The following is a 56,409-nucleotide window of genomic DNA, read 5'->3' as shown; positions in this document are numbered from 1 at the left end:
TGATGACTTTAGGTTAAAAACAATGATTAATCAAAAAGTCAGGTCACTATCTTTAGGAATGTTACAAAAGTTAAAATTGGCTTTGACATTTATGCCGAGTACTAGCATCTTAATATTGGACGAACCTTTTAATGGTTTGGATATTGAAGGTGTTTTACTCTTGAAAGAGAAAATCAATGAAGCAAAAAATATGGGGAAAACAATTATGATAACCAGTCATAATACAGAACAGTTAGCAAATCTTTGTGACAATTTTGTTATATTACATGAATCTAGAATATATAGTGTAAGTAAAAATCAAATTAAGGATAATAGTCTAGAAGATATTTACTGCAATACTAGAAGATATTTACTGCAATATCTTACTTGAAGGAAATGATTATGTTAGTTAAAAGAGATTTGTTTAGAGCCTTAAAAAGCTTCCATGTCCAATCTGCCTTGTTATTTACTATTCTATTGAGTGTTTTATTTACAATCCTTATAGCTACTGGCCAAAAAATTGGGATATCTATCTTTGGTGAACTCATTACTTATAAAGATCTATCTGAGGTCCTCATGAATGGATTAAATTATACTAAAGGGTTGGGATTTTTAATAACTTTTATTATATCCATATTTATTGCACAAGAATATCAATACAACACTTGGCAACACTATCTATGTTCAGGTAAAACGCGCTTAGAGATTTACCTTGGAAAATACTTATTTTCTTTATTAATTGCTCTAACGGTATTTCTTTTGTATACATTTTCGTCTTATATCACCTCCTTCATTCTAGGAAAACCGCTCGATATTAATCAAATACTTTTTGTAGTAAGTAGGGGGATGATTGTCTACACATCATTAGCAAGTATCGTTGTATTAATTTCTATGAGCCTTAAAAATTATATATCCAGCATTTTGTCATCCTTTTTCTTTGTGTTTTTTGAAAAGGATATTTTGATATCGGTTATAAGCCTGCTTAAAAAGATAAACTTAGACATAGTTTTTGTTGAAAATTTTACTTTGATGAAGATAAATACTGCAGCTCAAATTGAAAATATCAATATATTTACAGAAATGGTTTTCCCTTGTGCATTTGTGATGATCTTGACGATCATACTAGGATGTTATTGTTTTTCAAAGCATGAATTGTAAAAGGATGATTTTATTCAGTATTTAGATGACTAAAATTTTATGGATGAGGTTCCTTGGCGTTTGACGGGCATCTGGGGACCCCGTTTTTTACACCAACTTTATTGACGCAACTCTTTCTACTGAAAATATTCTCATAAAAAACGGGGCTGTGCCGAATGATTTTACACATTCTGACACAGCCCCGTTTATATGTCCATCTAGGCCACTTGGGTCAAATAGGCCTGAATCCGGCTCTTGACCTTATCCGGGCCCATAATCTGCTGGACACTCCAGAGATCAGGGCTGGCCATTTGGCCGGTAACTGCCAGGCGGATAACGGCACTGACATCGCCGACATGGCCCTTGTAGCTGTCCGGGTCCTTTTTATAGTCTTTAGGCCGGGCAGCATAGCCCAGGTCGGTGGCGATATCTCGGACTTTGCCAAACCAGGCGCTGTTGTCATCGGCCGGGTCATAGGTCTCAAGGTAGGCCTCTAAAATGGTCCGAGCCTCTGCCGGGGGGATATTATCCGGCAGGTCATCCTTCACTTGGAACCATTCATCAAAGAAATAGCTGACATGGGCCAGCATTTGTTCTGCATAGACCAGGTCTTTCCGCGGTTTCTTCCCATCGCGGCCAATGGCCAAAAGGCGGACCAATTCTTCCCGATGGGCCTGTAAAAGGGGGGCTGCCTCTGGGGCATAGTCTTGGGCCCAGTGGATTAAAAAGTCGGCCAGGTCTTCTTCTGAAATATGGAGGAGGCTCTCTTTAGCCACGTCATCCAGCTTGACCATGTCGTAGAGGGCGCCGGAACTGGCCATCTTATCCAGGGTCACCTGGAAGTCTTCCAGGGGGGCCTCCGGATGGGCCAGCCGCCATTCTTCATAGTCGGAGTTGATGAGGATCATGAGGTACTCCCGGACGGAGGTCGGATGGTAGCCCTTTTCCATATAGTAGGAGAGGGCCATTTCGGGGTCCTTCCGCTTGGAGAGCTTGCGCCGGGTGCCGTCATCAATCTTCATCAAATGGGCGGTGTGGCAATAGAGGGGGGCCTGCCAGCCAAGGATTTCAAAGAGTTCCAGGTGGATGGGCAGGGTGGCTAGCCATTCTTCTCCCCGGATGACATGGGTGGTCCGCATGAAGTGGTCATCGACCACATGGGCAAAGTGGTAGGTGGGGATGCCGTTGGTCTTTAAGAGGACTACATCCTGCTTGTTCGGGTGGACGGTAACATGGCCGCGGATGCCGTCCGAGACCCGGTAGCCGTCACCGGGTAGGGCCCGAGACCGTAGGCGAAGGGTCCAGGGACTGCCGGCATCCAGCTTGGCCTTAATTTCCTCAAGGCTGAGGGTCCGGTCCTTGGCCCATTTACCGTAGTAGCCGGTATCTGCCTTTTCGGCCTCCTGCTGGGTCCGCAAGGTGGCCAGGTCCTCTTCTGTGGCAAAGGAGGGGTAGGCATAGCCCTGGGCCACCAGGTGTTTGGCCATGACATGGTAGATACCTGCCCGATCACTTTGGTGGTAGGGGCCATAGGCGCCCTTTTCTTCTGTTTTGAAGACCCCTTCATCATAATGAATGCCAAAGTAGGCTAAGGCATCGGTGATGACATCCTCTGCCCCTTCGACATACCGCTTATGGTCGGTATCTTCTATCCGCAGGAAAAAGCGGCCCCCACTCTGGTGGGCTAACCGTTCATTGATTAAGCCGGTATATAGGTTCCCAATATGCATAAAGCCGGTGGGCGAAGGACCCAGGCGGGTGACAAAAGCCCCTTCCGCCAGGTCCCTTTCGGGATACTTGTCCTCTAAATCTGCCGGGGTCAAGTCAATATCCGGGAAGAGCCACTGGGCCAGTTGTTGATGATCCATAATGCCTCCTTACAAAGCACACACATTTGACAAAATAAAAAACGGTTCCCTGTGGAACCGCCGTCATAACCCATAGGGGAATCGAACCCCTGATTCCACCGTGAGAGGGTGGCGTCTTAACCGCTTGACCAATGGGTCATAAGCTACTTATATTTTAGCGAATGCCCCCTGATTTGTAAAGGCCTCTGGGCCAATTGATGATTTGACCTCCCGGGGTCAATAAAACCTTGACCTCTCTAAGACAATCAACTAGAATAACAAAGGTTTAGACATCTACTCGTATAAGGGGGTCTTTTTATGGCAAAAAAATTTTATGATGTAGAATCGCGTCCGCCCTGGCGGGAAAGTATACCCTTATCCGTCCAGCACTTATTCGCTATGTTCAGCGCTTCCATTTTGGTCCCAACCATCCTGGGGGTCAATCCTTCGGTGGTCCTTTTCTTCAATGGGATTGGGACCCTGCTCTTTATTTTTATCACCAAGGGGTCTTCCCCGGCTTATTTGGGGTCAAGCTTTGCCTTTATTGCCCCCAGCCTACTGATCATTAATGCCCAGGGGATGGGCTATAGCTACGCCCTGGGAGGCTTTATCGCCTCGGGCCTGGTCCTTATGTTGGTGGCGGGTCTGGTTTACTTCTTCGGGGTCAACTGGATCAATGCCTTACTGCCACCGGCGGCCATGGGGGCTGTCGTTGCCTTAATCGGTCTTGAACTGGCCGGCACCGCCGCTAAAATGGGCGGCATCGTTTTAGAAGAAGGGGCCAGCGTGGACCTGACCCGGGTCGCTGTCTTCCTGATTACCCTGATGGCTGCGGTCCTGGGCTCTATTGTACTCCGGGGCTTCTTGGCCCTTATTCCCATCCTTTTGGCCATCATCATTGGCTACATCGCTGCTGCCATCGTGGGGATTGTTGACCTGACGCCGGTGCAGGAAGCCAGCTGGTTTGCCCTGCCGGCCTTTAGCCACCCCACCTTTAACTGGGGGGCCATGACCATTATTCTACCGGCCACCCTAGTCGTCATCAGTGAGCACATCGGCCACCAACTGGTCACCGGGAAAATCATCGGCCGGAACCTCATCCGCAAGCCCGGCCTCCACAAGACCCTCTTTGCAGACGGTTTCTCCACCATGCTTTCCGGCTTTGGCGGGTCGGTCCCGACCACAACCTATGGTGAAAACATCGGGGTCATGGCCATGACTCGGGTCTATAGTACCTGGGTGATCGGCGGGACAGCCGTCCTCTCTATCCTCCTGGGCTTTATCGGCAAGGTTTCTGCCCTGATTCAGTCCATTCCACCGGAGGTCATGGGTGGGGTTAGCTTCCTCCTCTACGGGATGATCGGGGTATCCGGCATCCGCCTGCTGGTCGATGCCAAGGTAGACTATAACCTGCCCCGTAACCAGGCCCTGACCGCTATCCCCTTTATCACCGGCTTATCCGGTGCCTATGTCCAGCTGGGATCGGTCAAGCTGACGGGCATGGCCTTAGCCACTGTCGTTGCCCTCTTCCTGGGCCTCCTCCTCTTTGTTTTAGACAAACTCAACCTGACCCAAGACCGGGCCGCCTTAAAGTAAGTAAAGAGCACCTACAGTCACTGCCCCTTCTAAAGGGTAGGCAGCTGACAGCTAGGTGCTCTTTTTTATTTATTCGGCCGAGGTCTCTATAAAGGAGCGGATAACTGATAAGAAGGGGGCGCCGTACTTGGCGGCCTTAACGGCCCCAATGCCATGGACCTCAAGCAGGGCCTCTTCTGTGACCGGCATCCGCCGGGCCAGGTCCTGGAGGGTCCGGTCGGTAAAGATGATGTAGGGGGGCAGGTGGAGGTTCTCAGCCATATCTCGCCGCAATTGGCGCAAGACCTGCATGAGTTGGCCGTTGACATCTTCTGTGGCCAGCTCAACCTGGTTGGTCCGCTCTTTAAAGGGCCGGTTCATGCTCAGCTGGACCTTGCCCTGCAATAGGGCCCGGCTTTTTTCGGTCACTTTCAGGACCGGGTAGTCTTCCCCTACGACGGCCAGGTAGCCTTCTGCAGCCAGGAGGGTCATAATATCCCGGACCTCCCCCTTACTGCTCTTGGCCAAGAGGCCATAAGTGGATAGGTGGTTAAAGCCCTCCGTCCGGATGCGGTTGGTATTGGCCCCCCGCAAGACGTCGATGATCAGGCTGGTCCCGTAGCGCTGGCCCATCCGGATGACGCAGGAAAGGACCATTTGGGCCTTTTGGGTGACATCTGAGGTCTGGATCCGGCCATCACAAATGGCGCAATGGCCACAGGGCCCGGTCTTCTCCCGGTCCGGCTGGAAGTAGTGGAGCAGGTACTGGCGCAGGCAGGTCCCGGTATAGACATAGCCCAGCATGGCATTTAATTTCCGGCGGGCATCCGGCTCATAGCTCTGACTGATCAGGAAGAGGTTGGTCATAATATCCGCTGCATGAAAGAAGAGGACCGCTTCAGCCGGGGCCCCATCCCGGCCGGCCCGGCCCGCCTCCTGGTAGTAACTTTCCATATTTTTAGGGATATTGTAATGGATGACCCGGCGGACATCCGGCTTGTCAATCCCCATGCCAAAGGCATTGGTGGCCACCGTCACCTGGACCCGATCATTGATAAAGGCCTCCTGGTTGGCTTCCCTGTCTTGGGCGGGAAGGCCGGCGTGGTAGGGAACCGTTGCCACCCCCTGGTTATTGAGGTAGTCGCAGACGTCCTCCACTGTCCGTCTGGTTGCACAGTAGACAATGGCACACTGGCCATCGGCCAAGAGAGATAAGAGGGTCTTCTTCCGGTTGGCCGGCGCCAGTACATTAAAGTAGAGGTTGGGCCGGTCAAAGTCCGCCACATAAATGAGGGGATCCTCCAGGCTTAGGCCGCTGACGATATCCTTTTGGACCTGGGCGGTCGCCGTCGCGGTTAGGGCGGCAAAGACCGGCCGGGGCTTGAGGTCTGCCAGGCTGGCGGCAATCTGCCGGTAGCTGGGCCTAAAATCATGCCCCCATTGGCTGACGCAGTGGGCTTCATCAATGGCCACCAGGCCCAGGTCCAGCTGTTTGAGGGCCCGGAGAAAGCCCTCCTGCCCCAGACGCTCAGGGGCAATATAGAGCAATTTCAGCTGGCCGGACCGGGCCGCTGCCATAATCTCATGGTAGCGGTCCAGGTCGGTCTGGGCATCAATCTTTTCAGCAGCAATGCCCAATTCCCGCAGGGTATCTACCTGGTCCTTCATCAGGGAAATGAGGGGTGAGATAACCAGGGTTAGGCCTTGTAACATCAGGGCTGGAATCTGGTAGCAGAGAGATTTCCCGCCACCGGTGGGTAGAATACCCAGGATGTCCCGCCCCTGTAAGATGCCGGCAATGAGCTTTTCCTGGCCCGGGCGGAAGTCATCATAGCCAAAGTATTTTTTTAGTAAAGTCCTCGCCTCTTGCATCTGCTGCCTACCGGTTTCTCTTGGTGCCATTGTAAATAAAGGCCCGGGGGTCCATCTTATAAAAGCGCCCCTTATCAATGCCAAGAGGAACCAGGCATTTGGGACAACAGATTTTATGGGCCTGGACCACCGGCTCATTATAGACCTGGGCAATCCGGGCCTTATGGCAACGCAGGACTTCTCCCGGCCCGATTTTATCATATTTCCAAATTTTTTCTTTGCACTTGGCGCAACGAATCACTAACATAGCAGGCCTCCTTGGCATCATTGTAGCATAGGCGGCTGACTTCAACAAATAGGTGCGAAAAAGAGCCGCCCAAAGGGCGGCTCTAGTCAGTTAATCTTATAAGGCTTCCAGGGCCTCAGTGAGAAGGGGGATAATCTCATACATATCGCCGACAATCCCGTAGTCACATTGGGCAAAGATGGGGGCATTAGGATCTTCATTGATGGCTACGATGACCTTGGTATCCTTAATCCCGGTCAGGTGTTGCTTTTGCCCGCTAATGCCGGCACCCAGGTAGAATTGACCGGCAAATTTCTGCCCGGACAGGCCTACATACCGGGTAAGGTCCATCCATTCTCTTTCTTCAGATATCGGGCGAGAGCAGGATAGGACTGCCCCAAAGGCCTGGGCCAATTTTTCCATCATTTCCCGGTCTTTGGCATGCTTTAAGCCCATGCCGAAGGCCACCAGCCGATCAGCCTGGCCGATGGGACCGAAAATATCGTCAACCCTTTGCTTGTCAAAGCCCTCTTCTTTCAGGGCCTTGACCAGGGCATCGACCCGGTCCTGGCTGGTTCCTTCATCAAAGATCTGCATCTTCCGTTCATTCTGTGGCGCCGGGGCCTTGTTATCCTTCTTAACCGGCTTATCTTTCTTCTTTCGTGGCATCAGGTGGCTGGCGATAACCACCCGTTGGATTTCATTGGTCCCTTCATAGATAGCTGTAATTTTAGCATCCCGGTAAAAGCGTTCCACCGGCAAGCCCTTGATAAAGCCGGACCCGCCGAAGATCTGGACCGCTTCATCAACCACTTCCAAAGCAATGTCGGAGGCATAGAGCTTGGCCATGGCACTCTGCATCCCATAATTTTCATGGGCATCCTTCATTTCCGCTGCAGAGTAGACCAGGAAGCGGGCGGCCCGAATCTTAGTCGCCATATCTGCCAGCTTAAAGCTGACCCCTTGCTGGGCTGCAATCGGTTTACCAAACTGAACCCGGTCTTGGGCCCGTTCTAAGGCTTGTTCATAGGCCCCTTGGGCAATCCCTAGGGCTTGGGCGGCAATCCCAATCCGGCCACCGTCTAGGGTCATCATGGCGATTTTAAAACCTTGGCCAACTTCCCCTAAGAGGTTTTCCTTAGGCACCCGGCAGTTTTTAAAGACCAGTTCAGCGGTCGCCGAAGCCCGGATTCCCATCTTATTATAGCGGGTCCCGAAGCTGAAGCCTTCCGTCCCTTTTTCAACAATAAAGGCCGTAATCCCACCATGGGTCCCCTTTTCCTTATCGGTTGCCGCAAAGACCACATAGACATCGGCTTCAGGGGCGTTGGTGATAAAAATCTTGGTCCCGTTTAAGATATAATCGTCCCCGTCTAAGACAGCAGTGGTCTCGGTACCACCGGCATCAGACCCGGCATTTTCTTCAGTTAAGCCAAAGGCGGCCAGTTTTTCCCCTTTTGCACAGGGCACCAGGTATTTTTGCTTTTGCTCCTCTGTCCCAAATTCAGCAATCGGCCAGGTCCCTAGGGAGTTGTGGGCAGATAAGATAACCCCCACACTGGCATCAATCCGGGAAAATTCTTCGACAGCGATGGCATAGGCTTCGTTACCCATTTCCTGGCCGCCGTATTTTTTCTCAAAGGGCAGGCCCATCCAGCCCTTTTCGCCCATCTTTTTGACAATTTCTTCCGGGAAAATGCCTCTTTCATCCAATTGGAAGGAAAGGGGAGCAATTTCCGATTCTGCAAAGGCACGAATCTCTTGGCGTAATTTTTCATTCTCCGGGCTAACCTTATATCTCATGAGGTCTCCTTTCATATTTAGCAAGAAACTTGTCTCTATAAAGTAATCATACCCTTACTAGTATTATTTCATTGCAAAATATTCATTAAAAAGCTGAAAAATCATAAATTTTTTATAAAAAACCAGGGGCATAGATACAAGCCAGTCCGACTTCGAGACAATACAAAAGATCCGCCCGAAGGCGGATCTTTTGTATTGGAGTGAAATGAAAAAATGGAGTAACCTAAATAAAGCTTAGTTTTCTTCTTTGGCTGCTTGTTCAGCAGCGATGGCTTCCGTTAAAGCCGGAACAATGGCGTGCCAGTCACCAACAAGGCCAACGTCTGCAATGTCAAAAATAGGTGCAGAGGCATCCTTATTAATGGCAATGATATAGCCGGATTCTTCCATCCCAGCCAGGTGCTGGATGGCACCAGAAATACCAATGGCAAAATAGAGGTCCGGACGGACGGTTTTACCGGTTTGGCCGACCTGTTGGTCTTTTTCCAACCAGCCGGAATCAACGGCTGCACGAGAGCCGGCAACAACGCCACCCAAGGTATCGGCTAATTTTTCTAGGATGCTGAAGTCTTCAGCGTTACCAATCCCACGGCCGCCGGAAACCAGGACTTTGGCTTCCTGGATGTCCATTTTTTCGCTGACCTTGCGAATAACATCCTGGACTTCAACAAATTTATTATTGGGGGTTAAGTCCGGTTTCCAGTTCAGGACTTCAGCCTTAGCCTCGTGGTCTACCGGACGTTTCACCATAACCCCCGGACGGACGGTGGACATTTGCGGGCGGAAGTTCGGGCACAAGATGGTTGCCATCAGGTTCCCACCAAAAGCCGGCCGGGTCATCATCAAGTCTTTGGTATCCGGATCGATTTCCAACTTGGTGCAGTCTGCAGTCAGGCCGGTATGGACACGGCCGGATACACGCGGCGCCAAGTCACGGCCAATAGCAGTTGCCCCATAAAGGACAATGGCCGGATGGAAGGTTTCAATCGCATGGTAGATAACAGAGGTATAGGGTTCAGTGGTGTAATGCTCCAGGCAGGGGTCATCAACGACGATGACTTTTTGAGCCCCGCGGGCAGCCAAGTCGTCAGCTAAATGGCCAATGTTATGGCCCAGGACAATAGCGGTGACCTCAGTATTTAAGTCTGCGGCTAATTCCCGGCCTTTACCGATTAATTCATAGGCTACATTAGATACTTTTCCATCTAATTGTTCTGCAAATATAAGTACGCCTTCATAAACGTTTTGATCTGGCATATCGTTCTCACCCTTTCTTACAGCATGAAGCGCTCTTTGAGCTTGTCCACAATGTATTCAACCGATTCTTCCGGGCTGGCTTCAATCTTGGTACCGGCAGCTTTAACCGCTTTCGGGAAAGATTTGACAACTTTCGTCGGTGAGCCCTTTAAGCCAAGATCTTCGGCATTGGCATCAAGGTCATCAAAATGCACTTCAGTGATTGGTTTGTCAAAGGCTTTGAAAATGCCACCCGGGGTCATATACCGCGGTTCATTTAATTCTGCCAAGGCCGTAACCAGGCAGGGCATTTTTGCTTTAACGATATGGTAGCGATCTTCAAACTGACGTTTGACGATGACATGGTCGCCTTCAACCTTGAGGTCTTCAGCGTAACTGATATTGGGGATACCCAGGTGCTCACCGATTTGCGGGCCAACCTGTGCGGTATCCCCGTCAATGGCCTGGCGGCCAGTGATGATGAGGTCAAAGTCTAATTTCTTCAGGGCCAGGGAAATCGTATAGCTGGTGGCCCAGGTATCAGCGCCACCGAAGGCCCGGTCTGTTAAGAGGACACCGTCATCTGCGCCCATGGCCATGGCTTCCCGTAGAACAGCTGTTGCCTGGGGCGGCCCCATGGTTAGAACGGTAATATGGGCCCCGGTTTCTTCTTTAATGCGGAGCGCTGCTTCTAAACCGGACTTGTCATCCGGATTCATGATTGAGGGCACCCCTTCACGAATTAAGGTCCCCTTAACCGGATCCAATTTAACTTCTGTGGTATCCGGTACTTGTTTAACACAAACCACTATTTTCATTGAAAGTCCCCCCTTATGCCATCAGGTTCCCTGAAATGACCATCCGCATCACTTCAGAAGTACCTTCATAGATTTCTGTAATTTTTGCATCCCGCATCATACGTTCAACATCGTATTCAGCGATATAGCCATAGCCGCCATGCAATTGTACAGCCCGTTCCGTAACGAAGCGGGCACATTCAGAGGCAGACAGTTTCGCCATAGCCGCTTCATAGGAGAACCGTTTGACTTTAGGATCATCCTTGGCCAGAGCTGCCTTGTAAACCAGGTGTCTGGCTTCTTCAATCCGGGTAGCCATTTTAGCGAGTTCAAATTGGATATACTGGAATTTGCCGATGGCTCTGCCGAACTGCTTCCGTTCTTTGACGTATTGCAGGGTCACTTCTAAAGCGCCTTCAGCCAGGCCCAGAGCTTGGGCTGCAATCCCGATCCGTCCGCCATCCAGGGTGGTCATAGCTACACCAAAACCACGGCCTTCCCGGCCCAGCAGGTTTTCTCTCGGAATCCGGCAGTCTTCAAAGATCAGCTCATAGGTGGAAGACCCGCAAATCCCCATCTTCCGTTCTTTGGTCCCAAAGCTGAAGCCCGGGGTGCCTTTTTCAACGATAAAGGCTGAAATCCCTTTAGTCCCCAGGCTTTTATCGGTCATGGCAAAAACAATGTAGGTATCTGCCTCTTTACCATTGGTGATAAAGATTTTGGACCCGTTGAGGACGTACTCATCGCCATCGAGGACGGCCTTGGTTTGTTGGCCGGCGGCGTCGGTCCCGGCACCCGGTTCAGTTAAGGCAAAGGCCCCTAATTTTGACCCGTTGGCCAGGGGCACCAGGTATTTTTGTTTTTGTTCTTCTGTCCCGTTTTTTAATAAGCAATCTGCGCATAAAGACGTATGGGCGGATACGATAACCCCGGTGGTCCCGCAGACCTTGGATAATTCTTCAACAGCCAGGACATAGGTTAGGGTGTCACACCCTTGACCGCCGTATTCCTCAGGAATAGGAATCCCCATAAAGCCGTATTTTTGTAATTTATCCACTGTTTCCCGCGGAAACTCGTGGCTTTCATCAACTTCTTGTGCGTGGGGCTTGACCTCTTTTTCTGCAAAGTCCTTAAAGAGTTGCTGAGCCATGGCCCGCTTTTCATCTAATTGAAAGTCCATACAAATACCTCCTTTGAATTGCTAGCTTTCATACTACCTACAAAGCCATGTTTTTTGTGTAAAAATTCACTTGCTATTTTAAAAAAATTAAGACCAGAGAACAGCTTTTTTCCGATCTTTAAGAACAACAAAAAAATACCTTTTAAAAAACCGCCAGGTTCTTAAGAGATATTTTTGAAGCTTACCAATCGCTTTACAGGCATTATATCACAGTTGTTTATATTTGTCATAACATTATGGCTAGTTTTTTATGGAATCTTCATCTTTTTCTTTCAATTCAATTCTTCTTGCAACTTTCTACTACAACCTGCCCTTTTTAAGGGCTGAACGGCCTTAGTTTGTGCAAAAATACACAAAAAGGCTGGACCCCTCACAGGGCCCAGCCTTCTCTATTTATTTATCGTCTGCTTCGTCGTCAATATCAATAACATCTTCTTCCTCGTCTTCGCCAATGGTTGTCACCACTTCACCGCAATTTGGGCAAACGATATCCACCGCCTGATCATCTTCGGTATCATCGAAGTAAGCAATGGTTTCACCGCAACCAGGGCATTCCGATTCCATGTAATTGCCTAGGGTATTGAAATCATAGTCTTCAAAATCATCGTCATCATATTCGTCATCAAAGTCGAAGACAGCTTCTTCAACATCAGAAAGGTCTTCATCCAGTGCATCCAGGTATTCTTCCATTTCATCGGTTTCATCTTGAAGATAATCGACAACCAGTGCCATTTCTTCAATTAAATCGATTAATTCGGTATAAAACTTACCCGTTTTATCCTTTTCCTGAAGACCTAAACCATCAGCCAAACCTTTTAGATATGCGACGCGTTCTGAAATAGCCATGTCAATCTCCTTTCAAGGCGCCCCTTAGGCGCGTTCGATATAGTCACCGGTCCGGGTATCAATGCGTAAGACATCACCAGTATTGACAAAGAAGGGCACTTGTACAGTCACGCCAGTTTCGAGGGTAGCGGGTTTCGTACCACCGGAAGCGGTATCGCCTTTGATGCCTGGCTCCGTTTCAGTTACCTCTAGTTCAACGGTCGTCGGCAGTTCTACACCGAGAATCTCGCCTTCATAAGAGGTCACCTGGCAATCCATATTTTCTTTCAGATATTTTTCGCCACCGTCCAGAGCGCTTTCTGGGAGGCTGATTTGGTCGAATGTCTCATTATCCATGAAGACATAGCTGTCACCGTCAAAGTAGAGGTACTGCATTTGATGACGTTCCAGGGTGGCCTTAGGTACTTTTTCACCGCCGCGGAAGGTCATTTCAGTGGTAGAACCGGTTTTCAGGTTTTTAATTTTAGTACGTACAAAGGCTGCCCCTTTACCGGGTTTTACGTGCTGAAATTCGATAACCTGACAGGGATCACCATTTAATTCAATGGTAACGCCAGGTCTAAAGTCGTTAGATGAGATCATTCGTTTAATTCCTCCTCACAGTCTTGGTCAGTCAGCTATATTATACCGTGCCGGAACGGACATTACCACCTTTTTATTACAGGATTAAAAGGTCTTTCGGTGACCCGGTTAAGTTCCGGTGGCCATCTTTGGTTAAAACGATGACATCTTCAATCCGCACCCCGCCTTGGCCGGGCAGGTAAAGGCCCGGTTCTACGGTAATGGCTACATTTTCAGCCAGGGGATTTTTCTCGCTGGGTGAAAAAACCGGTTTCTCATGAATTTCAAGGCCGAGGGAGTGGCCCAGGCCATGGCCGAAGTATTGGTTCATACCGGCCTCTTTAAAGATATCAACGGCCACTTGGTGGATATCGGCGCCGATGACCCCGGCCCGGGCCTGGCTCAGGCAGGCCTTCTGGGCCTTGAGGACCAATTGGTAGAGGTCTTTTAACTGGTCGCCGGGCTCACCGATGGCCACCGTCCGGGTCATATCTGAGCAGTAGCCCTGGTAGCGGCAGCCAAAATCCATGACCACCAGGTCCCCCTTCTCCAGGGCTTTCAGACTGGCCAGGCCATGGGGGAGGGCAGCTCGGGCGCCACTGGCCACGATGGTATCAAAGCTGGTGCCCTGGGCGCCCCGGCGGCGCATTTCCGTTTCTAAAATCAGGGCCACGTCCACTTCTGTCATACCGGGGACCATCTTTTCGCAGGCCAACTGAAAGGCCGCATCCCCAATGGCTTCTGCTTGGCTAATCAGGGCAATTTCATCGACATCCTTCACCGCCCTTTGGGCATCGATTAAGGGGGAGAGGTCCACAAGGCGGTCGCTGCCAAAGAGGCCTGCCAGCATCTGGTAGGTCGGGTAAGAGGCCAGGCGGCCGTCAAAGCCGATGGGCTCCTGACCGGCAGCCTCTACCACATCTGCTAATTTACTGGCGGCGGTCATCCCGCCGACAATGGCCAGGTCGATATCCGGTGCTTCAGCCTTGGCCTGGTCCCGGTAGCGGCCGTCGGTCAATAGGATGGTCCCGTCAGGCATGATCACTAAAAAACCGAAGCTACCGCTAAAGCCACTATAATACCGCCGGTTCTCATAAGAGGTCACAATCAGGGCCCCTTGACCCTTGGCGGTCATTTCTTTTACGAGCGCTGCTCGCCGTTGTTGATAATCCATTTCTTCTCCTTCGGGGCTAGGCCCAAGTCATAGTAATGGTAAGTGGGTGCCTTGTCATGGGACCTGATTCCGGCCTCTATGGCTTCCATTAAGGCCTCGTCATTTTCCAACCGGGCCCCTTCCGCCGGATTGACATAGAGCTGGTCGGCCTTGAGCCGGCCGGCACCGGTTATCGTCACCCGGCCATCCAGGTAGATATTTTTAGCCTCGACCGGGGCGGCCAGTTGGAGGTCCCCATTAACAATCAGGTCACCATTGACTCGCAGGGGGGCCTGGACCGTCAAGGCCCCGGTCACATGGAGGCCTTCCGGTTCACTGTATTGACCCAGCTGGTTGAGGTCATCCTTGGGCCCTTTTTCTGACGGGGTGACCACCAGGGGCCCCAGGCCATAACGCACCAGCCAGACCCTAAAGCCATCTGTCTTACCATTCAAATCATAAACCATAATATCTTTACCGTCCAGGGCATGAGGGGTACGGACAGCGTAATATTTCCAGGTCTGGGTCCGGACCGGTGAATCCCCCTGCCGGGCTTGGGCCTGGACGGCTACCCGGTAGGCGTCCTCCCGCTTTAGATAAGCCGCTATGTGGTGGTTGGCGGAGAGGTCTGTATCAAATAAGGTAAGGGCGGCCCCCGGCGCCGGCAGGTCTTCCGGCAGGGCCTGGCGGGCTGCGCGAATGGCCCCATCCAGGAGGCTAGTCACAGCCAGGTCCTCACGGGCCGCTTCTCCACTGGCCACTTGAAAACGGATCAGGGCCAGGCCTGTCATGAGGATCACTATCACCACCGCAAAGACAAAGAGAACCAGGATGAGGGCCCCGGCCCGCTGCCTACCAGATAAAGGAAACCGACAGGGTCGACCCATCTTCCCCCTCCTTTATTTCCATGTCCGTGATGGTAGAAACCTGGGCCTTTTTTTCGAAGAATTGGTAAAAATCCAGGAGCTGGTCGGTCTTACCCTTAAGGCTAAGGCTGGTATGCCCGGTCTGGGGGTTAAAGGTCAGGTCCGGGGCGCCGACGGCAAATTTTTCCTGGGCCTTGTGGGTCATATCCAGGAGGTCCGAGGCCTGCCAGTGGCCGGTCGACCGGTCGCCCCCGGTCGATACCGTTTCCTGGCGACTGACCTGGTCCTTGTAGGCCTGGATCTGGCTCACCTGGGTCCCTATTTGAACCGCAAAAAAGAGGCCCAGAACGAGAATCAGGGCGATTAGTAAAGGTTTACGAACAGGCATGGCCCACCTCCTATGGGGCGAATGTAATCATCAATTGAAAGTGCCAGCGGCCGTCCTTTTCGCCGGCCTCTAAGAGGCGAACCTGGTCGACCTTACTCAGGCCCTCGACCTTGGCACAAAAGGTCTTAAGCCGGTCCTGAGAGGGAGCCTCGCCGGTGAGGGTTAGCTGCTGACCTTCCCCCTGCCAGTGGTTGACCACTATATCCGGTAGGGTTGCCGCATAAATTTCTTTGAGCCCGCCAGCAAAGGGAACCAGGGCCTCCATCGAAGCCCCTTGGCCGGCCTCATGGATAGGCGGCTGGGCAAGCTGGTCAGCCAGGCGGTTGGCCTGCCAGTGCAGGAGGACCAGACTGAGGCTGCCAACCAGGACCAGGGCCGCCAGCCCAATCCATAACCGTTTTTGGGTCGTCGGGGTCAAGGGTAGGGTGGTGCCGGGCAGGCCCGCCGCCCCTTGGGGTCCTTCTCCCTTGGTCTCCCGCAAGCCATCATCCGTCAGTAGGCCAAAGGCCTGGAGGGTCTCTTTAGCCTGGCTGATACGGTCGCTTTGGTCCATGGGCAGGAAAAGCGCCCCAAAGCCCTCGACCTGGGCAAACCACCTGCCAAGGCCACCGCCTTCATAGTAGCCGCTGCCATCAGGCCAGCCGGCACTGTAGTAAAGGTCTTCAGGCAGGAGCCGGTAGCCCCGTATCTTCAACCTGTCTTGAAGGGGCAGGGGGTTCCGCATATGGCAGAGGCTGTATAGGCTTAGATGGCTGCCGGCTGCCAACTGCCGGTAGTAGATCCAACCACCGGGACCGGCCTTGAGATGACCGGCCCGGTTTATGAGCATGTCTTGGCAGCTTTCGGGGCTGGCCGCACTGGGAACCGTCACCAGCTGCCAGTTACAAAAGTCAGCCGGTACCAGGACAAGGGACTGCTCTTTATCCGACTTGAATCTAAAAGGACCAGGGCCTTGCCTGGTTTGGTCCGCTTGGTCCCCGGGCGGGTCCTGGCCCGCTGAGGGATAAGGAACCCTTTTCCACTGGCCCTCTACTTGGTCATACAGCCATGTATCTTGGTTTGGCACACCCTCACCTCCCTAACTGAAATACTTGTTTTTGACGGACCCCCTTACCTGAAGGGGTCCGCCCGACCAGTTCCACTTCCAGGGCCGTGACCAGGTCTGCCTGGGCCGTCTCCTGACCGTTTTCATCTAAGTAGCGGACCTGGAACCCCTCTTTCGTCATGCCCGCATTCAGGGGCTGGCGGTCACTCCGGCCCAGAGTATCCTTGTGCTGGGACCGATAGACGACATAAGCCCCGGCCAACCGGTCTTCAGCCGTGCGGCGGGTATTTTCGTTCAAGCCATATTCAATATAATACCGCTGGGTCTCACCAAAGTTAATCGGGGTCCGCTTGGCCAGCCGTTTGTACAGGTAGACCCGGTTGGCCGCCAGGGGTGCATCATCCCTCATCGGGTGGACCCCGTCTGCCTCCCGGCAGTCTGTTGCCAGCCGGGTCATGGCATAGGTCATTTGGTCCCGCAGGAGGACCTCTTCCTCTATCTGGCTGCTCATCCGACTGAATTGCCCCAGAAACTGGCTGGCCATCAAAAGGACAATCCCGCTGATGACCAGGGCCACCAGGGCCTCTATAAAACTGAAGCCGGCCCGCCGCTTCATGATTCCACCTGCCGTAGGGTTACCAGTTCCAGCGGGTCATCCGGCCGGTCAAGGGTCACCGATACCACTTCCATGCCCGGCACTTCAGCAAAGTCTTTCACTTCCAGGCGATAGGCCTCCCCACTCCTGAGAGTTCCCTCCCCTGCCTCGCCCTGGTCCAGGAGCCTGACTAGGTCTCGGTCCACTTGGTCGGCTTGGCTAATCCGGTCCTCCCAACGGCTCATCTGTCCCAGGGTCGGTAGCAGGCCAAGAAGGAGGACGGCCAGGATAAATAAGGCCACAATCACTTCAAGGAGGGTGGTCGCTTTTTTTCTCATAAGAACTACCTCCCGGGGTATATTTGCCGGTAGTAAATCCGCCCAACGGCGTCTACAATGATATACCTTTGCTGACGGTTATACTTGAGAGTAAAGGTGGAGGGAAAAGACCGGGAGCTGTCCCGGTTCTCCTGCTGAAAGGTCAGGCTGCCGGACTGGTAGACCCTGCTTTTCAGCTGGACGACTTGGTCCGGCCGGTCATTATCCCGAAAGCGGATGGTGTAGCCGTTGGGCTGGGTCCGGACCTCTGCATAGCCGCCCTCCCGGGCCACCTGGAGTTGGGCCGTCCGCAGGTCCTGGTAGAGCTTCATCCCCTCCTGGTCAATCATCTTTTGCGCCAGAGGGACCTGCATGGCCGGCATAATCATTAGGATCAGCAGGGACATAATCAAGAGGACCATGAGGCACTCAACGAGCGTAAGGGCCCTTCGTTTCTTCATATCATTCCGTCTCCCTCGCTAGAACGACCGGCCGGTCCCCATCCCAGTAGCAGGCATAGGCCTGACCGGTCCCCGGGTCTGTCAGGGGCGCCTTTAGGTAACCCTTCTGGACCAAGGTCGCCTGGTCGGATGCCAGGACGCCATCAGCCGCAGCCACTTCCATTGCCGTTACCAGTAGCGCCCGGTCTGCCTCAATCCGCTGGTCCCTTTCTGTTTGAACCAGGCCGCCCAGGCGCAGGGCCAGGAGAAGGACCAGGGTAGCCATAATGGCTAAGACAATCAAGACTTCCGGCAAAGTCACTGCACGTTTCATAAGCCCTCCTATCCAAGAAAACGGTCATAGGTGCCGAGCAGGGGCAGGAAAAAGAGCAGGGCCACCGCCAGCACCATAGCACCTAACAAAACCACCGCCACGGGCTCGATAATCCGCATGAGAAAACGCTGCTCGATGTCCAGCCGGTCCCTATAGTAGTCTGCCGTTTGCAGGAGGGCATCCGGCAGATTCCCCGCCTGTTCTCCGGCATAGAGCAGGGTTCCCGCCAGGTCCGGGACAAAATCCAATTGCCCGACGGCCCTGCTGAGGGGCTGGCCGCTGTAGAGGTCCTTGACCACCTGGCCGATGCCCTCCTCGATAGGCCTTAAGTGCTGCCGTTTGCTCAAAAAGTACAGGCCCCTTTCCAGGCCGACCCCGGCCTGGAGCAGCCGCCCCAGACCACCGGCAAAAGAGATATACAAGCGCCAGGCTAAGAGGCGGTTGAGGCCGGGCACCTGTCGCAAGAGCCCCTGGCCCCATTTTCTGGCTTCAGGCTGGTGAAGCAACCACAGGCCGCCGGCCAAAAGCACCAGAGGTAGGGATAAGGCCAGAGCTAAGGCCGGTCCCGGGCTGGTAAAGAGATGGTTCAGACCGGCTAAGGGCTTCAAGGCTAGAGGCAGGGCCACCCCCAATTGGTCGTAAGTCCTGGCCAGGGTGGGCAGGATAAGGAAAATCAATAAATTAAAGAACAGGACCAGGAGTAAGAGCACCAGGGCCGGGTAGAAAAGTTGCTGCTGAAGGTTTTTCCTGAACCGCCGTCTTTCGGCCAATTCATCGGCTGCAGCGACCAGGGCATGGCTTAGGTCCCCGGTTAAGTCGCCGATTTCCAGCCAGTCGCCCACTTCCGGCGGTAGGTTTAGGGCCGAATTCCGCCAGGCCAACTGGATAGGCAAGCCCTTACCCAAGCCCCGGAGGAGGTCCTGGCAGATTATCTTGCTGTACCGTTTCGGGGCATCCTTTTCCAGGTAGGTCAGGGCCCGGGTCATCGGGATGCCGCTTTTCAGCATAAAGGCCAACTGCCTCAGCAGGAAAATCAGGGCCTCTTCATCAATGAGCAGCCAGCGCTTGGCCCGGTCAATCAAGCTCAAGGGTTCTTCCCTTAAGAGGTAGTAGCCCTCTGCCTGGAGCAGATCTGCCAAGGCCGTTACCGAGGCAGCCGCCTTCTCCCCTTCCTGGACCTGACCATCGAGCCGCATGGCTGTATACTTGAAGATTTTCATGATCTACCTCCCGGGTGAGGACTGGTCAGCCGGGCCTTCAAGAATCTCCAAACCCAGTTTTAAGGCGATGTCCTCTTCCATAGGCAGGAAACCCTTTTCAAGGGCCTGCCGGCGCAGGTCCGCCCCGGACAGGCCGGCCCGGATACCCGCCCGATCTGCCTCATCCGGCACCCAACATTCTTCGACAATGGCCAGCCCCGCCCCGTCCCTTCCTGTCTGGCAGGCATCCCCCGGTCTTTTTCTGGGCAGGAGCCTTTGGTTTTGACTGGCCAAGAGGACTGAGGCGATAAGGTCCCGGGAGACACCCAGGTCCAGGAGCCGGTGAAAGACGGCGTGGGCATCGTAGGCATGGAGGGTGGTCAGCACCAGATGGCCGGTCAGGGCCGCCCGGACGGCAATTTGGGCCGTTTCCGCATCCCGCAGTTCCCCCACCAGGATGACATCCGGGTCCATCCGCAGGATGCCCCGCAGGGCCCGGGGGAAATCCAGGTCCCGGCTCAGGTTGACCTGGATCTGGTTAACCCCCGACAGGTCGATTTCGACCGGGTCTTCAATGGTATAACAGACCAGGCCGTCATTCTTTAATTCATTTAAAAGGGTGTATAAGGTAGTGGTTTTACCGCTGTTGGTCGGCCCACTTAAAATAACCAGGCCATGGGGCGACTGGACCAACTGGCGTAAGTGGGCCGCCCTTTCCGGCCTGTAGCCCAGGCTGACCAGGGACCGACCCTGCCAAATGGCCGGCAGGAGTCTGAGCACCAGTTTTTCACCGTTTTTGGTGGCCAGGGAGGCCACCCGGACGTCAATCAGCTGCTGGCGGTAGCGGATGTTGAAGTGCCCGTCCAAGGGCAGGATATGCTCACCAATATCCATCTGACCGGCCAATTTGAGCCGGTTGATCATACTTTCCGCATAGGCCCGGTCCAGCTGACAGAGGGTCTGCATCTCCCGCTGACAGCGGATCCGGACCAGCAACCGGTCGCCAGGCTCAATATGGATGTCGCTGGCCTCTGCCGCCAGGGCCGCGATCAGGACTTGGCTAATGAGGTTTTCAATATTAGCGCCTGGGGCCGGCTGGTCCAGGTCCAGCCAAACCGGGCGCCCTCCGGCTGGCGGCCTGGACTTCTGAGGAGCCAGCTGCTGCCACAAGGCAACGTGGATAGCCGTCTCCTCGGTCAAAGCCAGGGCTAGGTCATCGCCGGGCAGATCGGACGGGCGGGTCCTGGCGGCAGTAACCAGGTAGCGGACACCATCCACCCGGGCCTGGAGGTAGCTGCCGGCCAGCTGGTCTTGAAAGTCATCCGTCAAGGCCAGAACCTCCCCATCAGCCAGGCTGACATAGGGTGCCCCATAGAAGGCTTCAAAGCTGGCTGGCCAGTCAGCGGGCAAATGATTTTCGGCCCAAGGCCCTAGGGCCCCCCCGGCCTCCTGGTAGGCCTTCATGTGCGATGGGTAAGCCTGGGCGATCCATTGACCAAAGTCCGTCATATCTGCGCTCCCTCCCTGCAATTTACTTAATTATCTGTTATTTTTATCTTACCAAGCTTAGGCCCCTTTGGCAACGTTTGTCGAAAAGAAAGACCCTATGTTTACGGGAATAAACATAGGGTCTTTGATTTACTTTTCTCGATTGGTTAGGGAAACCATGGACAGGGCTAAAACGACATCGTTTTCAGAAACAACCCTGATATTACCAATATATTCCCCCTGCCGCTTGGGATAGAGCTCTACAATATTTCTAATGGTCATTCCTTCAACAATGGGCTCATACAGCTGGATGCTCTGCACTTCCGGCTGGCAGACGGCATTAAACATCACCCGGCAGCCCACCGTTGCCGTTTGGGCACAGATAGAAGATAGGCTCCCGATGCTCATTTCACCATACTCATCCAGCATGAAGTCCGTCACCAGGCCGCTAACCTCCACTTGCGGAGTCCGCTGGGTTAATTCAAAGCCACTCAAGAGAACAATATCAGTGGTATCCCCAAATTGAGGCTGCTTTTGGGTGCTCTGCAGGGCCACAATAATATCCTGCCGGGTCACGACACCGGCCAGGCTATCGTCAAGGGAAACCACCGGCACAATCTCTGTCCCTTCCAGGACAAAGAGCCGGGCCAGGTAGCTCATGAGGTCATCGGGCTTGGCCAGGAGGGGGTTGGGGTCCATGGCATCCCCAATCCGGGAATAGGGCTCCCGGTTGGCCAGCAAGCTGGCGGTGACAATACCCGCCAGTTTCCCCTTTTCATCCACCACCGGAAAGTGGGTGTGGCGGGTTTGCTTGCAGAGTTGGAAGTAGTCCTCAATATGGTCATCGACCCGTAGGTAAGCCGGCTCCTCCGTCATGATATCCGCGACCATGACATAGTCCCGCCGTTTCACCCGCTCAAAAATCGTCTGGTTAATTAAGGAAATCAGTTCAAAAATATCATAAGGACAGGAAACGATGACCTGGTCTTCATGGAGGCGCGGAAAAACCTGGTCCCCGGTCCGGCTGTCATTGCCTAAAAGCAGGGGAAAGCGCTTGTCAAGGGCCGCCTTAACCACCTGGTCCTGTTTCAAATCTGTAATAATCATCGTCTGCGGATGGAGCCGGTCATTGTTCAAATCCTCCGGCGACAGGGCCACCAGGTAGGACTTGGGCACCTCTTCCCGGTGCTTCTCCCCATGGAGGATCCGCCCCTCCAGGAGGAGGCTCAGTTCATAGTAAGTCAGGGTGTCGATGGTCCGTTCCTTGTTTTTTTCAATCCGAAGGGTCCCGACCTTGGGTATAGAAGTCACATAGCCCTGGTTCTCGGCGTCCTTAATAGCCCGGTAAACCGTCCCTTCGCTGACCCCTAATTCCCGGGCCAACTGTCGGACAGATACCTTTTCACCGACGGGTAAGGATTCAATATGTGAAATAACCTGTTGATGTTTCGTTTGTTGCATAGGTCCTCCCATTTATCGCTATTCATTTCTCATGGCCACCTACAGGCTAGGAAATCGCCACACTTAACTGTACTATATCACAATCCAAAATTTCTGTCTATGTATGAATAGCCGCCATTTGACAAAGGGACTAGGCAACTTTATACTATTTTTATGACTATATTTAAGCGAGGAGATAGATATGACCAGCCCTAAAAAACGCCTGCTGACCGGGGACCGTCCCACCGGCCGCCTCCACATCGGCCACTACGTCGGCAGCTTAGAAAACCGTGTTCGTCTCCAGGATGAATACGATAGTTTTATAGAAATTGCCGATATCCAGGCCCTCACCACCCATTTCAAGCGGCCGGAACTCATTTCCGAAAGCATCATGCAGGTGGCCATGGACAACCTCTCCGTTGGCCTGGACCCGAATAAGGTCACCATTTTTTTACAGTCACAAATTCCCTCTATTGCGGAAATGACCATTTTCTATTCCATGCTGGTGACCATGAATGTCCTGCGGCAGAACCCGACTGTCAAGTCCGAAGCCGCCAACTACGGCTATGAAGATATGACCTATGGCTTTTTTGGTTACCCCGTTAGCCAGGCAGCGGATATCACCTTCTGTGGCGCCCACCTGGTCCCTGTTGGCGAAGACCAGGCCCCCCACATCGAACTCTGCCGGAAGCTGGTCCGCCGCTTCAATGACCTCTATGCCCAAGATGACCCCTTCCTGGTGGAACCGAAAATGCTCATCGGCGACTTCCCCCGTCTGCCCGGTTTAGACGGCAATGCCAAGATGGGCAAGAGCCTGGGCAATGCCATCTACTTATCCGATTCGGAAGAGGACCTGCGCAGCAAAGTCATGACCGCCGTCACCGACCCCTCCCGGATCCATAAAACCGACCCGGGCCACCCGGATATTTGCGTGGTGGCCACCTACCATAGCGTCTTCTCCAAAGACCAGTATGAAGACATCTGCGACCGGTGTAAGGCCGGAACCATTGGCTGTGTCGCCTGTAAAAAAGAGCTCTTCAGTAACCTCAACACCCTCTTAACCCCCTTTAGGGAAAAGCGGGCCTATTATGAAAGCCATTTAGATGAAGTCCGCGACATCATTGCCGCCGGTAACGACCGGGCCAATCAAATTGGCGATGAAACCAGCCGCCGGATGAAAGAGGCCATGCACCTGGTCCCCCATTTAGCTAATGAAGACTGAAGTCAGCCCCCTATTCATCGTTTTTGAGGGCATTGACGGCAGTGGCAAGTCCACCCAGTTGGCCCGCCTGTCCGACCGGCTCACCGCTGCCGGCATCCCCCATAGCTGCCACCGCGAGCCCACCGATGGGCCCGTCGGCCGCCTATTGCGCCGGGCCTTAAGCAAAGAAATCGACCTGGATGAACTCACCCTGGCCCTCCTCTTTGCTGCCGACCGCAGCGAGCACGCCTTGCTGGTCCAAGCAGAACTGGCCGCCGGCAGGACCGTCCTCTGCGACCGCCACCTGCTCAGCTCCCTGGCCTATAACGCCCCGGACCTAGATGGCCAATGGGTCCATAGCATCAATGCCCCCATTCGTAGCCGGGTCCGGCCGGATATTACCTTCCTCTTCGACCTCCCCGTCGACGAGGCCCTGACCCGGGTCAGCAGCCGGGGCGAAGGGCGGGATCACTATGAAAAGCGGGAGGTTTTACAACAAGTCCGGGACCGCTACCTCTACTGGGCCGACCAACTGGCCGACCCCATCCTCCGTCTAGACGCCAGCCGGCCCATCGACAGCCAAACCGAAAGCCTGATCCAGTATTTGAAAGACCAGCACCATATGCCGCTTTAACCCAATCCCGCCTCGGCGGGATTTTTTGTAAAGGATGATCTCCCATGACTTCCCTGCTCATCATTGAAGACGACGCCTACTTGGCCCAGGGGCTAGCCACAGCCTTGGCGCCAGAAGTAGATACTGTATTCCATGCCGCCAACTATGTCGAGGCGGTCACCGCCTTGAAAGACCATCAGCCCAGCCTTATCTTATTGGATATCCAGTTACCGGATGGGTCCGGCTTTGACCTCCTCCCCTTGGCGCAACTGGAAGCCGACCGGATCATCTGCCTAACAGTCAAGGATGCCGAGTGGGAGATTGTCCGGGCCTTGGAAGCCGGCGCCCATGATTATTTGACCAAGCCCTTCAGTCTGGCTGAATTACGGGCCCGGGTCCGGGCCCAGCTCCGCGAGTTAACGCCTAATCGCCATTACCGGGATGGCTACCTCCAATTGGACTTCAACCAGCTGGTCTTTACTGTAAAGGCTAGCGACTTATCCTTAAGTAGCCAGGAAATCCGTTTTCTCAGCCACCTGCTGGCCGCCGGTGGCCAAACGGTCAGCCGCCCCGCCTTAATAGAAGCTGTCTGGCCTATGGACCAGGCTGGCGGTGGCGACAATGCCTTATCCATGTTGGCAGCCCGCTTGCGACAGAAAATTGAACCCGACCCTCACCAGCCCCGGTATATTCAGACGGTACATGGCCGCGGCTACCGCTGGGGAGAGGAAGGCCCCCATGTTTAAACGCAGAAAGAGAGAAGACCGGCTGGCGCGTTTAGTGGATGCCATCAGCAGAGGCCAGCCCTTTTCCGTCACTTATAATGAAAGCCTTAGCTCTGCCTTAGAATCTCGCCTGATGGCGATTTGGCGGCGGCAGGAATGGCAAAAAGCCCAACTGGCCGAAGAAAGAAACCGGTCGGCTGCCTTAATTGCCGATATTGCCCACCAGTGCAAGACCCCCTTGGCTAACTTGCAGCTTTACAGTGACCTCCTCTCTGAAGCCCCCTTAGCCGAAGCGCAAGCAGCCCAAGTGGATGCCCTCCTAGCACAAACAGAAAAGTTGACCTTTCTTTTAGATGCCTTATTAAAGGGGGCTCGCCTGGAAGCTGGCCTGATAACGACCAAACCGGAAAAGGCCGCCCTCTTCCCCCTTATCCGGCAGGCTGTATCAGCTAGCCAACCGGCAGCTAGGGAGAAGGGGATTCGGATTAAAGTAGAGGCGCCGGAAACCTTCGCCTGCTATGACTTAAAATGGACTGCCGAGGCCCTGGCTAATGTTCTGGATAATGCCATCAAATACGCACCGGCAGAAAGCCTGATCCAAGTGGCTGTCCTCCCCCTCTCTTTTTATACACGTATTGATGTGACCGACCAAGGCCCCGGCATTATCCCTGGTGAAGAAGCCTATATTTTTAACCGTTTTTATCGGTCAGCCAGCGTTCACCAAAGCCCGGGCGTTGGCCTGGGCCTCTACCTCGCCCGTGAAATATTAGCTGCCCAGAAGGGCTACATAACCGTCCAGAACGTGCCGGGAGCCTGTTTTTCCCTTTATTTACCTAATCAAGCTGAATCTGTCTAAAGTGACAGATTCTTTTTTTATCCTGTCACCCTCCAGCCTGTCTGTCCTGCTATGATAAGGGTAGAAAGGAGTGACATTGATGTATATTTTAGAAACCCATGACCTCTGTAAAACCTACCACCAAGGCCAGCACCCTGTCCACGCCCTTATAAAGGCTAACATCCAAGTCAAAACAGGTGAGTTTGTCTCTATTGTTGGTCGCTCCGGCAGCGGGAAGAGCACCTTGCTCCATTTGCTGGGCGGACTGGACCAACCGACCGCCGGCCAGGTTTTTATTAATAGCCAGGACTTATATGCCTTATCCAGTGATGAACGGTCCATTTTCAGGCGCCGGGAAATTGGTTTTGTCTTTCAAAATTACAACCTTCTCCCCATGCTCACCGTCCGGGAAAATATTCACCTCCCCCTGGACTTGGACGGAGCCCCTTATGATACCGAGTACCTGGACCAAGTCTACCAGCTCTTAGGCCTAAATGAGTTGAAACACCGTTTGCCCAGTGAGCTTTCCGGCGGCCAGGCCCAGCGGGTGGCCATCGCCCGTGCCCTGGCTGCTAAGCCGTCCATCCTCTTAGCTGATGAACCTACCGGCAACCTAGACAGCCGGACCAGCCAGGATGTCCTGGCCCTCTTAGCTCGTACCCGTCGAAACCTGGGTCAAACCATTCTGATGATTACCCATAACGAGGCTGCAGCCCAATTGGCTGACCGTATCTTGCACATTGAAGATGGCCAGGTCGAGGTGGCAGCCCATGTCTAGCGTGAAGAATAAAAAAGTCCTGGCCCGGTTGGCCTGGGCCCGGATTCGGGCGGAGAAAGGCAGAACCGGCCTAGCCATCTTCGCCATCATCCTGACCGCCCTCATGCTCTCCGCCATCTTTACCCTTCTTTTCGGTGCCAACCAGGCCATGGAAAATGACCAGTTCCGCCAAGTCGGCAGTACGGCCCATGGAGAATTAAAAAACCTTTCTAATGAAGAGTTAAGCCGGCTTCAATCTTCACCGGCCTTTGAAGAGACCGGCCTGCGAGTAATTGCAGGCTTAGCCGTCAACCCCGGCTTGGAAAAAACCCAGGTAGAAGTGAGCTATATGGATGATCAGGCCGCCCAGTGGTCCTTTATCAAGCCGACTAGAGGCCATTTACCTCAAGCAAAGACCAAGGAGATTGCCCTTGATGAAGAGGTCCTAAAAAACCTAGGTCTACCAGCTGACCTCGGCAGCCCTATCCCCCTGGACATCCACATTGGCAAAAGCACCATCCGGGAAACCTTTACCCTAAGCGGCACCTTTCCCCATGAAGATAAAGTCTTGGCCTACCAGGCCCTTATTGCCAAAGACCAGGTCAGCCAGCTACTAGAAAAGGCCCACTTGCCCGAGGATGAATCCCTGGGTTTAGGCAAAAACCAACTGAGTGTCAAGCTCCGCTCCGCCCGTCATATCGAAGATAGCCTCCAAGAGGCCATCCAGGCCGCCGGCTACCAATCTAGCCAGCCGGACCAGGCGGATTTCATTGACTACGGGGTCAACTGGGGCTATACCCAGAGTAAGTTAAGCCAGATGGATGACCCCATCGTCGCCTTTGGTCTCCTCTTTATTTTACTAGCCGTAATAGCCTGTAGTGGTCTGGTCATTTACCACATCTTCCTTTTTTCTGTCAGCGATGATATCCGCTTTTACGGCTTATTAAAAACCATCGGTACTACCCCCCGACAATTACGTCGGCTGGTCCATCTAAAGGCCCTCTTTCTCGCCTTAGCTGGCATCCTGCCGGGGCTGGTTGCTGGTTGGCTGATCGGTAGCTTGTGCTTGCCCAAATTGCTCTCCCTCATCCAGTTAGACCTCGATTTTACCCTGGTGGCTGACCCCCTTATCTTCCTCATGGCCTTCCTATTTACCCTGGCCACCGTCTACCTGGCCACCATCGGCCCCGGTCGACTGGCCGCTAAAGCCGCACCCATTGAAGCCGTCAAATTTCAAGACCTACACTTATCTGCCAAGCGTCGGTTCCGGTCCCGGCCCCTCTCAGCTGGTCGCCTGGGCCTGATTCAAGTCCGGAGCCATCGGAAACGGCTCCTTTTAACAGCCCTGAGCCTAGCCCTGACCCTTTGGCTATTTACCAATGCAGTTAATTTATCCAATAGCTTCAGCGAGGATAAATACCTGTCTAAGATTCCCACAGACTTCGTCATCGCTGATGCCCGGCTCTTTGTTCCGGCCAGTAGCCATACAGCCCCGGCCCTGACCGACCAAGATATCCAGGCCATCCAGCCCTTCTTGCCTCAAGAAAGCTGGGGGGCAGTCTACCTGCCTAGCCACTCCGCCAGTGAGCAACTGCCGGCCAAGGACCTCCGCCGCATTTACAAGGAAAATTACGGTTATTCCGATGAAGACCTAAAAGCCTATTTAAAAGACGTCAGTACAGACGGCCAGGCCGCCAGTCCGATCCAGCTCTACGGCATGACCAACTTTACCCTGCAGAAGGCCCAGGTCTTGGAAGGTGACTTGGCTCCCCTAGCAGACCCCGAGCAAAAGGCTATTGCAGCTATTATCCGCCTGGATGATTACGACCAGCCCATCGAAAAAAGCCACCGCTTGCGTACCGGTGACCAGGTCCAGGTCTGCCTTGGCCCGCCAGACGGAGCTAGATTTGAAAGTTATACCGTCTGTGCAACCCTGGCCCTGCCCTATAGCCTGACCGCCCGCTATCAATTTGCCGAAGGCTATGTCCTTGATGCCGCCGCCCTCCAAAAGGCAGACCCCTCAGCCCAAGTCCAGCTCCTGGCCTTTGATGCCCCTAAAAAAGACCAGAGGGATATAGAGGATGGACTTAAGCGCTTATCCGCCACCACCGCCCTGGGTTATGAAAGCAAGGCCGGGGCCCGGGCAGACTTTATCCGCCTGCAAAAGACCCTAAGCCTCTTCACCGGCCTAATCGTTGCCGTCATGGCCACCATTGCCCTGGCCAACTACATCAATACCGTCCTAACCGGCCTACTTGTCCGGCGGCGTGAATTCGCCCTCCTCCAAGCTGTCGGGATGACCAAAAAGCAAGTCTACCAAATGGTTGTCACAGAAAACCTACTCACCCTCGGCCTGGCCATTGCCTTAGCCTTCTTCGGCCTACTGGCCAGCAACAGGCTGATTACCGAGGCCGTCAATGGCGCCGTCTGGTTCGCCGATTGGCAGGCCTCCCTAGTCCCCCTCCTTTATGTCTTGCCCTTCTTCCTGGCCATCGCCCTTCTTTTACCCCTCTTTGGCCTCCGCCGCCAGCGAGAAAGTCTCATGGCCATCCTCAAAAAAACCAGCTGACATACCCAAGGCATACAAAAGCCACAGCAAAGAACCTCTGCTGTGGCTTTTTCTTATCTGCTGGGCAGGATATGCATTTCTTGCAGCCCTTTTTCCAAGGCCAGAGACAGGAGATAGGCTAAGATGGCCCCTGCTGCCCCTTGGCCTAGGTTAGCCAGGTAGGAGAGGGCTGCCGGGTAGAGACCTACAAGGATGATTTCAAAAATAAAGTAACCAGTGGCCATGACCACGGCCCCGACCAGGACAGCGATGATCCGTCCAGTCGTGGTTGGAATTTTTTCAAAAATGATCCCGCAGACAAAGCCTTCCAGCCCCTTAACGACCAGGGTCACCGGGGCATAGACATAGCCGGTCAGGATATCGGCCAAGAAAGAACCCAGGCCCCCGGCCAGCAGGCCTCCGGTCCGCCCCATGGTGAGGGCCGCTGCCAGGAGAACCGCATCCCCCAGGTTCAGGTAGCCCTTAGTTAAGGGAAAGGGAATCCGGATCACCAGGGTACCGACACAGGTCAGGGCAATAAAGACCGCATACAGACTCAATTTTTTCGTGTCTAACTTCATATCTACAACCTCCTTACATATTGACCTGAGTGTACCATATCCACCTCCGATCAAAAACCGCCAATTGGCCTATATTTATACCGACCACTTTGGCAATCTTTCTCTTTTTTGACATGGACAAAATCTATCCCTTATGTTACGCTTTCCAAGTAGAATTTTAGAAATCGTAACAAGGAGGGTCATATGTCATCTCAAGAAAAATCTGCTTCATTTTTGGTGCGGCTTTTTCCGTTGCTGGGCCATAAAAATATCCCCTGGCGCCGGGAAATCCTAGCCGGTCTCACCACCTTTTTAACCATGAGCTACATCATTGCCGTTAACCCGCAAATTCTCGGGGAAACCGGCATGGATCCGGGGGCTCTTGTCACCGCAACCTGTTTGGCCGCTGCCATTGGTTGTTTTTTAATGGGCTTTATTGCCGACTTGCCCTTTGCCCTGGCCAGCGGGATGGGCTTAAACGCCTTCTTCGCCTACAGCGTGGTCATCAAGCAAAGCATTCCCTGGGAAGTTGCCCTGACCGCCGTTTTTATTGAAGGTATTATTTTTATCTTTTTAACCCTTTTCAAGGTCCGTGAAGCGGTCGTAAACTCCATTCCCCAGAATATGAAACTGGCAGTAACCGGTGGGATTGGCCTCTTTATCGCCATGGTCGGCTTCAGCTCCAGTGGTCTAATCGTCCAAAACGATGCCACCATGGTCTCCATGGGCGCCTTCCATGTCACCACCATCATTACCTGCCTGGGGGTCCTCTTAATTGCCGTTCTGGATAAACTCAACATCCACGGGTCTATCCTCATCGGCATTGCCTCCTGCTCCATCCTGGCCTGGGTCTACGCCATCGTCAGCCCTAAGGCCGCTGCAGACCTGGGCATTTACTTGCCCACCGGGATTCTGAAATTTGAATCCATTAGCCCCATTGCCGGAAAACTGGCCTGGGGCCACCTCCTGGATTTTGAAATGTTCCAGAGCCTCTTCATCATCATCGTCACCTTCTTATTCGTTGACTTTTTCGATACCGTTGGGACCCTGGTAGGCGTCAGCACCAAGGCCGGCATGCTGGATGAGCAGGGCCGGGTGCCCCGGGTGGGCCGGGCCCTCATGAGTGACGCCCTGGCCACCACCGCCGGCGCCGCCTTAGGGGTTTCCACCGTTACTACCTTCGTCGAAAGCTCCACCGGCGTCCTGGCCGGCGGCCGGACCGGTGTCACCGCCATTACCACCGGCTGCTTCTTCCTGGCCGCCATGTTCTTCTCCCCTATCTTTATCGCCATCCCCGCCTGTGCCACCGCACCGGCCCTCATCTATGTCGGCTACCTCATGTTGACCTCTGTCAAAGGGATTGACCTCTTTAATATCACCGAAGGCATGCCCGCCTTCATTACCATCGCCGCCATGCCCCTCACCTACTCCATCGGTGACGGTCTGACCCTCGGCGTCCTGAGCTATGTTTTTATCAACCTCATTTACAACATCTTCGCCCCCAAAGAAAAACGCGAACCGGTCAGCTGGGTCATGATCATCCTAGCCGCCCTCTTCGTTGTCAAATTCATCTTTATGTAAGCAAGATAAAGCGGCTGCCATTCAAGTAAGAATGGCAGCCGCTTTTTTTATGACTGGCCCATGGCCTTCAGTTCTCGGACCATAAGGGCTAGGGCATAAATGATAACAAGTAGATCCACCAGGGGTTCGGAAAACCATACGGCAGGGACCCCAAAGAAGATGGGCAGGATAATCATAGCCGGCACAAAAAGGATGAGCTGTCTCAGCATAACAATAAGGCCGGCTTTTTTGGCGTTACCGATGGACTGAAAAAAAGTAATCGCCATGACCATGACTCCGTAGAGAATAAAGATCGAATAAAAGAGTCTAAAAAAGCCAACCCCTTCAGCAATAATCTCCGGTGCAAGGCCAAAAAGACTGAGTAGGTCCGTTGAAAAGACCAGGGCCGGTAGCCAGAAAATCCCGGCTAATACCAAGCCACCGAGGCAAAAGACCTTCATGGCTGCACGCACCCGTCCATATTTTTGAGCCCCGAAGTTCGTACCTACCACCGGCTGCAGCCCCTGACTCATCCCCCATAGGGGAATGAAGGAAAAGGCGTAGATCCGTAAAGACGCCGCCATTAAAATACCGTGGCTTTCGCCACCATACTTAAAGGCCATTTTATAGAGCAGGCTTTGTTGCAGCATAAAGAGAATTTGCATCATCATAGCTGAAGCCCCAACAGCAAACATGGCCTGCCGGATCTCGGCATCCGATTGAATCCGGTGGATTTTAACCACCTGACTCCTTTTTGCAAAGTAATAATAGGTGACGCCAGCCTGCAGGACCTGGGCCAGGACAGTGGCCAGGGCCGCCCCTTCAATGGCATAAGCCCCCATAGCCAGCATCAAGATGGGGTCTAAAGCAATATTGATGAGGGCACCGCCACCCATGATCAGCATGGCCTCCTTCATTAGCCCTTCACCCCGCATAACCATATTTGCGGACTGGGTAAAGTTCACAAAAAAGGAGCCAAGAAAGAGCACCCGTAAATAGCGAATCCCAAGGGCCTTGATCTCTCCCTCGGCCCCCACCAGGCTTAAAAATGGCGGGGCCAAAAGAATCCCGGCCACCGTAATGATCACCGAAAAAGCAAGGACCCAAAAGATGAGGTTACCCATAATCTTATCAATGGTTTTCTTGTCTCCAGCGCCAATAGCCCGCGCCAAAACCGAGGCCGATCCAATCCCGATAAGCGTTGACACCCCACTATTCACAAAGGTTAGCGGTAGCGCAACCCCACAGGCAGCCATAGCTGCTTGTCCAATGATTTTGCCGGCAAAAATACCATCCATAAAGGGGTATAGGCCAATCACCATCATACCGATAATGGCCGGTACAGACAGTTGAATCAACAGGTCCAGGGGTCTTTTCGTCAGCAACTGGTCTTTAATGCTTTCTTCCATATTTTTACCTCTTCACTTTTTATAAGGCATAGTCTTCCATATTAATAAGTCGGTCTGCTGTTCGGTTCAGAAATTCTTTATCATGAGAAATAACCAGCACGATTTTCCCTTGTTGGGCGACTGCCTTAATTAAGTGACAAAGGTCCACCATATGGTGCCAATCCATGCCGCTGGTCGGTTCATCAAAGGCAATAATGGGGCGGTCACTTAAAAGGGCTGAGGCAATCGCCACCCTTTGCTTTTCACCGCCGGAAAGGCTCATAGGGTGCCGGTCTGCCAGCCGGGCCAGGCCCAGCCGGTCTAAAATCCGCCCTTGCTCTACCCGGTCAATATTTTTTAAGCCAAGGCTGACCTCTTTATCAACGGTTTCTGTAAATAGCTGGTGGTTGACATCCTGCATCACCAGGCTGGCTAGGGCCAACCGCTGACGCTTGGAGACCCGCTTGCCCTTAAAGTAAACGATATCCCCTCTGCCCCCTTCCAAGCCCAATAGGATCCTCAAAAAAGTCGATTTGCCGGCGCCATTATGGCCAATAATCCCGTAAACACAAGCCCGGTCCAAGCCCAGGCCCTGGATGGCAAAGCCGGTTCCGGTCCCCTTGAACTGACGCTGGAGCTTTTTAACAGTCAGGTCTCCTGTCAGCTGGGGCCGTTGAAGCCGTTTAAGCGGGGTATCCACCGGTGACCTCAAGCCCCTGGCTTGACGGTCCTCTTCAGACAGGCCGATAAAGGCCTCAGCGTAATAAGTCTCAACCAACCGCCCATCCTCAATAAGGCAAACCCGGTCTACCACCGGCATGAGGTAGTGGAGCCGATGTTCTGCAATGATCAAGGTAACCCCTCGAGCTTTCAGGGTCTGCAACATATTCGCCAGAACCCCTGTATACCTGTCATCTAAGTTAGAAGAGGGTTCGTCCAAAACAATAATCGGTGTACCGCTGATATAGGCCGCTGCAAGACTCAAGACCTGCTTTTCCCCACCAGACAGGCAAAAGATATCCCGGTCTAAGAGATGGCGGATGGGAAAAAGGGCCAGCATCTCTTCTAGCCGGTCTTGAATTTGCTGGCGAGCTATCCCCTTGTTTTCCAAATAAAAGACCAGTTCCAAGGTGGTATCAACATTAAAAAAGTGGGTCTTGGGGTTTTGAAAAACACTGGCAATCCACTCAGCAATCTGGTAGACCTCCATCCCCTTGACCGATTGACCGGCAAGGGAGATATCCCCGGATAGGGAGGCCCGGTCATAATGACGGGCCAAGCCATTTAAGCTGCGAAGGATAGAGGATTTCCCACAGCCACTTTCTCCGGCCAAGAGCAGGCATTCGCCGGCTGCCAGCTGGAAGTCAATCCTCTCCAGGCTCTTCTCCTGCCCGGGATAGGTTAAGGAAAGGCCCTTTACTTGAACCATAGCCAGCCTCCTATCACCAAGCCCATAACCCCTGCCAAAAAGATAACATCTATACCCTTGCTGCTGACCTCTCGGTAGCGGGTCTTTACGCCCGGCCTGGCAATGCCCCGGGTTTCCGCTGCCATCGCTATATCATCGGCCAGGGTCGAGGAGATGACTAAGAGGGGCACGGTCACATACTCTGCATACCTAAGGGGATGCCTTAGGCTGATCCCCCTAATTTTCATGGCCTGACGAATATGACGATGGTCTTCCTTAAAAGAAGGGAAAAAGCGAAACATCACAGCAACGGGAATGCTGAAGGCAGCCGGTACCCGGCATTTATCCATGGCAGATAGGATATGCCCGACATCCGAACTCTTTATCAAGAACTTACCGGCGACAAAGGGCAGGTAGAACATCTTAGCCACAAGCAAAAGGGCTACGAACATTTTTATGCCACTAGGCAAAGCCATCACCCAATCAAAGCCGGGCAAAAAATATAGCACTGAAAAATAAGCAGGTACTTTGACCGCATCCAACCTATAGCCATTCAGCCAAAAGAAAAGGGCCAGCCAGCCGGCTACCCCCCAGCCGAAAAAGCCGATCGGGTGCAAAACCGTAAAACTGATTAAAACAGTGCCGCAAAGCTTACTAATGGGGTTTGGATTGAAAAAATCCTTTACCGTCTGAGCCACTAGATAACCCCTGCTTTAGCAAAATGCTTTTTCAGCATGGCCCGGCCAATAAGGGCCCCCAGCAAGGCACCGACAAAGGCCCCCAGGTAGACCAGGGCCATATGCGGATAGGTAATCAATCTTTCTAAGCCCTTCACATAATCATCTCCCATCATGGCACACATCTCTAAGTACTCTTCCTTAGCCAAGAGCATTTGCATTAAAGACCCGCAAATCCAAGTGTTAAAGACCCCAAAGGCCAGGGCATCGGCCTTGAAGGACCGGTAGGATCCGGCCCGGCGGATCAACTCTGCCACCAGCATCACCACCAGGGCATGAACCGGTAAAACATAGGTATGCCCCATGGCAAACATGCCCAAGGGTGTGATCATCCCTAGGATAAAGAGGGCCCAGGGCTTGGGCACCTTGGCCATAAAAAGCATAATCAAGACGCCGCTAACAAGGCCCAGAAGGGTCGGGTAAAGCAAAAACAGAATAGGCACCATTCCAATCATGCCCAGCGCAAACATTAAAATGAAATAAATAACAGCAAAAATCCCAATGGTCACTAAGTCCTTGACCTTTAATTGTTGCTTCATGAGTCTCCCTCCTAATAAACAAAGGCTTCTGCCAAACGATTTTTTTCCAGCAGATTTTGATAGGTTGGTGATTGTTTGGCCAATTCGGCATGGCTGCCGGTGGCTTCGACGCGGCCGGCGTCCAGGACGACGATTTTATCCACCTTTTCAATGGACTTGAGTCGGTGGGAGATGATGATGACGGTTTTATTTTGAATCAGCCGGTTCAGGCTTTCCTGGATGGCCTTTTCATTGGTCACATCCAGGCTGGCGGCGATTTCGTCCAGGATGAGGATGGGGGCATCTTTTAGGATGGCCCGGGCAATGGAGAGGCGTTGACGTTCGCCACCGGAAAGTTCGGCGCCGTTTTCGCCAATGGGGGTGTCGAAGCCTTGGTCTAGGCGGTTGATAAAGTCCATACACTGGGCGGCTTCGGCGGCCTGGCGGACTTCTTCATCTGTAGCATCCGCCCGACCGATCCGGATATTCTCCATGACGCTGCTGTTAAAGAGGGTCACGTCCTGGAAGACAATAGCAATATGGCTAAAGAGGGTCGATGCGGCAATGGTCTTGATATCCTGGCCGCCGATGGTAATCTTCCCGCCGTCATAGTCATAGAGCCGGGACATGAGCCGGAGGATACTGGTCTTGCCGCACCCGCTGGCCCCGACCAGGGCGGTGACTTCTCCCTGCCGGGCTGTAAAGCTGACCCCTCGCAAGACGGGGTTATCCCGGTCATAGGCAAAGGTAACATCTTGGAAGGCCAGGTCAAAGTTGGTCAGTTGGATGGCTTGACCGGCCTGGGCCGGTGTCTTGCGGATCTCCTTAATCCGGTTGACCCGGGGGCCAATATGCAGCATTTCCAGGTAACCTTCTTTAGAGGCGTCTATGGCTTCTTTCACCTTAATGGCGGCCAACAGGTAGCCCAGGAGGTAGAGGAGGGAAATATCGCCAACTATGAGCCGGTTAATCCCAACCACCATAACAACCCCCAGGGACACATAGGAAAAGAGATTGGAAAGGCCCATGGCCAGGAGGCTTTTGGCCTCGGTTTGGATATGGATTTTTTCGCTTTCATCCATTTTTTGGAAGAGGTCCGCCCTGACGCGGTCAACCAGGTTAAAGCTTTTGATTTCCTGCTGGAGCTCTATGGTTTCCTGGAAGGCTTCCGAATTCCGTCGCAAAATATCGTAGTAGCCCTTGTTGCCGGTGCTGACCATTTTACGTGAGACCGGTAAAAGGATAAAGCTAAAGAGGAGGGGCAGGACCACCGCCAGGCCCAGTTGCCAATGGCCGATGATCATTAAGATGGACATCAGCGGAAAGAATATCGCCATAGCCATGGCCTTAGGGATGGAATGGCTCAGGGCGTGTTCAATGGCTGCCACATCTTCCATAATGCTTTGGGAAAGGTCGGACAGGTCATGCTTGAAAAAGTAGGACAAGGGCAGGTCAGCCATTTTTTCGGCCAGTTCCAGGCGCAGGTTGGCACTTTCCCGGTAGGTGGTGTTATACATCCGGTCGTATTCCACCCGCATCAGGAGATACATGGCGATGAGGGTCAGGATAGAGATGCCGGTATAGATATAGGGGTTGCGGGCGTGACCTAGGACCAGGTCATCCATAAAGAGCAAGAGCAAAAAGGCCGGCACCATATTGATGCAGTAGACCCAAAAACAGGCCCGGGTGGCCTGGACCAGGTCACTGGCCCCGGCTTCGGTCAGGGCAAAGGTATTCTTAAAGAAGGTTTTCATAACCGACCCTCCATTCATTGGCCTCTTGGTAGAGGTTCATAAAGTGTTTATACCGGCTGTCCCCTACCATAAGGGTGGCATCGGTCCCCCGTTCAACAATTTCCCCGCCCTCCAGGACCAGGATTTCATCTACGGCCCGAATGCTGGACAGGCGGTGGGCAATCATAATGACCGTTTTCCTCTGCATAAGCTGTTTAAAGGCCTTTTGCAGTTCATGCTCATTATCCGGGTCAATGGCAGCGCTGGCCTCATCCATGATGATGATCTTGGCATCTTTCAAGAGGGCCCGGGCAATGGCGATCCGTTGCTTTTCGCCGCCGGACAGGTAAACACCGGCACTGCCAATCCGGGTATTTTCCCGGTCGGGAAACTTATCTAAAATGCTGTCACAGCCGGCCAGGTGCAGGGCCTCCAGGACCTCGGCCCGGCTGGCATCGGGTTTGGCCAGGGCCACGTTCTCATAAATGCTTTGCTTAAAGAGCTTAGCATTTTGAAAAACAAAGGCGATGGTTTCAATAAGGGCCGCCTGCCGGTAGCTTTCCAGGGGCTTGCCACCGATTTTAATCTGCCCACCATCGACAGCGTAAAAGCCGGAGATGAGCTTGGCTATGGTCGACTTCCCGCTGCCGGACCCGCCGACCAGGGCATAGGACCGGCCCTCTTTCAGGCTAAAGCTAAGGTCCTTAAAGACCTGCTTATCCTTATAGGCAAAGTCCACCCGGTCAAATTCAATATCATAGTTGTCAAAAACGTCTTCATGGCCAAAGGTCAATTGGTCTTCCTGCATGGCGGTATAGAGGGTTTCTAAGCTATCGACTGCATAATTGGCCTGGAAATCATAGGTAGACACCCACATGACCCGCATAAAGGCCACAAAGAGGACGCCGCTAAAGAAGAGGACCATCATCAGGTCCACAGCCAAAAGAGCCGGATTGCCGAGGGTGCTGACAAGAAAGGGCAGGGGAACCATTAAAAGGGCCAGCAGGCCGAAGAAAAGCCACTGGTAGATGACATAGGGCCCCTTGCAGCTTTGGCTGTAATCATAGGCATATTTGGAATAATCCTTAATGGCCTTATAGAGGGCCTTGAAGGAATCCACCCGGGCGCCGAATATTTTGACCACCGGCATCCCCCGGACATATTCCACCGATTCCGCACTCAGGGTAGCCAGGGCCGCCTGGTAAATTTTCATAAATTCCTTCTCGCCCATCATGGCCTTGAGCAAGAGTCCGGCAGAAAGGGTTAAAAGGACCAGGACCAACCCTACCCGCCAACCCACAAAGAAGCTGGCAATTAAGAGTAAAAGCGGCGATAAGATGGCCTGGGTCTGGTCAGGAATCAGGTGGGCCACAGCCTGGTGGGTCTGGGCCGCATTGTCGTCAATGGTTTTGCGGATAGCCCCACTGGGGTGGAGGTCAAAAAAGCGGAAGCTAGCCCCGGCCAAGCCCTCAATCCCGTGCTTCCGTAAGTTGCTTTCCAAGCGAAAAGCCAAAACGTGAGAGCAAGCCCCGGAAGCTATGTAAACCAAGGCTCCCAGGGTTAAAAAGACGACTGTCCGGGCCGCATAGGATCGAGCCAGGGCCAGGTCTCCGGCCACCACCACACTGTCTAAAAAGCGATAAATCAAATAATAGCCGTAAACCGTTGCCACAGCCGACAGGGCAGAGCAAAGGATGGCCAGGACCCCCCACCCCCTTTTCTCCTTGGCATAGCGGAACAATTTTTTATAGGTCTTCATAACTACCTCCTAAACTATTCTATTTAGACGCCGCTCAGCCCGCGAACCTTCTCTAGCCGACCGACGGGCTTGGAGAGAAAGTCTCTACAAAGGCCTTTATCCAAATAGATTGTACTCCGCTAACTTATTTGTTACAATATGATTAGCGAATTAAGGTCTAACTGAGATAGTGTCTAATCGTGACAGAAAGGAGAAAATCATGAAGTCCTTTGACGACTTAGTGGCCTGGTACCTGGACGATGCGGCGCCAACCGGCGCTGTCTTTTCGCCGGCCGGCAAGGCCTTCACTGCGGACCGGGAAAACTACCGGGGCAGATATTGGTACTACGACACCCAAGACTTTACCATCGATATTCACGACATGGCCATCAAAAAGGACTACGTTGAATCCATCAGTGAAGACCTGAGCGAATACGTCCTCCTCTCCTCGGCCTACATCATCAGTGGCAGTGGCGAATGGCTGGATCCCTACCAGGTCATTGAGCCGGACTCCCTTTTTATCTTTGATACCACCCTGCCGACCGACCGCTGCCTCATGCACGGTGGCTCCCTCTATAAGGCGGTAGGGGTCCGTTTTAAAGAAAGTATGATGGCTAAGGTAGGCTTGACCAACCGTTTTAGGAACAAGGACCAGCTCATGCGAATCTTTTACGACACCCGGATGGAAATCATCCGGCCCATCCGCAAGCTGGCCCTGGATATCCTCCATTGCCAGATGGATGGCACCTCAGCGGACTTATTCTTTAAGGCCAAGGCCCACGAATGGCTGGCCATCAGCCTGGATGCCTATGACCGCCACAAAAATAAGCGGCCCCTGCCGGCCGGTGACCAGGTCGCCATTGAAACCGTTGCCCGCTACATCCAGGACCACTATGCCTTTGACATCAGCCAGTCCTTTTTAGAAAAACTGGCTGCCATGAGCGGAACCAAGCTCAAGGCCTGCTTTAGGGACCGCTACAATATGAGCATTACCGAGTTTACCCAGCGCAAGCGGATGAATATTGCCGAAAACCTCCTCCTCACCACGGACATGGCTATCGCCGATATCGCCAAGGCTGTTGGCTACCAGTCGCCCAGCCGCTTTAGCCTCTTATACAAACGCTACAAAAATGCTTCGCCCAGTGCCGTCAGAAAAATCGCCAACCAATAAAAAAGCGTCCTAAGCCGGTGCAAGCTGCACACGTGCTTAGGACGCTTTTGCCTGTTAGGAAACCTTTGCAGGTCTTTAGTCATTTTTATAAATGCCCGCGATATCATCGGCCACAATGGGTAAGCCGCTGTGGAACATCTCGATGGGCTTGAACTTAAAGCGACTGGCCCGGTGGAGGTGGTCAATTTGCGCCTTCACCGCTGGGTCTTCACAGACACCGGTCCGGATATAGCGGTTTAAGTCTGCGTAGCTAAAGCCCAGGACGTCTTCATCGGTCTTCCCGGTCAGGCCATCGGCCGGGGGCTTTTCTACAAACCGGTCAGGCAGGCCGAAAAGCCGGCCCAACTGGATGACTTCATCGGTGGTCAGGGTGGCCAGGGGTGAAAAGGCCCCGGCGGTATCCCCATAAATGGTGGCATAGCCGACCCAGTCCTCGGACAAGTTGGAGGTATTCCAGACCACCCCACCCAGGGTTTGGGCAACCGCATAGAGGACCGCCATCCGGACCCGGGGCGGGAGGTTGAGGCTGGCCTGCCGGCTCATAGGCCCGACGGCCTCTTCCACCGCTGCGGTCAAGGCCTGGCCAGCCGGGGCAATATCTATTTCATGGTGGCGGATGCCCAGGTGCCGGCATAGGGCCCGGGCCACATCAATATCGGCCTGGTCGCCATAAGGCATGAGGACCCCTGTCACCTGATCCTTCCCGCACACCCGGACAGCCAGGGCTGCGACCACAGAAGAATCTTTACCACCGGAAATGCCGATAACAGCCTGGTCACTGCCAATGACGGCCATCCGGTCTTGGCACCATTTTTCCAGGTCAGCAGCCAGCTGGCTAAGCCTTTCTTTTCCTAAATCCATGTCGGCCTCCTATAAGTAATTCTCCAGGGTAGCACTAAAGTTTTCTCTCAACCGCTTTTCATCTTCACTGGCTTTTTTGTTATAGACCATGTAAAGCTGAAAGGTGATGTCTTTAATATTCAGGGGAATATGGACACAATCATTAAAAATGCCCCGGCGAATGTAGGGCTGGAAGGAATAAATCATGGTATTCCCTTCGTTCAATAACTCTCGGCACATATTATAATTATTTGTAGACAAAAGAATATGGAGGTCAACGACATTTTGCAAGGCATGCTCGCCTTTGGGACCACCGGTTTCAAAAATAATGAAGGGGTAGTCGGCAATGGACGTGAGGCTTAAGTGATGCTGGTGGGCCAGGGGGTGGCGGGGACTCATGGCAATATAAATCGGGTAAGACTTTAATAATTTAAGCTCAACATTTTGCGGAATATTATCCACAAAGTAGCGCAGGGAATTGGCAATAAGGACAAAGCCCACATCACCGGGGTTTTGGGCCACTTCTGCGACAATATCATCCTGGTACCTTTCCTGCAAATACACCTGCACCTTGGGGTGGGTGTGCATATAGTCCACATAGACCGAGGGCATGAGGGAGATAGAAATCATCGGTGACAGGTGGATATTGAGTTTTCCGGAAAGCGAATCCAATGGATTAAGGCCGCTAGCATTCAGTTGGTCCAGCATTTGCCCATACCTGGCCACAATGGCCTGGGCAGCATTGTAGACAATAACCCCTTGTTCGGAAAGCGTTACCCCTTTTTTGGTCCGGTTTAATATGGTAAAGCCCAGCTCATCTTCCAGGCTCCGCAGAGACTGGTTCAGGCTCTGCTGGGAGATAAAGATCTTCTTGCTCGCTGCATTAATCGAACCGGCACGACAGACTTCAATTAAGAACTCTAACTGCTCAATTTTCAAGGAACATCACCATCCTAAACAACTTAAACCTATAGACTGCTCAATCTATTATAAGAGAATTTAATCAGCCTGGCAAATAAACAGAATACTCTCTCTTATTTTACTTCTTTGCTTAACTTATGGAATCTATAAGAAAAGTTGACAAACATTCTTCTACTTCATACAATAGGGCGTAGCTGGCTTTTTTCCCTATTTTCACTGTATAAAGGAGGTTTGTTTTATGTCGTTTTCGCTGTCAGACCGCCGACGGGTCATCTCTGCAATTGTATGTTTTATCCTGCCCTTATTTATTTTACTGATTCCTACAGGGGCTACTTTTACGCCGGCCATCCGTTTATTTTTAGTGATTACCCTCATGGGGGTCCTTTGCTGGGCTGTTGACATTGTCCCCCAAGGGGTTCCGGCTATCCTCATGCCGATTGCCTACCTATTATTCGGCATTGCACCGGCGCCGGTCATTTTTGGGGTCTGGTCTGAACCTATTCCCTGGATGATGCTTGGCGGCCTGATTTTAGCCAATGTCCTCTTATCCACCGGCCTACTTGAACGGGTTGCCTACCGGTCCATTACCTTTACCGGCGGCAGCTACACCGGTCTCCTAATGGGCCTGGTCATTGCCGGGATCATCGGCAATATTTTAGCCCCGGGCAAGGTGGCCATTCCCATGGCGGCCCTGACCTTTGGCATCTGTAAGGCCCTGGACCTGGGCAAAAGCCGGGCCTCGGCCGGGATCATGCTGGGTGGGGCCATGGGGGCCCTCCTGCCGCAACAATTTATCTACAACCCGGTCAACCTCTCCCTAACGGTAGAAAATGGCCAAAGTGTCACCGGCCCTATTAATGTCAGTTGGCTGGACTACCTCTGGTATAACCTCCCCTCTGTTTTATATGTCTTTTTAGTAGTTTACCTGGTCGGCCGGTATGCCAAACCCAAGGACCTGGTCTTAGATAAGGCCTTTTTTGAAGAAAAGTACCGAGACCTGGGCCAGTGGAGCCTAGCTGAAAAGAAGGCCCTCATTATTTGTCTGGGCCTCTTTACCGTTCTTGTGGTTGGCAGTTTTTTAGGCTGGCCAATCATGTGGGCCTTTGCCATTTTCCCCTGCCTCTTCTTCCTACCGGGCATTGACATCGGCAAACGGGAGGACATCAGCCGACTGGACTTTACCTTTGTCCTATTTATCACCGCCTGCTTAGGCATTGGGGCGACCGCCGGCGAGCTGGGCATTGGCAAGCTCTTTGCTGAAAATGTCACTCCCCACCTGGAAGGTCATTCCATCTTTATCACCTTTGCCCTCATCTGGCTCTGCATTGTCCTGGCCAACTTCCTCTTGACCCCCCTGGCCATTATCAGCGTTTTGAGCGTACCCCTGGCTGAATTGGCCCTGGCCTTAAGCATCAACCCCCTCTGCGTTTACTTCTTCACCTGCAATGCCTATGATGTGGTCTTCCTCCCCTATGAGTATGCCCTCTACCTGATTTTCTTCTCCTTCGCCCTCATCCCCCTCAAGGATTTTGTTAAAATCATGAGCATCAAGGCCGTGGTCAGCTTGGTCTTTTTGATGGCCATCCAGCTGCCCTTCTGGATGGTTACCGGACTGATCACCGGTTAAGGCATCCGTCTTCATCCTAAAGCCAGCCCTCAATACAAACAAAAGGCCTATCCACCGATAGGCCTTTTGTTTGTGCTCGAAAAAGCACAAAAACGCTCGGTACTGGACCAAGCGTTTCGTGTATTTGAAAAAAATCGATTAATAGAACATACCTAAGGCAGTTGCCTGGGTTTCACAAGTGGGCACTTGTTGACTTGTAGATTCGCCTTCAGATGCTACCAGAGGAGCTGCGAAGACAATACCTAAAATAGCTAGCACCGGAAGTAATACTTTAAGTGTGTTGTTGCGGATAGATGATGCTTTTTGCATGAGTATGGCCTCCTTATATAATGTAGAAAAGTAAATAAATGCGTGAACTTTATTTTTGCATCTAAAGTTCCTCTATCGAGGACAAAGACAGTATTCTTTATAGTGTTTCTCTCCTCACCACTATAATAGCATTTCACTCGTCACATTGCAAGGGAGGGCCATATAAATATTCCTAATAAAATCTTTATATAATCAAAAAGCCCTATTTATCTGTTAACCGTATAATATTGTGGTATTATTGTTGGCGTTTTGTTTCTTTTTCCGGATATTCTTTTGTATTTTTTATAATTTTCTTCTTTTGCAAGCCCCCACCCCCTTGCAAGAAGGTTATTTATAGTACGTATCAAGTGTTCATTTTCGCTGCATTTTTCTTTACCACAAGGACAATAACAGCATGGCATACAAAAATCCCTTAAGGGCGGACGCACTTAAGGGATTTCTTAAAGGACTTATTAAAACTTTTTAGTTATATATCTTTATTTTTTTGCATATTACAACCAGTTGGCTCTTAATTCTTCAGCACTTATCGGCAAAAGATAGGCCAGGGGCAGGTCAAAAATGGTCATGCAGCCCCGCCTGCCTTCTTGGTAGGCCCGGTAAAGGGCCCGGGCGCAGGCCACATTGACGGAGGCGGTAAATTCCGGATTAGAGGCCAGGTCCAGAGAAAACTTCATCACCTGGGGGGTCCCTTCAGAGGTATGACCGTGCCGGATCACCTGTCCCCCATGGGGCATGGCGGTATGGTTAGCATCGAAGGTGGCTTCATCGATGAAGTGGACTTCGGTATCATAGTCGGCAAAGTAGTTGGGCATGGTGACAATGGTATGCCGGATGGCTTCCTGGTCTGCCTCGCTGCCGGCGACGACAAAGCATTCCCGGAGGTGCTTGTCGCGGGCGGTCAGACCTTCCCCTTGCCCCTGTTCAACCCGGGCCACCGCCTCTTCTCTTGGGATGGTATACTGGACAGCCTTGACCACACCGGGAATCCGACGGATGGCATCGGAGTGGCCTTGACTGACCCCCTTGCCCCAGAAGGTGTCTACGCTTCCATTGGGGAGGACTGCCAGGCCCAGGATCCGCATCAGGGAAAATAAGCCTGGATCCCAGCCGGTGGAAATTAAGGCGGCGTGGTCGCTTTCCTTGGCAGCGGCGTCCACATGGGCAAAGTGTTCCGGAATCCGGGCATGGGTGTCAAAGCTATCGACAATATTGCAGTGGCGGACGATATCCGGCGACTGCTCGATGAGGTCTGTGGCTGAACCGCCACATAAAATCGCTACGTCCACCTCATGCTGGGGCAGGTCTTTTAAGGCATAGGCCGGGATTTGGCTGGTCAGGCTGGCAGGGTCTCGCCGGGTAAAGACGCCGACCGCTTCCATATCCGGCTGTTGTAAGAGGGCCGTTTCAACGCCCCTACCTAAGTTTCCATAGCCAACAATAGCAATTTTCATACTGGTCCTTCTTTCTTATCTATCTTTCTTCTTGCTCATCTATCTTTAGGGTTAACCAATCATATCATCCATATTATACATCCCGGGCTGGGCCTGGCCAATAAACTGGGCGGCCGCTAAGGCGCCCTTGGCAAAGATGGCCCGGGACAAGGCGGTGTGTTTGATTTCAATCATTTCATCAAGGCCGGCCAGGAGGACGGTGTGCTCACCAACAATGCTGCCACCACGGACGGCATGAACGCCGATTTCATCCAGGGGCCGGGCGCCGACATGGCCTTCTCTGCCACCGACCACATGGCTATCCGGTCTTTCTTCCTGGATGGCTGAAACCAGCATCTTAGCCGTCCCGCTGGGGGCATCCACCTTGCGGTGGTGGTGGGCTTCAATGATTTCAATGTCAAAGTCCGGCAGGGCCTTGGCGGCTTGCCGGGCTAGGAGTTTCAGCACATGGACGCCGAGGCTAAAGTTGCCGCTATGGAAAATAGCCAGGTCTTTGGCAGCCTCTTCCATCAGGGTCATTTCCGCTTCGGTGTGGCCGGTTGTCGCTATGACTAGGGGCAGGCCCTTGGGCCGGGCATAGGCCAGCAGGTCTGTCAGGGTGGCGTGATTGGAAAAGTCAATGATGACGTCTGCGGCGGGGGCCTCTTCCAGCTGGGCTGAAATGGGAAAGGGGCCGCCTTGCTCCGGCTTACCGGCCCAGCCAAAGACAATTTCCATATCCTCATAGGCCTGGACCTGGTCGGCGACCATCCGGCCCATGGCCCCGGTTGCCCCACTTAAAATAATCTTCATCTTAGCCCTCCAGTGCGCCGAGACGGGTCATTTCAACCTTGAGGGCTGCAATGGTGGCGTCAGTCGGGGTGGTCATCGGTGCCCGGTAGCCCCCAGCCGGCAGGCCCCGCATATGAACGGCGGCTTTTACCGGAATCGGGTTGGGCTCAGAGAATAAAATATGGACCAACTTTTGGAAACGGCACTGGATGGCTAAGGCCCCGGCCTGGTCCCCCTGCTGCCAAAGGGCACACATGTCATGGACCTCTTTAGGAAAAATATTGGCCAGGACAGAAATAACCCCGGCGCCCCCACAGGATAGGACAGGTACCGTCACATCGTCATTGCCGCTATAAATATCAAAATCAGCTGGGCACTGGCTGCGCAGGTCGACAGTGGTGGCCAGGTTGCCGGTGGCATCTTTAATGGCGACAATGTTGTCAAAGGCTGCCAGGCGGGCCACCGTCTCCGGTTTTAAGTCCATCCCTGTCCGACCGGGCACATTGTACAAAATAATCGGGATGTGGACACTGTCCGCCATGACGGCAAAGTGTTCATAGAGGCCCTTTTGGGAGGTTTTATTGTAGTAGGGGGTCACGTGTAGGAGGGCGTCTGCGCCCACGGCTTCCAGGGACCGGCTCAGGGCTTCGCCATGGATGGTATTGTTGGAACCGGCACCGGCGACAACCGGAACCCGACCCTTGATGTGGTCAACAGTGAAGGCGACGGTCTCGATTTGCTCTTCATCGGTCAGGGTAGAGGCTTCACCGGTGGTGCCGCAAATGACAATGGCATCCGTGCCGTTTTCAACTTGGAAGTCCAGCAACTTGGCCAGGGCCTCAAAATCCACATCCCCGTTGTCTTTAAAGGGGGTAATAATCGCAACACCAGAACCTGTAAATACAGACATCTTTATCTTCCTTTCTTAAGTAACCCCAAGACTTACTCAAGTAGGTCCTGGGCAATAATATCATCTAAACTTTCCCGGCGGACCACTTCCCGGTGGTCCTTCCCTTTTACAAATACCACTGCCGGGCGGGGCAGGCGGTTATAGCCGGAGAACATACTGAAGGTATAGGCCCCGGTGCCTAAAATCGCCAGGATATCACCGGGTTGGGGGTCCGGGAGGGGCGCCCCCTTGATGAGGACATCCCCGCTTTCGCAATACTTGCCGGCAATCCGCCAGGTGTTGTCGGCCGCATCATCCAGCCGGTCTGCCAGGACAGCGGTGTAGCCGGCCTGGTAGAGGGCCACCCGCATGTTGTCTCCCATACCGCCATCAATAAAGGCATAGTTGGTGCCATCTGCCAGGCGTTTGATATCGCCGACGGTGTAGAGGGTGAGGCCGGCATTATTGACCATGCTGCGGCCGGGTTCCAGCCAGACTTCAGCCAGGCGGATGCCCCGGTCTCGGGCTTCTTTTTCCAGGTCTTGGGCCAGGCCTTCCAGGAAGGGGGCCAGGTCAATGGGCTGGTCACCGTCCTCGTAAAAGACCCCAAAACCGCCACCCAGGTCGAGGATATCCATGCTCAGGCCTTGGCCCTGGCAGGCAACCATAAAGTCGAGCATGATGTGGGCCGCTTTAATAAAGGCATCGTCAGCGAAAATCTGCGACCCGATATGGCAGTGGAGGCCCCGGAGCCGGAGTCCGGGTAGGCCTTGGATGACCTGAAGGGCCTCGCCTGCTGTGGCCAGACCAAGGCCAAATTTACTGTCGCTGGTCGCGGTTTTAATGTAATCATGGGTGTGGGCTTCAACCCCCGGGTTAACCCGGAGCAGGACCTCGACGGTCTGCCCGGCCTTGTCTGCAATAGTCGACAGGCGGCGGGCTTCAGACAGGTTATCCAGGACGACAAAGCCAATCCCGGCCTCTACAGCCGCTTCCAGTTCCCGGTCTAGTTTATTGTTCCCATGAAAGATGATTCGGTCCGGGGGAAAGTTGACCGCCAGGGCGGTATAGAGTTCCCCTTCCGAGACCACATCCAGGTTCAGCCCCTCCTCTTTTGCCAGGCGGATGAGGGCAGCGAAGCTGGCAGCCTTAGAGGCGTATAAAATCCGGGCCTTATAGCTATCACTTTTAAAGTGGTTGACAAAGGTCCGAGCCTGGCGGCGCAAGGCCTCTTCATCGTAAACGTACAGGGGGGTGCCATAAGTAGCGGCCAGGTCCTTGGCGGTACATTCGCCGACCACCAGCCGGCCTTCTTTATTTTGAAAATCAGGAAATCCCTTCATGCGCTCATCCTTTCAATAGCCTATAAATAAAGCACCCATGAGCAAAAGGATTTGACTCATGGGTGCTGAAAATATACCTTTTGCCCTTGATGTGAAAGCTCCTCACTGAAAGATTGGGCAACCTTTCAGCGACAGTCTTATGCCTATTCGACATAAGCCCAGCACCTTGGCACTTCGGCGAGCATGCCTTTCGGGACTTCCCTACTCATCGCACTCGCGTCCTCTCGCACATCTTGTATGGGTTTGTATCAATACTCTAGCAGATAGCCTGACCCCTGTCAAGGCTCTTTTATATAACAGTAACCTGTCGCCGGAGAAAGGCCGCTTTCCAACCTGCCCGCTTAGGTTAAGGGTAGGCGGTAGCGGCTGTCTAAGAAACGGACGGTACCGGTCTTATGACGTAAAACCACGGTGTTGACCCGGACAAAGTCGCCATCGAGCTCAATTCCTTTTAAGAGACTCCCGGTGGTGACCCCGCTGGCTACAAACATGACATCATCCGCCGGAACCAAGTCACTCAAGGTCAGGACATCATCACAGCTGGTGCCCATGCTTTCTGCCCGGGTCACCTGTTCATCATTTTCCGGGGCCAGTTTCCCCTGCATATCTCCGCCCATGCACTTGACAGCTGCTGCAGCCAGGACCCCTTCCGGGGCCCCGCCAATCCCCAGGACCATGTCGATTCCACTTTCGGGGAAGCAACAGGCCAGGGCCGGAGAGACATCCCCATCGGTAATCAGCTGAACCCGAGCGCCCAGGGCCTTGACGGCCTGTTTAATGTGTTCGTGGCGCTGCCGGTCCAAGAGGCAAACGGTTAAGTCTTCCAGGGGTTTATTTAAGGCTTGGGCTACATTTTTCAAGTTCTCTTCAACAGAGGCCTCAATATCTATGGCCCCCTTGGCACCGGGGCCAACAATGATCTTGTCCATATACATATCCGGGGCATGTAAAAGGCCGCCGGCGTCGGCTACAGCCATGACGGTAATGGCGCCGGGCTGGTTTTTGGCCGCCAGGTTGGTCCCTTCCAGGGGGTCCACTGCAATATCCACTTCTGCGCCGCCCAGGCCGACCTTTTCACCGATGTAGAGCATGGGGGCCTCGTCCATTTCCCCTTCACCGATGACAACCGTTCCGGAAATATCAACGGTCTGAAACATATGACGCATGGCTTCTACAGCTGCATTATCTGCAGCCATCTTATCCATTTTACCAATCCAATTGTTGCAGTTGATGGCCGCTGCTTCGGTCACCCGTGAAAACTCTATGACCAGTTCTCTTTCCATAGTTAAGACTCCTTACGCTTTGCCGTTTGACCCGAATACACGAATTTTTTCTACTACCCGTTCCTGCATTTTATCCCGAGCCGGGCCTAAAATTTTACGGGGGTCAATTTCGTTGGGCTTTTCGGCCAAGACTTCGCGGACGCCATCGGTAAAGGCTTCTCGCAGGTTGGTGTCGATGTTGATTTTGCGGACCCCGCGACGGATGGCTTCTTTAAGGGCTTCATCAGGCACGCCGGAGGACCCGTGGAGGACAATAGGAATTTGCACTTTTTCCTTGATGGCGGTCAGCCGGTCAAAGTCCAGCTTCGGTTCCCCTTTATACTGGCCATGGGCGGTTCCGATGGCGACGGCTAAAGACCGGATACCGGTCTGCTGAACAAAATAGGCGGCTTCTTCCGGGTCGGTAAAGCTGGCTTCCCGGTCGGTAACGACCACATCATCTTCTGTGCCGCCAATTTTCCCCAGCTCTGCTTCAACAGAGATGTTTAAGGGCCGGGCCACTTGAAGAATTTGGTTGGTCACCTTGATGTTTTCTTCCAGCTCATGCTTGGACCAGTCAATCATGACCGAGGTAAAGCCATGGCCAATGCATTGGATGACTTGTTCAAAGCTGGTCCCATGATCCAGGTGGAGGGCCACCGGGACAGAGGCCGATTCAGCAGCGGTCCGTACCAGGGAAACAATATAGTTGAGGCCGGCATACTTGATGGCCCCTTGGCTGGCCTGGATAATGACCGGAGATTTTTCCGCTTCAGCGGCCCCGATGATGGCCTGCACAATTTCCATGTTATTGCAGTTAAAGGCGCCGACTGCATAACCGCCTTCTTCTGCGGCCTGTAATAGGGTATCTACGTTTACTAAAGCCATAATATCCTCCTTTACATCCGTTCCGGGGCACTGACGCCCAGGAGCAGTAACACATTACGTAGGGTGATACGGGCGCAGTCCGCCAGAACGAGCCGGGCGGCCTGCAGTTCCGCATCATCTGTCAGTACTTTACATCCATTGTAAAAAGTATGGAAGGCATTGGCAAGGTCTTTTGCATAATAGGCCAGGTGGTAGGGGGCCAGTTCTTGAGCAGCTAGGGCCACCTTTTCAGGCCAGGAAGCGATGGCTTCCAGGAGGGCCCTTTCAGCCGGGTGGGTCAGAAGACCGGTATCAATCTCTGCCGCCGGGCGAACCTTTTCGCCGGCAACGGATAAGAGGGAGCAAATCCGGGCATGGGCGTATTGCACGTAGTAGACCGGGTTATCTGAAGACTGCTTCTTAGCCAGGGTCAGGTCAAAGTCCAGGGGACTGTCCGGTGACCGCATGCTGAAGAAGAAGCGGGCCGCCTCCCGACCGACTTCCTCCATGAGTTCTTCCAGGGTCACGAATTCCCCGGCCCGCTTACTCATCCGCACCAATTCGCCATCTCGGTAGAGCCGGACCAATTGCATGAGGATGACGGTGAGCCGGTCGCCGGGGTAACCCAGGGCGGTCAGGGCTCCCTTCAAGCGAGCCACGTGGCCATGGTGGTCGGCCCCCCAAATGTTAACCAGGTCTTCATAGCCCCGGTCAAACTTATCCTTGTGGTAGGCAATATCAGCCGCAAAATAGGTAGGAATCCCGTTGGCCCGGACCAGGACCTCATCTTTTTCTGCCCCATAATCGGTACACCGGAGCCACTGGGCCCCGTCTTTTTCGTAGACATAACCCCGGTCACGGAGGGTATCGACCACTGCCTGGACCGCCCCGGATTCATGAAGGCTTTTTTCGCTAAACCACTTATCATAAGTAACCCCAAAGGCTTCCAGGCCCCGGCGGATGCCTTCAACCTTCTCATTTAGGGCAAAGACGGTCATCTTTTCCAGCCGGTCTTCCCGGTCCATCTGAGCATAGGCCTCGCCCTCCTTGTCCAGGAGGTGCTGGGCGGTTTCCTTGATATCTGCTCCCTGATAGCCGTCTTCCGGCAGGGGGTATTCATCGGCCCGGCCTAAAAGCTCGAAATACCGGGCTTCCACAGAGGCACCCAGGAGTCTGACCTGGTTACCGGTATCATTAATGTAATATTCCTTATCTGCCCGGTAGCCGGCCATATTTAAAACAGCAGCCAGGACATCCCCCAGGGCGCCGCCCCGGGCATTGCCCATGTGGAGGAGGCCGGTGGGGTTGGCACTGACAAATTCTACCTGGACCCGGCGGCCCTGGCCGACATTGCTGGCCCCATACCGGGTGTCTTCTGCTTGTACTGCTGCCAGGACGGGCATGAGGTAGTCTTCTTTTAAAATAAAGTTAATAAAGCCCGGACCGGCCAATTCCACCCGGTCAATGGGGGCAGAGGTATCGATTCGTTCTACCAGCCCCTGGGCGATGACCCGGGGGTTCATTTTCGCAGGCCGAGCCAGCTGCATGGCAATATTAGTGGCAAAGTCCCCATGGCTTTTATCATTGGGTTGTTCAACGACAAAGTCCGGCAGGGCGTCAACAGAGAAGACCCCATCTGCCTTTGCGGCCGCAAAGGCCTGCTCAATGCGCTCAGTCACCAGCGCCTTTGTATCTGCAATAATATTCATATTCTCCTCCACAAGTTAGGATTCACGGGCTTGTAAGGCTGCCTTCGCCAGCTGTTCATCGCCGGCGTAGGGTTCCCGCTTGCCATTTATTTTTTGACAGACCTCAAAGCCCTTGCCCAAGAGTAAGACCACCGCTCCGGTAGGGGCTTCTTTGATGGCATAGGCAATGGCCTGGGCCCGGTCGGCAATCATTTGAACCGGGGTCTCCTTTTCAAAGGCCCGGTAAATTTCTGCATTAATGGCCTCCACGGCTTCTGTGGCCGGGTCATCTGCGGTCAGGATAACATAATCCGCTTCACGGCTAGCCACCCGGCCCATATCCGGCCGGCGGCTTTCAGCCTTATCGCCCGGGGCCCCAAAGAGGAGCCAGACCGGGGCCTGGGGAAAGTCATGGCGAACGGTCTCGATGACCCGCTTAAAGCTGATGCCATTATGGGCATAGTCCACGACCACTGTCAGGTCAGCTCCATGGATATAGGCCATGTGCCCTTCCATTTTAACACTTGCCAGGGCCTCTGCACAGGTGTCCAGGGAAATCCCCGACTGGTGGGCCAGGGCCAAGGCCGCTAGGGCATTTTCCACGTTGAAGCGGCCATGCATGGGCAGGGTTACCTGGATGGCCTCCTGACCGGCCCGGACGCGGAAGGTCAGGCCGCTATCGGTCGACTGGACCTGGTCGGCCCTATAATCGGCCCCGTCGCCGCCAAAAGTGATAACTTCGGGACAGTGGCCGGCGGCTTCTTTCAATTCAGAAAGGCGGTCACTGGCCAGGTTGATAAAGGCCCGGCCCGTCCGGTCAAAGATAGCCAGCTTGCTGGCGAAGTAGTCCTCAAAAGTCGGGTGCTCAATGGGCCCGATGTGGTCCGGGGAAATATTGAGAAAGACAGCATCATCAAAGTGGATGCCCCCTACCCGGTGGTACTTGAGGGCCTGGCTGGACACTTCGATGACCATATGCTTCAACCCGGCCGCCCGGGCCCTTGCCAGGTGGCGGTAAAGGTCAATGTTTTCCGGGGTGGTCAGCTTGGAAGCCTTCTCCACCCGGCCATCATAGTTTATCAGGCTGGAGGTAATCCCACAGAGGGGCTCATGGGCCTTTTCGGCAGCCAGATCAAAAATAGCCTTGACCATGCTGACGGTCGTACTCTTGCCCTTGGTCCCGGTCACCCCCATCATGTGGAGGTCCTGCCAGGGGGCATCAAAAAACCAGTTGGCGGTCACCGCCAGGGCCCGACGGATATCGCTGACTACCAGAGCCGGCAGGTCAGAGGCCTCCGGATAAACCCTGGCGCTCAAGTAGGCACAAGCCCCCTGGCTGCGGGCATCCAGCAGGTATTGGGCGGAGAAATGGGCCCCCTTGCATAAAAAGAGGGTATTTTCCTGTACCTGCCGAGAGTCATACTGGATATCCGAAATGGAGGTTGCCGGCAGGTCACCAACCACTCGGCATAAGAGCCCTGCCTCATCCAGGGCAAGGGCCAGGTCATTCAGGGTTTTTGTCATACCTATCCTTTCTTAAGGGCCAGACCGCACCAGTCCTTGCCGATGAGTCTGGCTTCTTCTATCAGTCCGTATTGGGCCGCTTGCTCCTGGATCTCAGCCAATCGCCCCTTATGAATACCGGACAGGAGCGCTTGCCCCGTCGGCGCCAAGCGGTCATTCAGGTTGGGAATGAGGACCAGGAGCACATCCGTAACAATATTGGCGATAATGATGTCCCACCGGCCCCGGACATCCTGTAAGAGGTCACTTGGCTGACTGGTCAGGTCCACCTGGTTGAGCTGGGCCATATCAGCAGCTGCCGCCACGGCCTGGGGGTCATTATCAACCGCCAAAACCTCGCCGGCGCCACACTTTTTAGCCGCTACCGCCAAAATGCCGGACCCACAGCCTACATCACAAACCCGCTTGCCTGCCGGGTCAGCCTGGTCCAGTAAGCGAAGGGCCAGCTGGGTCGTTTCATCGGTCCCCGTACCAAAGCCAATGCCCGGATTGGTCAGGACCACAACAGCCCCCTCTCCCAGGGGGCTGGCCCAGTAAGGGCAAAGTTCAATCCGGTCCGTCACCTTCATGGGCTGAAAGTGGTCTCGCCAGGCATCCTGGTCCGGCAGGTCATAAGGCGTTTGCGTCCAGGCCCCATCAAGACCCAGGGCAGCCCACCGGTATTTGATGTCTGCCAGCCGATCCCGGTCTTCAGCAGCCAGGTAGGCCGTCAGCCTGGCCTGGTCTTCCGCCAGGATATCCGCCGAGTATTCATGGGCATCCCAGTCCCCCTTGGCCAAATGGGCCAAAATATCCCGGGGGTCATATTGTTCAAAGCCCTCCGGGAAGACTTCATCAAAAAACAGGACCGCCTGGGGCCAGTCATCCAGCGATGCCAGGATCAGCTCTAACTTAATATAGGCCATAGCCCCTCCTTTCCGACTCGACATTTTTAAAAGCGGATTAGCCACCGCCTATCCGCTCATAAAAATATCGAGAAGGAACCCCTTCTCGATATAAATACGGTCTATTCCATCGTTGCTTGAGCAGCTGTAATAATAGCCACTTGGTAAGCATCTTCAGCAGAGCAACCGCGAGATAAGTCATTAATCGGGGCAGCTAAACCTTGTAAAAGGGGACCATAGGCTTCATAGCCACCTAGGCGCTGGGTAATCTTGTAGCCGATGTTGCCGGCTTCCAGGCTCGGGAAAATAAAAACATTGGCATGACCGGCAACCGGGCTGCCCGGGGCTTTACTTTCGCCAACAGAGGCCACATAGGCGGCGTCAAATTGGAGCTCACCGTCAATGGGGAGGTCCGGAGCGATTTCTTTGGCGATTTTCGTTGCCTCAGCCACTTTTTCACTTTCCGGCGAAACAGCGGACCCCTTGGAAGAGAAGCTTAAGAGGGCCACTTTCGGGTCGATGTCAAATACTTTAGCGAATTTGGCACTTTCGACAGCAATTTCACCCATGGCCTGGGCATCTACGGTGATATTGACCGCAATGTCCGCATAGAGCATCCGCTCTTCCCCTTTAACGAAGACCATAGCGCCGGAAACCCGGGAGACACCCGGTTTGGTTTTGACAATTTGTAAGGCCGGACGGATGGTATCAGCTGTAGAATGCGCCGCACCGCTGACCATCCCGTCTACCTTGCCCAGGTATACCAGCATGGTGGCAAAATAGGTCTCATCTTTCAGCATTTCACGAGCCTTTTCAGGAGTGGCTTTCCCTTTACGGCGTTCAACAAAGGCATCAACCATGGCATCAAATTCTGGATAATTATTGGGGTCAATGATTTCCAGATTACCGATGTTGAGATTCTTTTCACCGGCAATGCGACCGATTTCATCCGGATTACCAATTAAAATCGGCTTCAAAATAGCGTCTTCAGCATGACGCGCAGCTGCCTCAATAATACGAATGTCCGTACCTTCAGGGTAAACGATTGATAAGTTTTTCCCTCGTACCCGGTCTGTAAGCTGCTGCATAATATCCATGTTTAGGTCACTCCTTAATTTGTCTTGTATGAAACGACATCCTTTTACATTATACCCCAATTTGCAGCTGATATCTATAAGCGATTCACTCCAGCGACCTCTCGCCCTTCAAACACTGAAAAACACTTTTTTCATGAATAGCAGCCCATAACAATACCAGCAGAAGCCCTACCTCATTTTACAAGGCAGGGCTTCTGCTGGTTAGAACGTCTCCTAGGTCTCGACTATGCACCGGCTGTGAAAAACTCAAGCAAAAAAATAGGCAGACATAAGCCACCGGCTACAAGCAAAAGAATAAGAGCCAACTGGATTTTCTTTTTCATAAAATACCAGCCTTTCACCTAATTGAGAGTAAAAGCTCACTACCCTTTTCACCTGACTATGGCTATATTTTAAGCCGTAAACCTTTATTGTAAAGTTTTATATATAAGCCAGCCCTTGGCATCAAGACCTAGATAATACTTATCCTTCTAAAGGCCTATCCGGCCCGTCTTCCCTCCTGCCTGTGGTATACTAAGATAAATCCACCAAGGAGGAATAAGACATGCCTTTAAGACTTGCCCAGACAGCAGACTTACCGACCCTGCTGGATATATACAACCGGGCCCGCCGGCTCATGCACGAGGCAGGTAACTTCCAATGGGACCTGGCCTACCCCGGTCGGGACCGGCTGGAAAACGATATTAAAAAAGACCAGCTCTACGCCTTAACCGATGACGGCAAGCTGGTCGGGGCTGCCGCCCTGGTCCCCGGCCCCGACCCCACCTATGAAGTCATCCGCGAAGGCGCCTGGCTCAATAATGCCCCCTACTGGGCCATCCACCGGATGGTCGTTGACCCGGCCTGCCAAGGGCAAGGCTATGCCTCCCGCATGTTTCAGGCAGTGGACGCCCTGGCCCTGGACAAGGGCATCCACAATTGCCGGGTCGATACCCATGCCGCCAACCAGTCCATGCAGCACCTGATTAGTAAGCAGGGCTATACCTATTGCGGGATTATTACCGCCATAGATGGCGATGACCGCCTGGCCTACCAGAAAGTTTTACAAGCAGAATAATCTCTGCTCCGTTTTAATCAGCAACTGATCCAGTTTATCTACAAAAAAGGAGATGGAGCGAAA

General features: G+C 53.2%; 53 protein-coding genes, 1 tRNA gene and 1 riboswitch (1 of these 55 only partly in view). Of the genes, 13 read left to right on the top strand and 41 right to left on the bottom strand.

Annotation, left to right across the window (positions count from 1 at the left end; genetic code table 11):
• Positions 1 to 370, top strand: partial view of an ATP-binding cassette domain-containing protein gene (locus ACKQTC_RS05915; protein WP_408977509.1) — the 3' portion only. The gene continues 92 nt to the left of window position 1, outside the view; the window shows 370 of its 462 coding nt (coding positions 93–462); the start codon falls outside the window, past its left edge; the stop codon is at positions 368 to 370.
• An 11-nt stretch (positions 371 to 381) separates the two neighbouring features.
• Positions 382 to 1,137 (top strand): ABC transporter permease, encoded by a 756-nt coding sequence (locus ACKQTC_RS05910; protein WP_408977508.1) that lies wholly within the window; start codon positions 382 to 384, stop codon positions 1,135 to 1,137.
• A gap of 197 nt (positions 1,138 to 1,334) precedes the next feature.
• On the opposite strand, the gene ACKQTC_RS05905 is transcribed toward ACKQTC_RS05910, so the two are convergent.
• Positions 1,335 to 2,984 (bottom strand): glutamate--tRNA ligase, encoded by a 1,650-nt coding sequence (locus ACKQTC_RS05905; RefSeq protein WP_408977507.1) that lies wholly within the window; start codon positions 2,982 to 2,984, stop codon positions 1,335 to 1,337.
• A gap of 66 nt (positions 2,985 to 3,050) precedes the next feature.
• Positions 3,051 to 3,122, bottom strand: a tRNA-Glu gene (locus ACKQTC_RS05900).
• Between the two features lie 159 nt (positions 3,123 to 3,281).
• On the opposite strand from ACKQTC_RS05900, the gene uraA reads away from it, so the two are divergent.
• The gene (uraA, locus tag ACKQTC_RS05895; protein WP_408977506.1) at positions 3,282 to 4,559 is read left to right on the top strand and encodes a uracil permease; all 1,278 of its coding nucleotides are present in this window, start codon (positions 3,282 to 3,284) and stop codon (positions 4,557 to 4,559) included.
• Positions 4,560 to 4,628: 69 nt separating this feature from the next.
• Here the strand turns inward: uraA and recQ are convergent, their stop codons facing one another.
• From recQ to ACKQTC_RS05800, 19 genes are all read right to left on the bottom strand, one after another.
• Positions 4,629 to 6,440 (bottom strand): DNA helicase RecQ, encoded by a 1,812-nt coding sequence (gene recQ, locus ACKQTC_RS05890; RefSeq protein ID WP_408977505.1) that lies wholly within the window; start codon positions 6,438 to 6,440, stop codon positions 4,629 to 4,631.
• Entirely contained in the window at positions 6,418 to 6,657 is a 240-nt protein-coding gene (locus ACKQTC_RS05885; protein ID WP_408977504.1) for a hypothetical protein, read from the bottom strand. The genes recQ and ACKQTC_RS05885 overlap by 23 nt, the downstream gene beginning before the upstream one ends.
• A 96-nt stretch (positions 6,658 to 6,753) precedes the next feature.
• Complete coding sequence (locus tag ACKQTC_RS05880) at positions 6,754 to 8,439, bottom strand: acyl-CoA dehydrogenase family protein (RefSeq protein WP_408977503.1); 1,686 nt, start codon at positions 8,437 to 8,439, stop codon at positions 6,754 to 6,756.
• Positions 8,440 to 8,673: 234 nt separating this feature from the next.
• Positions 8,674 to 9,696 (bottom strand): electron transfer flavoprotein subunit alpha/FixB family protein, encoded by a 1,023-nt coding sequence (locus ACKQTC_RS05875; RefSeq protein WP_408977502.1) that lies wholly within the window; start codon positions 9,694 to 9,696, stop codon positions 8,674 to 8,676.
• Positions 9,697 to 9,713: 17 nt separating this feature from the next.
• Positions 9,714 to 10,493 (bottom strand): electron transfer flavoprotein subunit beta, encoded by a 780-nt coding sequence (locus ACKQTC_RS05870; RefSeq protein WP_408977501.1) that lies wholly within the window; start codon positions 10,491 to 10,493, stop codon positions 9,714 to 9,716.
• A gap of 13 nt (positions 10,494 to 10,506) precedes the next feature.
• Positions 10,507 to 11,652: an acyl-CoA dehydrogenase gene (locus ACKQTC_RS05865; protein WP_408977500.1), complete on the bottom strand. Its 1,146-nt coding sequence runs from the start codon at positions 11,650 to 11,652 to the stop codon at positions 10,507 to 10,509.
• Between the two features lie 393 nt (positions 11,653 to 12,045).
• Complete coding sequence (locus ACKQTC_RS05860) at positions 12,046 to 12,498, bottom strand: CD1247 N-terminal domain-containing protein (protein WP_408977499.1); 453 nt, start codon at positions 12,496 to 12,498, stop codon at positions 12,046 to 12,048.
• A gap of 24 nt (positions 12,499 to 12,522) precedes the next feature.
• Positions 12,523 to 13,080: an elongation factor P gene (efp, locus tag ACKQTC_RS05855; protein ID WP_408977498.1), complete on the bottom strand. Its 558-nt coding sequence runs from the start codon at positions 13,078 to 13,080 to the stop codon at positions 12,523 to 12,525.
• A gap of 76 nt (positions 13,081 to 13,156) precedes the next feature.
• A complete protein-coding gene (locus ACKQTC_RS05850) occupies positions 13,157 to 14,233 on the bottom strand; it encodes a M24 family metallopeptidase (protein WP_408977497.1) in 1,077 nt (358 codons plus the stop codon).
• Positions 14,200 to 15,099, bottom strand: a complete 900-nt coding sequence (locus ACKQTC_RS05845) for a hypothetical protein (protein ID WP_408977496.1) — start codon at positions 15,097 to 15,099, stop codon at positions 14,200 to 14,202. The genes ACKQTC_RS05850 and ACKQTC_RS05845 overlap by 34 nt, the downstream gene beginning before the upstream one ends.
• A complete protein-coding gene (locus ACKQTC_RS05840; protein WP_408977495.1) occupies positions 15,065 to 15,466 on the bottom strand; it encodes a hypothetical protein in 402 nt (133 codons plus the stop codon). Before ACKQTC_RS05840 ends, ACKQTC_RS05845 begins: the two co-directional genes overlap by 35 nt.
• A 10-nt stretch (positions 15,467 to 15,476) precedes the next feature.
• Positions 15,477 to 16,532, bottom strand: a complete 1,056-nt coding sequence (locus tag ACKQTC_RS05835; RefSeq protein ID WP_408977494.1) for a hypothetical protein — start codon at positions 16,530 to 16,532, stop codon at positions 15,477 to 15,479.
• Between the two features lie 4 nt (positions 16,533 to 16,536).
• The gene (locus ACKQTC_RS05830) at positions 16,537 to 17,127 is read right to left on the bottom strand and encodes a PulJ/GspJ family protein (RefSeq protein WP_408977493.1); all 591 of its coding nucleotides are present in this window, start codon (positions 17,125 to 17,127) and stop codon (positions 16,537 to 16,539) included.
• A complete protein-coding gene (locus tag ACKQTC_RS05825; RefSeq protein WP_408977492.1) occupies positions 17,124 to 17,444 on the bottom strand; it encodes a prepilin-type N-terminal cleavage/methylation domain-containing protein in 321 nt (106 codons plus the stop codon). Before ACKQTC_RS05825 ends, ACKQTC_RS05830 begins: the two co-directional genes overlap by 4 nt.
• 5 nt (positions 17,445 to 17,449) lie before the next feature.
• Positions 17,450 to 17,884 carry a prepilin-type N-terminal cleavage/methylation domain-containing protein gene (locus ACKQTC_RS05820; RefSeq protein ID WP_408977491.1) on the bottom strand — a complete coding sequence of 145 codons (435 nt, stop codon included), beginning with the start codon at positions 17,882 to 17,884 and terminating at the stop codon, positions 17,450 to 17,452.
• 1 nt (position 17,885) lies between these two features.
• Positions 17,886 to 18,197: a prepilin-type N-terminal cleavage/methylation domain-containing protein gene (locus ACKQTC_RS05815; RefSeq protein ID WP_408977490.1), complete on the bottom strand. Its 312-nt coding sequence runs from the start codon at positions 18,195 to 18,197 to the stop codon at positions 17,886 to 17,888.
• A gap of 8 nt (positions 18,198 to 18,205) precedes the next feature.
• The gene (locus ACKQTC_RS05810; protein WP_408977489.1) at positions 18,206 to 19,417 is read right to left on the bottom strand and encodes a type II secretion system F family protein; all 1,212 of its coding nucleotides are present in this window, start codon (positions 19,415 to 19,417) and stop codon (positions 18,206 to 18,208) included.
• Between the two features lie 3 nt (positions 19,418 to 19,420).
• Entirely contained in the window at positions 19,421 to 20,905 is a 1,485-nt protein-coding gene (locus ACKQTC_RS05805) for a GspE/PulE family protein (RefSeq protein WP_408977488.1), read from the bottom strand.
• Between the two features lie 129 nt (positions 20,906 to 21,034).
• Positions 21,035 to 22,345: a CBS domain-containing protein gene (locus tag ACKQTC_RS05800; protein WP_408977487.1), complete on the bottom strand. Its 1,311-nt coding sequence runs from the start codon at positions 22,343 to 22,345 to the stop codon at positions 21,035 to 21,037.
• 181 nt (positions 22,346 to 22,526) lie between these two features.
• Here ACKQTC_RS05800 and trpS point away from each other — a divergent pair, with 181 nt between their 5' ends.
• From trpS to ACKQTC_RS05770, 6 genes are all read left to right on the top strand, one after another.
• A complete protein-coding gene (gene trpS, locus ACKQTC_RS05795; RefSeq protein WP_408977486.1) occupies positions 22,527 to 23,546 on the top strand; it encodes a tryptophan--tRNA ligase in 1,020 nt (339 codons plus the stop codon).
• The gene (gene tmk / locus ACKQTC_RS05790; RefSeq protein WP_408977485.1) at positions 23,536 to 24,159 is read left to right on the top strand and encodes a dTMP kinase; all 624 of its coding nucleotides are present in this window, start codon (positions 23,536 to 23,538) and stop codon (positions 24,157 to 24,159) included. The genes trpS and tmk overlap by 11 nt, the downstream gene beginning before the upstream one ends.
• A gap of 44 nt (positions 24,160 to 24,203) precedes the next feature.
• On the top strand, positions 24,204 to 24,884 hold the full coding sequence (locus ACKQTC_RS05785; protein ID WP_408977484.1) for a response regulator transcription factor: 681 nt from the start codon (positions 24,204 to 24,206) through the stop codon (positions 24,882 to 24,884).
• The gene (locus tag ACKQTC_RS05780) at positions 24,877 to 25,719 is read left to right on the top strand and encodes a sensor histidine kinase (protein WP_408977483.1); all 843 of its coding nucleotides are present in this window, start codon (positions 24,877 to 24,879) and stop codon (positions 25,717 to 25,719) included. Before ACKQTC_RS05785 ends, ACKQTC_RS05780 begins: the two co-directional genes overlap by 8 nt.
• A 79-nt stretch (positions 25,720 to 25,798) precedes the next feature.
• Positions 25,799 to 26,476: an ABC transporter ATP-binding protein gene (locus ACKQTC_RS05775; RefSeq protein WP_408977482.1), complete on the top strand. Its 678-nt coding sequence runs from the start codon at positions 25,799 to 25,801 to the stop codon at positions 26,474 to 26,476.
• A complete protein-coding gene (locus tag ACKQTC_RS05770) occupies positions 26,469 to 29,024 on the top strand; it encodes an ABC transporter permease (protein ID WP_408977481.1) in 2,556 nt (851 codons plus the stop codon). The genes ACKQTC_RS05775 and ACKQTC_RS05770 overlap by 8 nt, the downstream gene beginning before the upstream one ends.
• Positions 29,025 to 29,077: 53 nt before the next feature.
• On the opposite strand, the gene ACKQTC_RS05765 is transcribed toward ACKQTC_RS05770, so the two are convergent.
• Positions 29,078 to 29,584: an ECF transporter S component gene (locus tag ACKQTC_RS05765; protein ID WP_408977480.1), complete on the bottom strand. Its 507-nt coding sequence runs from the start codon at positions 29,582 to 29,584 to the stop codon at positions 29,078 to 29,080.
• Positions 29,585 to 29,767: 183 nt separating this feature from the next.
• On the opposite strand from ACKQTC_RS05765, the gene ACKQTC_RS05760 reads away from it, so the two are divergent.
• Entirely contained in the window at positions 29,768 to 31,144 is a 1,377-nt protein-coding gene (locus tag ACKQTC_RS05760; RefSeq protein WP_408977479.1) for an NCS2 family permease, read from the top strand.
• Positions 31,145 to 31,191: 47 nt separating this feature from the next.
• Here the strand turns inward: ACKQTC_RS05760 and ACKQTC_RS05755 are convergent, their stop codons facing one another.
• The 6 genes from ACKQTC_RS05755 to ACKQTC_RS05730 are packed head-to-tail and all read right to left on the bottom strand — an operon-like array spanning position 31,192 to position 38,666.
• Positions 31,192 to 32,532 (bottom strand): MATE family efflux transporter, encoded by a 1,341-nt coding sequence (locus ACKQTC_RS05755; RefSeq protein ID WP_408977478.1) that lies wholly within the window; start codon positions 32,530 to 32,532, stop codon positions 31,192 to 31,194.
• Between the two features lie 19 nt (positions 32,533 to 32,551).
• The gene (locus ACKQTC_RS05750; protein ID WP_408977477.1) at positions 32,552 to 33,940 is read right to left on the bottom strand and encodes an ABC transporter ATP-binding protein; all 1,389 of its coding nucleotides are present in this window, start codon (positions 33,938 to 33,940) and stop codon (positions 32,552 to 32,554) included.
• The gene (locus tag ACKQTC_RS05745; protein ID WP_408977476.1) at positions 33,928 to 34,617 is read right to left on the bottom strand and encodes an energy-coupling factor transporter transmembrane component T family protein; all 690 of its coding nucleotides are present in this window, start codon (positions 34,615 to 34,617) and stop codon (positions 33,928 to 33,930) included. The genes ACKQTC_RS05750 and ACKQTC_RS05745 overlap by 13 nt, the downstream gene beginning before the upstream one ends.
• Positions 34,617 to 35,195 carry an MptD family putative ECF transporter S component gene (locus tag ACKQTC_RS05740; RefSeq protein WP_408977475.1) on the bottom strand — a complete coding sequence of 193 codons (579 nt, stop codon included), beginning with the start codon at positions 35,193 to 35,195 and terminating at the stop codon, positions 34,617 to 34,619. The genes ACKQTC_RS05745 and ACKQTC_RS05740 overlap by 1 nt, the downstream gene beginning before the upstream one ends.
• Before the next feature lie 11 nt (positions 35,196 to 35,206).
• A complete protein-coding gene (locus ACKQTC_RS05735) occupies positions 35,207 to 36,928 on the bottom strand; it encodes an ABC transporter ATP-binding protein (protein WP_408977474.1) in 1,722 nt (573 codons plus the stop codon).
• Positions 36,912 to 38,666 (bottom strand): ABC transporter ATP-binding protein, encoded by a 1,755-nt coding sequence (locus tag ACKQTC_RS05730; RefSeq protein ID WP_408977473.1) that lies wholly within the window; start codon positions 38,664 to 38,666, stop codon positions 36,912 to 36,914. Before ACKQTC_RS05730 ends, ACKQTC_RS05735 begins: the two co-directional genes overlap by 17 nt.
• 199 nt (positions 38,667 to 38,865) lie before the next feature.
• Between ACKQTC_RS05730 and ACKQTC_RS05725 the strand changes: the two genes are divergently transcribed.
• The gene (locus ACKQTC_RS05725; protein ID WP_408977472.1) at positions 38,866 to 39,816 is read left to right on the top strand and encodes a helix-turn-helix domain-containing protein; all 951 of its coding nucleotides are present in this window, start codon (positions 38,866 to 38,868) and stop codon (positions 39,814 to 39,816) included.
• A gap of 75 nt (positions 39,817 to 39,891) precedes the next feature.
• Here ACKQTC_RS05725 and nadE read toward each other — a convergent pair whose 3' ends face one another.
• Both nadE and ACKQTC_RS05715 read right to left on the bottom strand, forming a co-directional pair.
• Positions 39,892 to 40,677 carry an NAD(+) synthase gene (nadE, locus tag ACKQTC_RS05720; protein WP_408977471.1) on the bottom strand — a complete coding sequence of 262 codons (786 nt, stop codon included), beginning with the start codon at positions 40,675 to 40,677 and terminating at the stop codon, positions 39,892 to 39,894.
• Between the two features lie 9 nt (positions 40,678 to 40,686).
• Entirely contained in the window at positions 40,687 to 41,595 is a 909-nt protein-coding gene (locus ACKQTC_RS05715) for a LysR family transcriptional regulator (RefSeq protein WP_408977470.1), read from the bottom strand.
• A 220-nt stretch (positions 41,596 to 41,815) separates the two neighbouring features.
• On the opposite strand from ACKQTC_RS05715, the gene ACKQTC_RS05710 reads away from it, so the two are divergent.
• Positions 41,816 to 43,204: an SLC13 family permease gene (locus ACKQTC_RS05710; RefSeq protein ID WP_408977469.1), complete on the top strand. Its 1,389-nt coding sequence runs from the start codon at positions 41,816 to 41,818 to the stop codon at positions 43,202 to 43,204.
• A 138-nt stretch (positions 43,205 to 43,342) separates the two neighbouring features.
• Here the strand turns inward: ACKQTC_RS05710 and ACKQTC_RS05705 are convergent, their stop codons facing one another.
• The 11 genes from ACKQTC_RS05705 to pta all read right to left on the bottom strand — a co-directional run bounded on the left by ACKQTC_RS05705 (position 43,343) and on the right by pta (position 55,289).
• Positions 43,343 to 43,513 (bottom strand): hypothetical protein, encoded by a 171-nt coding sequence (locus tag ACKQTC_RS05705; protein WP_408977468.1) that lies wholly within the window; start codon positions 43,511 to 43,513, stop codon positions 43,343 to 43,345.
• 491 nt (positions 43,514 to 44,004) lie between these two features.
• Positions 44,005 to 44,964 (bottom strand): diaminopimelate dehydrogenase, encoded by a 960-nt coding sequence (locus ACKQTC_RS05700; protein ID WP_408977467.1) that lies wholly within the window; start codon positions 44,962 to 44,964, stop codon positions 44,005 to 44,007.
• Between the two features lie 51 nt (positions 44,965 to 45,015).
• Positions 45,016 to 45,756: a 4-hydroxy-tetrahydrodipicolinate reductase gene (dapB, locus tag ACKQTC_RS05695; protein ID WP_408977466.1), complete on the bottom strand. Its 741-nt coding sequence runs from the start codon at positions 45,754 to 45,756 to the stop codon at positions 45,016 to 45,018.
• Between the two features lies 1 nt (position 45,757).
• Positions 45,758 to 46,645 (bottom strand): 4-hydroxy-tetrahydrodipicolinate synthase, encoded by an 888-nt coding sequence (gene dapA / locus ACKQTC_RS05690; RefSeq protein ID WP_458295185.1) that lies wholly within the window; start codon positions 46,643 to 46,645, stop codon positions 45,758 to 45,760.
• 32 nt (positions 46,646 to 46,677) lie between these two features.
• Entirely contained in the window at positions 46,678 to 47,967 is a 1,290-nt protein-coding gene (gene lysA, locus ACKQTC_RS05685) for a diaminopimelate decarboxylase (protein ID WP_408977465.1), read from the bottom strand.
• A gap of 87 nt (positions 47,968 to 48,054) precedes the next feature.
• Positions 48,055 to 48,201, bottom strand: a riboswitch (Lysine riboswitch).
• Between the two features lie 107 nt (positions 48,202 to 48,308).
• Positions 48,309 to 49,250: a class II fructose-bisphosphatase gene (gene glpX / locus ACKQTC_RS05680; RefSeq protein WP_408977464.1), complete on the bottom strand. Its 942-nt coding sequence runs from the start codon at positions 49,248 to 49,250 to the stop codon at positions 48,309 to 48,311.
• Between the two features lie 12 nt (positions 49,251 to 49,262).
• Complete coding sequence (locus tag ACKQTC_RS05675) at positions 49,263 to 50,117, bottom strand: class II fructose-1,6-bisphosphate aldolase (protein ID WP_408977463.1); 855 nt, start codon at positions 50,115 to 50,117, stop codon at positions 49,263 to 49,265.
• 11 nt (positions 50,118 to 50,128) lie between these two features.
• Positions 50,129 to 51,805 carry an arginine--tRNA ligase gene (gene argS, locus ACKQTC_RS05670; RefSeq protein ID WP_408977462.1) on the bottom strand — a complete coding sequence of 559 codons (1,677 nt, stop codon included), beginning with the start codon at positions 51,803 to 51,805 and terminating at the stop codon, positions 50,129 to 50,131.
• Positions 51,806 to 51,820: 15 nt separating this feature from the next.
• Positions 51,821 to 53,308: a Mur ligase family protein gene (locus ACKQTC_RS05665; protein ID WP_408977461.1), complete on the bottom strand. Its 1,488-nt coding sequence runs from the start codon at positions 53,306 to 53,308 to the stop codon at positions 51,821 to 51,823.
• A gap of 2 nt (positions 53,309 to 53,310) precedes the next feature.
• Positions 53,311 to 54,213, bottom strand: a complete 903-nt coding sequence (locus ACKQTC_RS05660) for a 50S ribosomal protein L11 methyltransferase (protein WP_408977460.1) — start codon at positions 54,211 to 54,213, stop codon at positions 53,311 to 53,313.
• Positions 54,214 to 54,314: 101 nt separating this feature from the next.
• Complete coding sequence (gene pta / locus ACKQTC_RS05655; protein ID WP_408977459.1) at positions 54,315 to 55,289, bottom strand: phosphate acetyltransferase; 975 nt, start codon at positions 55,287 to 55,289, stop codon at positions 54,315 to 54,317.
• A 544-nt stretch (positions 55,290 to 55,833) separates the two neighbouring features.
• On the opposite strand from pta, the gene ACKQTC_RS05650 reads away from it, so the two are divergent.
• Positions 55,834 to 56,346: a GNAT family N-acetyltransferase gene (locus ACKQTC_RS05650; protein WP_408977458.1), complete on the top strand. Its 513-nt coding sequence runs from the start codon at positions 55,834 to 55,836 to the stop codon at positions 56,344 to 56,346.
• Positions 56,347 to 56,409 lie beyond the last annotated feature (63 nt).

It is taken from the genome of Peptococcus simiae (genome assembly GCF_046097595.1).
In the GTDB taxonomy this organism is placed as follows: Bacteria; Bacillota; Peptococcia; order Peptococcales; family Peptococcaceae; genus Peptococcus; species Peptococcus simiae.
This window is presented reverse-complemented; position numbering and strand designations above follow the sequence as displayed.

Bases quoted from the DNA above. Each gene is read 5' to 3' on its own strand.
- ACKQTC_RS05910 (WP_408977508.1), top strand. From the start codon at position 382: ATGTTAGTTAAAAGAGATTTGTTTAGAGCCTTAAAAAGCTTCCATGTC.
- ACKQTC_RS05905 (WP_408977507.1), bottom strand. From the start codon at position 2,984: ATGGATCATCAACAACTGGCCCAGTGGCTCTTCCCGGATATTGACTTG.
- uraA (WP_408977506.1), top strand. From the start codon at position 3,282: ATGGCAAAAAAATTTTATGATGTAGAATCGCGTCCGCCCTGGCGGGAA.
- recQ (WP_408977505.1), bottom strand. From the start codon at position 6,440: ATGGCACCAAGAGAAACCGGTAGGCAGCAGATGCAAGAGGCGAGGACT.
- ACKQTC_RS05885 (WP_408977504.1), bottom strand. From the start codon at position 6,657: ATGTTAGTGATTCGTTGCGCCAAGTGCAAAGAAAAAATTTGGAAATAT.
- ACKQTC_RS05880 (WP_408977503.1), bottom strand. From the start codon at position 8,439: ATGAGATATAAGGTTAGCCCGGAGAATGAAAAATTACGCCAAGAGATT.
- ACKQTC_RS05875 (WP_408977502.1), bottom strand. From the start codon at position 9,696: ATGCCAGATCAAAACGTTTATGAAGGCGTACTTATATTTGCAGAACAA.
- ACKQTC_RS05870 (WP_408977501.1), bottom strand. From the start codon at position 10,493: ATGAAAATAGTGGTTTGTGTTAAACAAGTACCGGATACCACAGAAGTT.
- ACKQTC_RS05865 (WP_408977500.1), bottom strand. From the start codon at position 11,652: ATGGACTTTCAATTAGATGAAAAGCGGGCCATGGCTCAGCAACTCTTT.
- ACKQTC_RS05860 (WP_408977499.1), bottom strand. From the start codon at position 12,498: ATGGCTATTTCAGAACGCGTCGCATATCTAAAAGGTTTGGCTGATGGT.
- efp (WP_408977498.1), bottom strand. From the start codon at position 13,080: ATGATCTCATCTAACGACTTTAGACCTGGCGTTACCATTGAATTAAAT.
- ACKQTC_RS05850 (WP_408977497.1), bottom strand. From the start codon at position 14,233: ATGGATTATCAACAACGGCGAGCAGCGCTCGTAAAAGAAATGACCGCC.
- ACKQTC_RS05845 (WP_408977496.1), bottom strand. From the start codon at position 15,099: ATGGGTCGACCCTGTCGGTTTCCTTTATCTGGTAGGCAGCGGGCCGGG.
- ACKQTC_RS05840 (WP_408977495.1), bottom strand. From the start codon at position 15,466: ATGCCTGTTCGTAAACCTTTACTAATCGCCCTGATTCTCGTTCTGGGC.
- ACKQTC_RS05830 (WP_408977493.1), bottom strand. From the start codon at position 17,127: ATGAAGCGGCGGGCCGGCTTCAGTTTTATAGAGGCCCTGGTGGCCCTG.
- ACKQTC_RS05825 (WP_408977492.1), bottom strand. From the start codon at position 17,444: ATGAGAAAAAAAGCGACCACCCTCCTTGAAGTGATTGTGGCCTTATTT.
- ACKQTC_RS05820 (WP_408977491.1), bottom strand. From the start codon at position 17,884: ATGAAGAAACGAAGGGCCCTTACGCTCGTTGAGTGCCTCATGGTCCTC.
- ACKQTC_RS05815 (WP_408977490.1), bottom strand. From the start codon at position 18,197: ATGAAACGTGCAGTGACTTTGCCGGAAGTCTTGATTGTCTTAGCCATT.
- ACKQTC_RS05810 (WP_408977489.1), bottom strand. From the start codon at position 19,417: ATGAAAATCTTCAAGTATACAGCCATGCGGCTCGATGGTCAGGTCCAG.
- ACKQTC_RS05805 (WP_408977488.1), bottom strand. From the start codon at position 20,905: ATGACGGACTTTGGTCAATGGATCGCCCAGGCTTACCCATCGCACATG.
- ACKQTC_RS05800 (WP_408977487.1), bottom strand. From the start codon at position 22,345: ATGCAACAAACGAAACATCAACAGGTTATTTCACATATTGAATCCTTA.
- trpS (WP_408977486.1), top strand. From the start codon at position 22,527: ATGACCAGCCCTAAAAAACGCCTGCTGACCGGGGACCGTCCCACCGGC.
- tmk (WP_408977485.1), top strand. From the start codon at position 23,536: ATGAAGACTGAAGTCAGCCCCCTATTCATCGTTTTTGAGGGCATTGAC.
- ACKQTC_RS05785 (WP_408977484.1), top strand. From the start codon at position 24,204: ATGACTTCCCTGCTCATCATTGAAGACGACGCCTACTTGGCCCAGGGG.
- ACKQTC_RS05780 (WP_408977483.1), top strand. From the start codon at position 24,877: ATGTTTAAACGCAGAAAGAGAGAAGACCGGCTGGCGCGTTTAGTGGAT.
- ACKQTC_RS05775 (WP_408977482.1), top strand. From the start codon at position 25,799: ATGTATATTTTAGAAACCCATGACCTCTGTAAAACCTACCACCAAGGC.
- ACKQTC_RS05770 (WP_408977481.1), top strand. From the start codon at position 26,469: ATGTCTAGCGTGAAGAATAAAAAAGTCCTGGCCCGGTTGGCCTGGGCC.
- ACKQTC_RS05765 (WP_408977480.1), bottom strand. From the start codon at position 29,584: ATGAAGTTAGACACGAAAAAATTGAGTCTGTATGCGGTCTTTATTGCC.
- ACKQTC_RS05760 (WP_408977479.1), top strand. From the start codon at position 29,768: ATGTCATCTCAAGAAAAATCTGCTTCATTTTTGGTGCGGCTTTTTCCG.
- ACKQTC_RS05755 (WP_408977478.1), bottom strand. From the start codon at position 32,532: ATGGAAGAAAGCATTAAAGACCAGTTGCTGACGAAAAGACCCCTGGAC.
- ACKQTC_RS05750 (WP_408977477.1), bottom strand. From the start codon at position 33,940: ATGGTTCAAGTAAAGGGCCTTTCCTTAACCTATCCCGGGCAGGAGAAG.
- ACKQTC_RS05740 (WP_408977475.1), bottom strand. From the start codon at position 35,195: ATGAAGCAACAATTAAAGGTCAAGGACTTAGTGACCATTGGGATTTTT.
- ACKQTC_RS05735 (WP_408977474.1), bottom strand. From the start codon at position 36,928: ATGAAAACCTTCTTTAAGAATACCTTTGCCCTGACCGAAGCCGGGGCC.
- ACKQTC_RS05730 (WP_408977473.1), bottom strand. From the start codon at position 38,666: ATGAAGACCTATAAAAAATTGTTCCGCTATGCCAAGGAGAAAAGGGGG.
- ACKQTC_RS05725 (WP_408977472.1), top strand. From the start codon at position 38,866: ATGAAGTCCTTTGACGACTTAGTGGCCTGGTACCTGGACGATGCGGCG.
- nadE (WP_408977471.1), bottom strand. From the start codon at position 40,677: ATGGATTTAGGAAAAGAAAGGCTTAGCCAGCTGGCTGCTGACCTGGAA.
- ACKQTC_RS05710 (WP_408977469.1), top strand. From the start codon at position 41,816: ATGTCGTTTTCGCTGTCAGACCGCCGACGGGTCATCTCTGCAATTGTA.
- ACKQTC_RS05705 (WP_408977468.1), bottom strand. From the start codon at position 43,513: ATGCAAAAAGCATCATCTATCCGCAACAACACACTTAAAGTATTACTT.
- ACKQTC_RS05700 (WP_408977467.1), bottom strand. From the start codon at position 44,964: ATGAAAATTGCTATTGTTGGCTATGGAAACTTAGGTAGGGGCGTTGAA.
- dapB (WP_408977466.1), bottom strand. From the start codon at position 45,756: ATGAAGATTATTTTAAGTGGGGCAACCGGGGCCATGGGCCGGATGGTC.
- dapA (WP_458295185.1), bottom strand. From the start codon at position 46,645: ATGTCTGTATTTACAGGTTCTGGTGTTGCGATTATTACCCCCTTTAAA.
- lysA (WP_408977465.1), bottom strand. From the start codon at position 47,967: ATGAAGGGATTTCCTGATTTTCAAAATAAAGAAGGCCGGCTGGTGGTC.
- glpX (WP_408977464.1), bottom strand. From the start codon at position 49,250: ATGGAAAGAGAACTGGTCATAGAGTTTTCACGGGTGACCGAAGCAGCG.
- ACKQTC_RS05675 (WP_408977463.1), bottom strand. From the start codon at position 50,117: ATGGCTTTAGTAAACGTAGATACCCTATTACAGGCCGCAGAAGAAGGC.
- argS (WP_408977462.1), bottom strand. From the start codon at position 51,805: ATGAATATTATTGCAGATACAAAGGCGCTGGTGACTGAGCGCATTGAG.
- ACKQTC_RS05665 (WP_408977461.1), bottom strand. From the start codon at position 53,308: ATGACAAAAACCCTGAATGACCTGGCCCTTGCCCTGGATGAGGCAGGG.
- ACKQTC_RS05660 (WP_408977460.1), bottom strand. From the start codon at position 54,213: ATGGCCTATATTAAGTTAGAGCTGATCCTGGCATCGCTGGATGACTGG.
- pta (WP_408977459.1), bottom strand. From the start codon at position 55,289: ATGGATATTATGCAGCAGCTTACAGACCGGGTACGAGGGAAAAACTTA.
- ACKQTC_RS05650 (WP_408977458.1), top strand. From the start codon at position 55,834: ATGCCTTTAAGACTTGCCCAGACAGCAGACTTACCGACCCTGCTGGAT.